At 72.6% G+C, this 56,082-nt stretch carries 57 protein-coding genes, 1 pseudogene and 1 riboswitch (2 of these 59 running past the window's edge); of the genes and pseudogenes, 47 read left to right on the plus strand and 11 right to left on the minus strand.

Annotation, left to right across the window (positions count from 1 at the left end; translation table 11 throughout):
• The 14 genes from carB to IEY61_RS14115 all read left to right on the plus strand — a co-directional run.
• Positions 1-3,039 carry the 3' portion of a carbamoyl-phosphate synthase large subunit gene (gene carB, locus IEY61_RS14050; RefSeq protein WP_189044293.1) on the plus strand. The gene continues 315 nt to the left of window position 1, outside the view, so only the last 3,039 of its 3,354 coding nucleotides appear in the window; the start codon falls outside the window, past its left edge; the stop codon is at positions 3,037-3,039.
• A 93-nt stretch (positions 3,040-3,132) separates the two neighbouring features.
• Complete coding sequence (locus tag IEY61_RS14055; RefSeq protein WP_189044295.1) at positions 3,133-4,173, plus strand: quinone-dependent dihydroorotate dehydrogenase; 1,041 nt, start codon at positions 3,133-3,135, stop codon at positions 4,171-4,173.
• 286 nt (positions 4,174-4,459) lie between these two features.
• Positions 4,460-5,734, plus strand: a complete 1,275-nt coding sequence (locus tag IEY61_RS14060) for an adenosylmethionine--8-amino-7-oxononanoate transaminase (protein ID WP_189044297.1) — start codon at positions 4,460-4,462, stop codon at positions 5,732-5,734.
• A 78-nt stretch (positions 5,735-5,812) separates the two neighbouring features.
• Positions 5,813-6,649 (plus strand): orotidine-5'-phosphate decarboxylase, encoded by an 837-nt coding sequence (pyrF, locus tag IEY61_RS14065; RefSeq protein WP_189044299.1) that lies wholly within the window; start codon positions 5,813-5,815, stop codon positions 6,647-6,649.
• 171 nt (positions 6,650-6,820) lie between these two features.
• Entirely contained in the window at positions 6,821-7,138 is a 318-nt protein-coding gene (gene mihF, locus IEY61_RS14070) for an integration host factor, actinobacterial type (protein WP_088962722.1), read from the plus strand.
• Positions 7,139-7,163: 25 nt separating this feature from the next.
• Entirely contained in the window at positions 7,164-7,697 is a 534-nt protein-coding gene (locus IEY61_RS14075) for a nucleoside/nucleotide kinase family protein (protein WP_189044301.1), read from the plus strand.
• A gap of 51 nt (positions 7,698-7,748) precedes the next feature.
• On the plus strand, positions 7,749-8,012 hold the full coding sequence (gene rpoZ / locus IEY61_RS14080) for a DNA-directed RNA polymerase subunit omega (RefSeq protein ID WP_007075826.1): 264 nt from the start codon (positions 7,749-7,751) through the stop codon (positions 8,010-8,012).
• 13 nt (positions 8,013-8,025) lie between these two features.
• Complete coding sequence (coaBC, locus tag IEY61_RS14085; RefSeq protein WP_189044303.1) at positions 8,026-9,237, plus strand: bifunctional phosphopantothenoylcysteine decarboxylase/phosphopantothenate--cysteine ligase CoaBC; 1,212 nt, start codon at positions 8,026-8,028, stop codon at positions 9,235-9,237.
• Positions 9,238-9,325: 88 nt separating this feature from the next.
• The gene (gene metK / locus IEY61_RS14090; RefSeq protein WP_189044305.1) at positions 9,326-10,519 is read left to right on the plus strand and encodes a methionine adenosyltransferase; all 1,194 of its coding nucleotides are present in this window, start codon (positions 9,326-9,328) and stop codon (positions 10,517-10,519) included.
• Positions 10,520-10,584: 65 nt separating this feature from the next.
• Positions 10,585-12,594 (plus strand): primosomal protein N', encoded by a 2,010-nt coding sequence (locus IEY61_RS14095; RefSeq protein ID WP_229705888.1) that lies wholly within the window; start codon positions 10,585-10,587, stop codon positions 12,592-12,594.
• Between the two features lie 142 nt (positions 12,595-12,736).
• Complete coding sequence (locus IEY61_RS14100) at positions 12,737-13,720, plus strand: AAA family ATPase (RefSeq protein WP_189044307.1); 984 nt, start codon at positions 12,737-12,739, stop codon at positions 13,718-13,720.
• Positions 13,721-13,853: 133 nt separating this feature from the next.
• Positions 13,854-14,414 carry a peptide deformylase gene (def, locus tag IEY61_RS14105; protein ID WP_189044309.1) on the plus strand — a complete coding sequence of 187 codons (561 nt, stop codon included), beginning with the start codon at positions 13,854-13,856 and terminating at the stop codon, positions 14,412-14,414.
• Between the two features lie 4 nt (positions 14,415-14,418).
• Positions 14,419-15,345 carry a methionyl-tRNA formyltransferase gene (gene fmt / locus IEY61_RS14110; protein WP_189044311.1) on the plus strand — a complete coding sequence of 309 codons (927 nt, stop codon included), beginning with the start codon at positions 14,419-14,421 and terminating at the stop codon, positions 15,343-15,345.
• The gene (locus IEY61_RS14115; protein ID WP_373293158.1) at positions 15,300-16,760 is read left to right on the plus strand and encodes an RsmB/NOP family class I SAM-dependent RNA methyltransferase; all 1,461 of its coding nucleotides are present in this window, start codon (positions 15,300-15,302) and stop codon (positions 16,758-16,760) included. Before fmt ends, IEY61_RS14115 begins: the two co-directional genes overlap by 46 nt.
• 84 nt (positions 16,761-16,844) lie before the next feature.
• On the opposite strand, the gene IEY61_RS14120 is transcribed toward IEY61_RS14115, so the two are convergent.
• A complete protein-coding gene (locus IEY61_RS14120; protein WP_189044313.1) occupies positions 16,845-17,732 on the minus strand; it encodes a septum formation family protein in 888 nt (295 codons plus the stop codon).
• Between the two features lie 249 nt (positions 17,733-17,981).
• Here IEY61_RS14120 and rpe point away from each other — a divergent pair, with 249 nt between their 5' ends.
• The 7 genes from rpe (at position 17,982) to ribH (ending at position 24,234) form a co-directional block, all read left to right on the plus strand.
• A complete protein-coding gene (gene rpe / locus IEY61_RS14125; protein WP_189044315.1) occupies positions 17,982-18,662 on the plus strand; it encodes a ribulose-phosphate 3-epimerase in 681 nt (226 codons plus the stop codon).
• A 1-nt stretch (position 18,663) separates the two neighbouring features.
• Complete coding sequence (locus IEY61_RS14130; protein ID WP_189044317.1) at positions 18,664-19,644, plus strand: response regulator; 981 nt, start codon at positions 18,664-18,666, stop codon at positions 19,642-19,644.
• 57 nt (positions 19,645-19,701) lie between these two features.
• Positions 19,702-19,875: riboswitch (FMN riboswitch) on the plus strand.
• 141 nt (positions 19,876-20,016) lie between these two features.
• Positions 20,017-21,078, plus strand: coding sequence for a bifunctional diaminohydroxyphosphoribosylaminopyrimidine deaminase/5-amino-6-(5-phosphoribosylamino)uracil reductase RibD (gene ribD, locus IEY61_RS14135; protein ID WP_189044319.1), 1,062 nt, complete (start codon positions 20,017-20,019; stop codon positions 21,076-21,078).
• A 2-nt stretch (positions 21,079-21,080) separates the two neighbouring features.
• Positions 21,081-21,776 (plus strand): riboflavin synthase, encoded by a 696-nt coding sequence (locus IEY61_RS14140; RefSeq protein WP_229705890.1) that lies wholly within the window; start codon positions 21,081-21,083, stop codon positions 21,774-21,776.
• A complete protein-coding gene (gene pnuC, locus IEY61_RS14145) occupies positions 21,773-22,468 on the plus strand; it encodes a nicotinamide riboside transporter PnuC (protein WP_189044321.1) in 696 nt (231 codons plus the stop codon). Before IEY61_RS14140 ends, pnuC begins: the two co-directional genes overlap by 4 nt.
• Positions 22,465-23,733, plus strand: a complete 1,269-nt coding sequence (locus IEY61_RS14150) for a bifunctional 3,4-dihydroxy-2-butanone-4-phosphate synthase/GTP cyclohydrolase II (RefSeq protein ID WP_189044324.1) — start codon at positions 22,465-22,467, stop codon at positions 23,731-23,733. Before pnuC ends, IEY61_RS14150 begins: the two co-directional genes overlap by 4 nt.
• A gap of 3 nt (positions 23,734-23,736) precedes the next feature.
• Complete coding sequence (gene ribH, locus IEY61_RS14155) at positions 23,737-24,234, plus strand: 6,7-dimethyl-8-ribityllumazine synthase (RefSeq protein WP_189044326.1); 498 nt, start codon at positions 23,737-23,739, stop codon at positions 24,232-24,234.
• Between the two features lie 92 nt (positions 24,235-24,326).
• Here ribH and IEY61_RS14160 read toward each other — a convergent pair whose 3' ends face one another.
• The 3 genes from IEY61_RS14160 to IEY61_RS14170 are packed head-to-tail and all read right to left on the minus strand — an operon-like array spanning position 24,327 to position 26,775.
• A complete protein-coding gene (locus tag IEY61_RS14160) occupies positions 24,327-25,070 on the minus strand; it encodes an amino acid ABC transporter ATP-binding protein (protein WP_308424573.1) in 744 nt (247 codons plus the stop codon).
• 2 nt (positions 25,071-25,072) lie between these two features.
• On the minus strand, positions 25,073-25,918 hold the full coding sequence (locus tag IEY61_RS14165) for an amino acid ABC transporter permease (RefSeq protein WP_189044328.1): 846 nt from the start codon (positions 25,916-25,918) through the stop codon (positions 25,073-25,075).
• On the minus strand, positions 25,915-26,775 hold the full coding sequence (locus IEY61_RS14170; RefSeq protein ID WP_189044330.1) for an ABC transporter substrate-binding protein: 861 nt from the start codon (positions 26,773-26,775) through the stop codon (positions 25,915-25,917). Before IEY61_RS14170 ends, IEY61_RS14165 begins: the two co-directional genes overlap by 4 nt.
• 139 nt (positions 26,776-26,914) lie before the next feature.
• On the opposite strand from IEY61_RS14170, the gene IEY61_RS14175 reads away from it, so the two are divergent.
• The 17 genes from IEY61_RS14175 to argH all read left to right on the plus strand — a co-directional run bounded on the left by IEY61_RS14175 (position 26,915) and on the right by argH (position 43,628).
• A complete protein-coding gene (locus IEY61_RS14175; protein ID WP_189044332.1) occupies positions 26,915-27,178 on the plus strand; it encodes a phosphoribosyl-ATP diphosphatase in 264 nt (87 codons plus the stop codon).
• 44 nt (positions 27,179-27,222) lie between these two features.
• Entirely contained in the window at positions 27,223-28,068 is an 846-nt protein-coding gene (gene hisG / locus IEY61_RS14180; protein WP_189044418.1) for an ATP phosphoribosyltransferase, read from the plus strand.
• Positions 28,065-29,045: a DMT family transporter gene (locus IEY61_RS14185; RefSeq protein ID WP_189044334.1), complete on the plus strand. Its 981-nt coding sequence runs from the start codon at positions 28,065-28,067 to the stop codon at positions 29,043-29,045. The genes hisG and IEY61_RS14185 overlap by 4 nt, the downstream gene beginning before the upstream one ends.
• Positions 29,042-29,557: a PH domain-containing protein gene (locus IEY61_RS14190; protein ID WP_229705891.1), complete on the plus strand. Its 516-nt coding sequence runs from the start codon at positions 29,042-29,044 to the stop codon at positions 29,555-29,557. Before IEY61_RS14185 ends, IEY61_RS14190 begins: the two co-directional genes overlap by 4 nt.
• Positions 29,558-29,917: 360 nt before the next feature.
• A complete protein-coding gene (infC, locus tag IEY61_RS14195) occupies positions 29,918-30,568 on the plus strand; it encodes a translation initiation factor IF-3 (protein WP_189044336.1) in 651 nt (216 codons plus the stop codon).
• A gap of 19 nt (positions 30,569-30,587) precedes the next feature.
• The gene (rpmI, locus tag IEY61_RS14200; protein ID WP_189044338.1) at positions 30,588-30,782 is read left to right on the plus strand and encodes a 50S ribosomal protein L35; all 195 of its coding nucleotides are present in this window, start codon (positions 30,588-30,590) and stop codon (positions 30,780-30,782) included.
• A 32-nt stretch (positions 30,783-30,814) separates the two neighbouring features.
• Positions 30,815-31,207 carry a 50S ribosomal protein L20 gene (gene rplT / locus IEY61_RS14205; RefSeq protein WP_189044340.1) on the plus strand — a complete coding sequence of 131 codons (393 nt, stop codon included), beginning with the start codon at positions 30,815-30,817 and terminating at the stop codon, positions 31,205-31,207.
• Positions 31,208-31,281: 74 nt separating this feature from the next.
• Positions 31,282-32,079, plus strand: a complete 798-nt coding sequence (locus IEY61_RS14210; protein WP_189044422.1) for a TrmH family RNA methyltransferase — start codon at positions 31,282-31,284, stop codon at positions 32,077-32,079.
• Positions 32,080-32,292: 213 nt separating this feature from the next.
• Positions 32,293-33,360, plus strand: coding sequence for a phenylalanine--tRNA ligase subunit alpha (gene pheS / locus IEY61_RS14215; protein WP_189044341.1), 1,068 nt, complete (start codon positions 32,293-32,295; stop codon positions 33,358-33,360).
• Between the two features lie 39 nt (positions 33,361-33,399).
• On the plus strand, positions 33,400-35,976 hold the full coding sequence (gene pheT, locus IEY61_RS14220; protein WP_189044342.1) for a phenylalanine--tRNA ligase subunit beta: 2,577 nt from the start codon (positions 33,400-33,402) through the stop codon (positions 35,974-35,976).
• 209 nt (positions 35,977-36,185) lie between these two features.
• Positions 36,186-37,187 (plus strand): N-acetyl-gamma-glutamyl-phosphate reductase, encoded by a 1,002-nt coding sequence (argC, locus tag IEY61_RS14225; RefSeq protein ID WP_189044343.1) that lies wholly within the window; start codon positions 36,186-36,188, stop codon positions 37,185-37,187.
• Positions 37,184-38,371 carry a bifunctional glutamate N-acetyltransferase/amino-acid acetyltransferase ArgJ gene (gene argJ, locus IEY61_RS14230; protein WP_189044344.1) on the plus strand — a complete coding sequence of 396 codons (1,188 nt, stop codon included), beginning with the start codon at positions 37,184-37,186 and terminating at the stop codon, positions 38,369-38,371. Before argC ends, argJ begins: the two co-directional genes overlap by 4 nt.
• Before the next feature lie 114 nt (positions 38,372-38,485).
• Positions 38,486-39,391: an acetylglutamate kinase gene (gene argB / locus IEY61_RS14235; protein WP_189044345.1), complete on the plus strand. Its 906-nt coding sequence runs from the start codon at positions 38,486-38,488 to the stop codon at positions 39,389-39,391.
• Complete coding sequence (locus IEY61_RS14240; protein WP_189044346.1) at positions 39,388-40,635, plus strand: acetylornithine transaminase; 1,248 nt, start codon at positions 39,388-39,390, stop codon at positions 40,633-40,635. The genes argB and IEY61_RS14240 overlap by 4 nt, the downstream gene beginning before the upstream one ends.
• Positions 40,632-41,558 (plus strand): ornithine carbamoyltransferase, encoded by a 927-nt coding sequence (gene argF, locus IEY61_RS14245; RefSeq protein WP_189044347.1) that lies wholly within the window; start codon positions 40,632-40,634, stop codon positions 41,556-41,558. Before IEY61_RS14240 ends, argF begins: the two co-directional genes overlap by 4 nt.
• Before the next feature lie 29 nt (positions 41,559-41,587).
• Positions 41,588-42,103, plus strand: coding sequence for an arginine repressor (locus IEY61_RS14250; protein ID WP_189044349.1), 516 nt, complete (start codon positions 41,588-41,590; stop codon positions 42,101-42,103).
• 61 nt (positions 42,104-42,164) lie between these two features.
• Entirely contained in the window at positions 42,165-43,628 is a 1,464-nt protein-coding gene (gene argH, locus IEY61_RS14255) for an argininosuccinate lyase (RefSeq protein ID WP_189044425.1), read from the plus strand.
• 55 nt (positions 43,629-43,683) lie between these two features.
• Here the strand turns inward: argH and IEY61_RS14260 are convergent, their stop codons facing one another.
• Positions 43,684-44,097: a DNA-binding protein gene (locus IEY61_RS14260; RefSeq protein WP_189044351.1), complete on the minus strand. Its 414-nt coding sequence runs from the start codon at positions 44,095-44,097 to the stop codon at positions 43,684-43,686.
• A gap of 31 nt (positions 44,098-44,128) precedes the next feature.
• Positions 44,129-46,660, minus strand: coding sequence for a non-ribosomal peptide synthetase (locus IEY61_RS14265; RefSeq protein ID WP_189044353.1), 2,532 nt, complete (start codon positions 46,658-46,660; stop codon positions 44,129-44,131).
• A gap of 71 nt (positions 46,661-46,731) precedes the next feature.
• Here IEY61_RS14265 and IEY61_RS32355 point away from each other — a divergent pair.
• From IEY61_RS32355 to IEY61_RS14285, 5 genes and pseudogenes are all read left to right on the plus strand, one after another.
• Positions 46,732-46,902: pseudogene (locus IEY61_RS32355) on the plus strand (site-specific integrase); the annotation flags it as partial.
• Between the two features lie 195 nt (positions 46,903-47,097).
• Positions 47,098-48,288, plus strand: a complete 1,191-nt coding sequence (locus IEY61_RS14270) for a helix-turn-helix domain-containing protein (protein WP_229705902.1) — start codon at positions 47,098-47,100, stop codon at positions 48,286-48,288.
• Positions 48,289-48,480: 192 nt separating this feature from the next.
• A complete protein-coding gene (locus tag IEY61_RS14275) occupies positions 48,481-48,645 on the plus strand; it encodes a hypothetical protein (protein ID WP_189044355.1) in 165 nt (54 codons plus the stop codon).
• Complete coding sequence (locus IEY61_RS14280; RefSeq protein ID WP_229705892.1) at positions 48,638-49,840, plus strand: helix-turn-helix domain-containing protein; 1,203 nt, start codon at positions 48,638-48,640, stop codon at positions 49,838-49,840. The genes IEY61_RS14275 and IEY61_RS14280 overlap by 8 nt, the downstream gene beginning before the upstream one ends.
• Complete coding sequence (locus IEY61_RS14285) at positions 49,837-50,031, plus strand: hypothetical protein (protein ID WP_189044356.1); 195 nt, start codon at positions 49,837-49,839, stop codon at positions 50,029-50,031. The genes IEY61_RS14280 and IEY61_RS14285 overlap by 4 nt, the downstream gene beginning before the upstream one ends.
• A 30-nt stretch (positions 50,032-50,061) precedes the next feature.
• Here the strand turns inward: IEY61_RS14285 and IEY61_RS14290 are convergent, their stop codons facing one another.
• Both IEY61_RS14290 and IEY61_RS14295 read right to left on the minus strand, forming a co-directional pair.
• A complete protein-coding gene (locus tag IEY61_RS14290) occupies positions 50,062-50,286 on the minus strand; it encodes a type II toxin-antitoxin system HicA family toxin (protein WP_189044357.1) in 225 nt (74 codons plus the stop codon).
• Complete coding sequence (locus IEY61_RS14295) at positions 50,283-50,495, minus strand: type II toxin-antitoxin system HicB family antitoxin (RefSeq protein ID WP_189044358.1); 213 nt, start codon at positions 50,493-50,495, stop codon at positions 50,283-50,285. Before IEY61_RS14295 ends, IEY61_RS14290 begins: the two co-directional genes overlap by 4 nt.
• Positions 50,496-50,703: 208 nt before the next feature.
• Here IEY61_RS14295 and IEY61_RS14300 point away from each other — a divergent pair, with 208 nt between their 5' ends.
• Positions 50,704-51,309 carry a DNA-3-methyladenine glycosylase gene (locus IEY61_RS14300; protein ID WP_229705893.1) on the plus strand — a complete coding sequence of 202 codons (606 nt, stop codon included), beginning with the start codon at positions 50,704-50,706 and terminating at the stop codon, positions 51,307-51,309.
• Positions 51,310-51,454: 145 nt separating this feature from the next.
• On the opposite strand, the gene IEY61_RS14305 is transcribed toward IEY61_RS14300, so the two are convergent.
• Complete coding sequence (locus tag IEY61_RS14305; protein ID WP_189044360.1) at positions 51,455-51,961, minus strand: GNAT family N-acetyltransferase; 507 nt, start codon at positions 51,959-51,961, stop codon at positions 51,455-51,457.
• A gap of 141 nt (positions 51,962-52,102) precedes the next feature.
• Between IEY61_RS14305 and IEY61_RS14310 the strand changes: the two genes are divergently transcribed.
• From IEY61_RS14310 to IEY61_RS14320, 3 genes are all read left to right on the plus strand, one after another.
• Positions 52,103-52,684 (plus strand): type 1 glutamine amidotransferase domain-containing protein, encoded by a 582-nt coding sequence (locus IEY61_RS14310; protein ID WP_189044361.1) that lies wholly within the window; start codon positions 52,103-52,105, stop codon positions 52,682-52,684.
• A gap of 160 nt (positions 52,685-52,844) precedes the next feature.
• On the plus strand, positions 52,845-53,972 hold the full coding sequence (locus IEY61_RS14315; protein ID WP_189044362.1) for an LLM class flavin-dependent oxidoreductase: 1,128 nt from the start codon (positions 52,845-52,847) through the stop codon (positions 53,970-53,972).
• A complete protein-coding gene (locus tag IEY61_RS14320) occupies positions 53,969-54,595 on the plus strand; it encodes an FMN reductase (RefSeq protein WP_189044364.1) in 627 nt (208 codons plus the stop codon). The genes IEY61_RS14315 and IEY61_RS14320 overlap by 4 nt, the downstream gene beginning before the upstream one ends.
• A gap of 82 nt (positions 54,596-54,677) precedes the next feature.
• On the opposite strand, the gene IEY61_RS14325 is transcribed toward IEY61_RS14320, so the two are convergent.
• Together IEY61_RS14325 and IEY61_RS14330 are read right to left on the minus strand one after the other, a co-directional pair.
• Positions 54,678-55,523 (minus strand): universal stress protein, encoded by an 846-nt coding sequence (locus IEY61_RS14325; RefSeq protein WP_189044366.1) that lies wholly within the window; start codon positions 55,521-55,523, stop codon positions 54,678-54,680.
• 36 nt (positions 55,524-55,559) lie between these two features.
• Positions 55,560-56,082: the 3' portion of a universal stress protein gene (locus IEY61_RS14330; protein WP_189044368.1), read on the minus strand. The gene runs 365 nt beyond the window's last position; only the last 523 of its 888 coding nucleotides appear in the window; its start codon lies beyond the right edge, outside the window; the stop codon is at positions 55,560-55,562.

Genomic DNA, 56,082 nt, shown 5'->3' on the forward strand with positions numbered 1-56,082 from the left:
GGGGTGCTGGACAAGTACGGCGTCGAGCTGATCGGCGCCAACATCGACGCGATCCGGCGCGGCGAGGACCGGCAGCTGTTCAAGGACATCGTCGCCAAGGCGGGGGTCCGGATCGGCATCGAGGACCCGGCCGCGCTGGTGCCCCGCTCCCGGGTCTGCCACTCGATGGACGAGGTTCGCCAGACCGCCGGCGAGCTGGGTCTGCCGGTGGTGATCCGGCCGTCGTTCACCATGGGCGGCCTCGGGTCGGGCATGGCGCACACCGACGCCGACCTGGAGCGCATCGCCGGTGCCGGGCTGGCCGAGAGCCCGGTGCACGAGGTGCTCATCGAGGAGAGCGTGCTCGGCTGGAAGGAGTACGAGCTCGAACTCATGCGGGACCGCAACGACAACGTGGTGGTGGTCTGCTCGATCGAGAACATCGACCCGATGGGCGTGCACACCGGCGACAGCGTGACCGTGGCCCCGGCCATGACGCTCACCGACCGGGAGTACCAGCACCTGCGCGACCTGGGCATCGCGGTGCTGCGCGAGGTCGGGGTGGACACCGGTGGCTGCAACATCCAGTTCGCGGTCAACCCGGCCGACGGGCGGATCGTCGTCATCGAGATGAACCCGCGGGTGTCGCGCTCCTCGGCGTTGGCCTCCAAGGCGACCGGCTTCCCGATCGCGAAGATCGCCGCGAAGCTGGCCATCGGCTACACCCTGGACGAGATTCCCAACGACATCACCCGCGAGACGCCGGCCGCGTTCGAGCCGACGCTGGACTACGTGGCGGTGAAGATCCCCCGGTTCGCGTTCGAGAAGTTCCCCGGCGCGGACCCGGAGCTGACCACCACGATGAAGTCGGTCGGCGAGGCGATGAGCCTGGGGCGCAACTTCACCGAGGCGCTGAACAAGGCGATGCGTTCGATGGAGACCAGGGCGGCCGGGTTCTGGACCGTCGCGGACCCGCCGGGGGCGACCAAGGAGAACACCCTCGCCGCGCTGGGTACGCCGCACGACGGGCGGCTCTACACGGTGGAGCGGGCGCTGCGGCTGGGCGCCTCGATCGGCGAGGTCGCCGTGGCCTCGGGCGGGATCGACCCGTGGTTCCTGGATCAGATCGCCGCTCTGGTCGAGCTGCGCGCCGAGATCGTGGCCGCCCCGGTGCTCGACGTCGACCTGCTGCGCCGGGCGAAGCGGGCCGGCCTGTCCGATGGGCAGTTGGCCGCGCTCCGTCCCGAGCTGGCCGCCGAGGACGGCGTGCGGACGCTGCGGCACCGGCTGGGCATCAGGCCGGTCTACAAGACCGTGGACACCTGCGCCGCCGAGTTCGAGGCCGCCACTCCGTACCACTACTCCTCCTACGACGCGGAGACCGAGGTGGTCGGCTCGGACCGGCCCAAGGTGCTGATCCTCGGCTCCGGGCCGAACCGGATCGGGCAGGGCATCGAGTTCGACTACTCCTGCGTGCACGCGGTCCAGGCGCTACGGGGGGCGTACGAGACCGTCATGGTCAACTGCAACCCGGAGACGGTGTCCACCGACTACGACACCGCCGACCGGCTCTACTTCGAGCCGCTGACCTTCGAGGACGTGATGGAGGTCTGGCACGCCGAGGACACCTCCGGCCGCGCCGCCGGCGGGCCGGGCGTGATCGGGGTGATCGTGCAGCTCGGTGGGCAGACCCCGCTCGGGTTGGCGCAGCGGCTCAAGGACGCCGGTGTGCCGGTGGTCGGCACCTCCCCGGAGTCGATCCACCTGGCCGAGGAGCGGGGTGCCTTCGGGTCGCTGCTGGCCCGGGCCGGCCTGCGGGCCCCGGCCCACGGCACCGCCACCTCCTATGAGGAGGCGAAGGAGATCGCCGACGAGATCGGCTACCCGGTGCTGGTCCGCCCCTCGTACGTGCTGGGCGGGCGCGGGATGGAGATCGTCTACGACGATGTGACGTTGCGTGACTACATCGGCCGGGCCACCGACATCTCCCCGAACCATCCGGTGCTGGTGGACAGCTTCCTCGACGACGCCATCGAGATCGACGTGGACGCGCTCTGCGACGCCGACGGGGAGGTCTACCTCGGCGGGATCATGGAGCACATCGAGGAGGCGGGAATCCACTCCGGCGACTCCTCCTGCGCGCTGCCGCCGATCACCCTGGCCAGCTCGCACGTGGCCCAGGTCCGCCGATACACCGAGGCGATCGCCCGCGGCATCGGCGTACGCGGTCTGCTCAACGTGCAGTACGCGTTGAAGGACGACGTGCTGTACGTGTTGGAGGCCAATCCGCGTGCCTCGCGTACGGTGCCGTTCGTCTCCAAGGCCACGGCGGTGCCGCTGGCCAAGGCGGCGGCCCGGATCGCGCTCGGCGCGACCGTCGCCGAACTGCGCGACGAGGGGTTGCTGCCGGCCAGCGGGGACGGCGGCACGCTGCCGCCGGACGCGCCGATCGCGGTCAAGGAGGCGGTGCTGCCGTTCAAGCGGTTCCGCACGCCCGCCGGTAAGGGGGTGGATTCGTTGCTCGGCCCGGAGATGAAGTCGACCGGCGAGGTGATGGGCATCGACACCGCCTTCGGGCACGCCTTCGCCAAGTCGCAGGCGGCGGCGTACGGTTCGCTGCCGACCTCGGGCCGGATCTTCGTCTCGGTGGCCAACCGCGACAAGCGCGGCATGATCTTCCCGATCAAGCGCCTGGCCGACCTGGGCTTCGAGATCGTCGCGACCAGCGGCACCGCCGAGGTGCTGCGCCGCCATGGCATCGCCTGCGAGCTGGCCTCCAAGCACTACGAGGCCGGCACCGACGACGATGCGGTGTCGCTGATCCGCTCCGGCCGGATCGCCCTGGTGATCAACACTCCGCAGGGTTCCGGTGCCAGCGCCCGCTCCGACGGCTACGAGATCCGCAGCGCCGCGGTGACGGGGGACATTCCCTGCATCACCACCGTCCCCGGCGCCGCCGCCGCGGTGATGGGCATCGAGGCTCTCATCCGCGGCGACATGCAGGTCCGTCCCCTCCAAACCCTCCACGCCGCCCTTCGTCCCCCAGCCCACCCGAGTTGATCATGAGGTTAGCGGCAGCGAAGGAGATCGACATCGCCGTCAACCTCATGATCAACGCGGATCAGGGAGGGAAGGGGAGTGGGAGGAGTGCGGGTGGGGGTGTTTGAGCGGGTCGTGCGGCCGGGGTTGTTCCGGATCGGGGGTGGGGACGCCGAGGCGGCGCACGAGTGGACGCTGCGGCGGTTGTCGGCGCTGTCCGAGCGGCCGGTCGCGTTGGCGGCGCTGCGGGGGCGGTACGCGGTGGCGGCACCGCGCACGGTGTTCGGGGTGCGCTTCCCGAACCCGGTCGGGTTGGCCGCGGGAATGGACAAGGACGGTGTGGCGCTGCCGGCGTGGCCGGCGCTGGGCTTCGGCTTCGTCGAGGTGGGCACGGTGACGGCGCACCCGCAGCCGGGCAACCCCCGGCCGCGGCTGTTCCGGCTGCCCGACAGTGCGGCAGTGATCAACCGGATGGGCTTCAACAACGCCGGCGCGGCGGCGCTGGCGGCGCGACTGGCGGCGCTGCCCCGCCCGCTCGGCGTACCGCTGGGGATCTCGCTCGGCAAGTCCAAGGTGACAGCGCTGGAGGACGCGGTGGAGGACTACCGCGCGTCCTACCGGGCGCTGCGCGGGCACGGGGACTACTTCGCGGTCAACGTCTCCTCGCCGAACACGCCCGGGCTACGCGCCCTGCAGGACCGCGAGCACCTGGACGCGTTGCTGGCCGCGTTGGTGGGCGAGAAGCCGGTGCTGGTGAAGATCGCGCCGGACCTGACCGAGCCGGCGATCGCCGAACTGCTGGAGGTGTGTCTGTCCCGGGGCGCGGCCGGGGTGATCGCCACGAACACCACCCTGAGCCGGGACGGGCTCGCCCCGGCCGACCGGGGGTGTGGCGGCGAGGCGGGGGGCCTGTCCGGCCGGCCGTTGGCCGACCGGGCCCGGCAGGTGGTCGCCTTCGTCCACGCCGAGACCGACGGGCGGCTGCCGATCATCGGCGTCGGCGGCATCGTCGACCCCGACGGCGCCGCCCGGATGTTCGACGCCGGCGCCAGCCTGGTGCAGCTCTACACCGGCTTCATCTACCGCGGCCCGGCGCTGGCCCGCGCGGTCGCCCGTGCCGCGGCGGGCGCCCCGGCGCCCGCCGCCGCCGGATGAGGCGGTCCCGCGGCCGCCGATCACGCCGGCCGGCCCGGCCGCGAACAGCCGACCTGGCCGCGCGTGGCCTGGTCCGACTCGCGGCTCCGGCCGGAGCACCCTCCCTCTTCCTTCCAGCCTTTGCTCTGCTTCAACCCACGCAACGGATCTGGCGCAGAACCGGTGCGTCCGGTGAAGCAGAGCAAAGGCTGCGGAGAGGTGACTGGATAGCGCCGGCGGGCGTCCCGGCAGGAAGCGGGCCGCCAGCGGCGCCCATCGGAGCACCCGGAGAGGTGACGGAGAGTCGATGACCCCGGAGGAGATCCTCGCCGCCGACGCCGCACACGTCTGGCATCCGTACGCCACGCTGCCGCCGGCCGTTGCGCCCTACCTGGTGGACGGCGCGCACGGGGTACGGCTGCGCCTGGCCGACGGCCGTGAGCTGGTCGACGGCATGTCGTCCTGGTGGGCGGCGATCCACGGCTACCGGCATCCGGTGCTGGACGCGGCGGTCACCGACCAACTGGGCCGGATGAGCCACGTCATGTTCGGCGGACTGACCCACGCCCCCGCCGTGGAACTGGCCCGCACCCTGGTCGAGCTGGCGCCGGACGGGCTGGAACACGTCTTCCTGGCCGACTCCGGCTCGGTCAGCGTCGAGGTCGCGGTGAAGATGTGCCTTCAGTACCAGCGGGCCGTCGGCCGGCCGCAGCGCCGCCGGCTGGGCACCTGGCGGGGCGGCTACCACGGTGACACCTTTCACCCGATGAGCGTCTGCGACCCGGAGGGCGGCATGCACCACCTCTGGGGCGATGTGCTGCCCCGGCAGGTCTTCGCCCCGATGCCGCCCGGTGGTGTCGAGTCCCCGCCCGACCCGGCGTACGAGGCGGCGCTGGTCGAGGCGGTCGAACGGCACGCCGACGAACTGGCCGCGGTGATCGTCGAGCCGGTGGTGCAGGGGGCCGGCGGGATGCGCTTCCATCACCCGCACTACCTGCGGGTGCTGCGCGAGGTGACCCGTGCCCACGGCGTATTGCTGATCTTCGACGAGATCGCCACCGGGTTCGGCCGCACCGGGCGGATGTTCGCCGCCGAGCATGCCGGGGTCGCCCCGGACGTGATGTGCGTCGGCAAGGCGCTCACCGGGGGTTATCTCACCCTCGCCGCCGCGCTGTGCACCGCCGAGATCGCGCGGGAGATCAGCGCCGGTGGTGTGTTGGCGCACGGGCCGACGTTCATGGGCAATCCGCTCGCCTGCGCGGTCGCCAACGCCTCGCTGGGCCTGCTGCGGGCCGATGACTGGGCCGGGCAGGTGGCGCGACTCCAACGGGGCCTGCGCGCCGGCCTGGAGCCGCTGCGTGGCGTGTCGGGCGTGGCGGAGGTCCGGGTGCTCGGCGGGATCGGTGTGGTGCAACTCGACCACGAGGTGGACCTCGCGGCCGCGACGGCCGCCGCAGTGGCGCAGGGGGTGTGGTTGCGCCCGTTCCGGGATCTGGTCTACACCATGCCGCCGTACGTCACCGACGACGCCGACCTGGCGCTGATCGCGGCGGGAGTCGCGGCGGCAGTCAAGGCTGGTTGAGTACTCAGGCGGCGGCGCTCGGCGCGGATTGAGTAGTCGGACAGTCCAGATTGAGCATGAGAGAAAGGCACTGACGGGATGGAGAGCTTTGGCGCCCGGCTGCACCGGGCCGTCAGCGAGCGGGGCCCGCTCTGCGTCGGGATCGATCCGCATCCGGCGCTGTTGGCCCGCTGGGGCCTCACCGATGACGTCGACGGGCTGGGTCGGTTCGCCCGGACCGTCGTGGACGTCCTCGGTGACCGGGTTGCGGTGATCAAGCCCCAGTCGGCATTCTTCGAGCGATTCGGGTCCCAAGGGCTGGCGATCCTTGAGTCAACTATCCGACAGTTACGCGAGCGTGGCGCGCTCGTTCTGCTCGACGTCAAGCGCGGCGACATCGGCTCGACCGTTCGCGCGTACGCCTCGGCGTACCTCGAACCATCCAGCCCCATGTATGTCGATGCGGTCACCGCGAGCCCCTTCCTGGGAGTCGGCTCGCTCGCCCCGATGTTCGAACTGGCCGCCGAGCACGGGGGTGGAGTCTTCGTCCTGGCGCTCACCTCGAACCCCGAGGGCGCCTCGGTGCAGCGGGCTCGCGCCGCCGACGGGCGCAGCGTCGCGCAGCTGGTGATCGACGAGGTTTCCCAGCTCAACGCGGGTGCGCAGCCGCTCGGAAGCATCGGGCTGGTGATCGGTGCGACGGTCGGCGAGACCGGCTGCGACCTGTCGGCGGTGAACGGTCCACTGCTCGCACCGGGCCTCGGCGCGCAGGGTGCCACGGCAGCGGATCTGCGGATGGTGTTCGGTTCGGCGCTGCCCGCGGTGCTGCCCTCGTACTCCCGGGAGGTGCTGGGCGCGGGGCCGGATCCGGCGGCGTTGCGGGCCGCGGCGGACCGCGCGGTGGACGACTGCCGGGCGGCTCTGGCGACGTCATGACTGACTGACGGGTCGGTCACTTTGTGGTGATGGTCGCGTGCCCACGTTGCCGAAAGCTCCGTTGGCCGCTAGTTTTCCCCGCGCTGGGAACCCCTTGGTTCACAGCGACACCACGTTTCACAGATGCGGCGGTGCGTCCCGCCCGTCGCGATAGGGACCTGAGGAGAACTGGTGCCGCTCCCGTCACTGACCCCCGAGCAGCGCGCAGCCGCGCTGGAGAAGGCTGCGGAGATCCGCAAAGCCCGTGCCGAGCTGAAGGAGCAGCTCAAGCAGGGCAAGACCACCCTCGCTGCCGTTCTTGAGCGGGCCGAGTCCGATGATGTCGTCGGCAAGCTCAAGGTGTCGGCCGTGCTGCAGGCGATGCCGGGCATCGGCAAGATCCGGGCTACCCAGATCATGGAGAAGCTCAAGATCGCCGACAGCCGTCGCCTGCGTGGCCTCGGCGAGCAGCAGCGCAAGGCCCTGCTTGGGGAGTTCGCCGCCAACTGAGTGCGGCTGCGTGTAGAAACAAGCAGTGAGCTTGGATGACGAGGCGCGCCCGGCGACTCGGCTCACTGTCCTGGTCAGCCCATTCGGTGCCGGCGGGGAGAGTGTCGTCGAGTCGGTCCGGGCGCGTTCTCCGTCAGTGTGGACGCCGATCACGCTCACCACTCGGCCCCGCCGGGAGGGCGAGCTGGACGGCGTCCATCGGCACTTCGTCGCGCCCGGGGAGTTCGATCGCCGGGTGGCCGCCGGCGAACTGCTGGAGTGGAGCTGGTTCGGGGCACATCGTCGGGGTACGGAGACAGCCCCGCTGCGTCGCCGGGTCGCCGCCGGACAGCCGGTCCTGCTGCCGTTGGATCTCGACGGCGCCCTGCTGGTCCGGTCCGTGTGGCCCGAGGCGGGACTCGTCCTACTCCATCCGCCCGGACGACTTCCGGCGATGGCCGCGACGGTGGCCTTCGACCGCCGCCTGTCGCACGACCGCACCGAGCGGGTGATAAGCGAGCTGGTAGGATTTATCGGTTCTTCCTTCCTGGCTCCGGCCCGACCGCGTCCGCGCGGTTGAGCGCCGGCACCGCGGTTACGCGGTCCGTGCGAAAGACGCAGAGGTTCACCCGTGGGATCCATCGCCAACCCTGAAGGCATCACCAACCCGCCGATCGACGAGCTCCTGGAGAAGACGACGTCGAAGTACGCGCTGGTCATCTTCGCGGCCAAGCGTGCCCGTCAGGTCAACGCCTACTACAGCCAACTCGGCGAGGGCCTGCTCGAGTACGTCGGCCCGCTGGTCGAGACCACCCCCCAGGAGAAGCCCCTCTCCATCGCGATGCGCGAGATCAACGCGGGTCTGCTCACCGCCGAGCCGACCGACCAGCCGTAATCCCCGCGCCTCGATGAGCGCCCGGATCATCCTCGGCGTCGGCGGCGGGATCGCCGCCTACAAGGCGTGCGAGCTGCTGCGCCTGTTCACCGAGTCGGGTCATTCGGTGCGGGTCGTGCCGACCGCCGCCGCGTTGCGGTTCGTCGGCCCGCCGACCTGGGCGGCGCTCTCCGGTCAGCCGGTCGCCGAGGACGTCTGGTCCGACGTGCACGAGGTGCCGCACGTCCGCCTCGGCCAGCAGGCCGACCTGGTGGTGGTCGCGCCCGCCACCGCCGACCTGCTGGCCAAGGCGGCCCACGGCCTCGCCGACGACCTGCTCACCAACACCCTGCTCACCGCCCGTTGTCCGGTGCTGCTCGCGCCGGCTATGCACACCGAGATGTGGGAGCACCCGGCCACCGTCGCCAACGTCGCCACGCTGCGGGCCCGGGGCGTACGGGTGATCGAGCCCGCCGTGGGACGGCTCACCGGCGTCGACACCGGCAAGGGCCGGCTGCCCGATCCGGCGGAGATCTTCGCCGTCGCCCGGCGGGCGCTGGTCCGCGGGGCCGCCGCCCCGGCCGATCTGACCGGCCGGCACGTGGTGGTCACCGCCGGTGGCACCCGGGAGCCGCTGGACCCGGTGCGATTCCTCGGAAACCGTTCCTCCGGCAAGCAGGGCTACGCGTTCGCCCGCTCCGCCGTCGCCCGCGGCGCCCGGGTCACCCTGATCTCGGCCAACGTGGCGCTGCCGGACCCGGCCGGAGCGGACATGATCCGGGTGGGCAGCACGATGGAGCTGCGCGAGGCGACGCTGAAGGCCGCAACCGACGCCGACGCGGTGGTGATGGCGGCGGCTCCGGCTGATTTCCGGCCGGCGACGTACGCACCTGGCAAAATCAAGAAGTCGGACGACGGCGTGGCGCCCACCATCGAACTCGTCACCAATCCGGACATCGCCGCCGAGCTGGGGCAGCGCCGTCGACCGGAGCAGGTGCTGGTGGTGTTCGCCGCCGAGACCGACGACGCCGAGGCCAACGGGCGGGCCAAGCTTGCCCGTAAGCGGGCCGATCTCATCGTGATCAACGAGGTCGGCCCGGACAAGGTCTTCGGCGCCGAGACCAACGCGGCCACCGTCATCGGCGTGGACGGTTCGGTCACCCGGATGCCCGAGCGGTCCAAGGAAGAGCTGGCCGACGGCGTGTGGGATCTGGTCGTCGCCAGGTTCACGGACGCCCCCTCCTGAGCGCTGGACCGTGGACAACCGCTGGCCGATCTGCTGACGGCTGCTGATTACACTGCCGCAGAACGACATCCAAAATCTTAGGAGTGCCGTGACACGCCGCCTCTTCACGTCCGAATCGGTCACGGAAGGCCACCCGGACAAGATCGCCGACCAGATCAGCGATGGCATCCTCGACGCCCTCCTCCGCCAGGACCCGCACAGCCGGGTGGCCGTCGAGACCCTGATCACCACCGGTCAGGTCCACGTCGCCGGCGAGGTGACCACAAAGGCGTACGCCGACATCCCGACGATCGTCCGGGAGACCATTCTCGGTATCGGCTACGACTCGTCGAAGAAAGGCTTCGACGGGGCGTCGTGCGGCGTCAGCGTCTCGATCGGCTCCCAGTCCCCGGACATCGCCCAGGGCGTCGACAACGCCTTCGAGTTGCGCACCGGCGCGTCCGAGAGCGCGCTGGACGCGCAGGGCGCCGGTGACCAGGGCATGATGTTCGGCTTCGCCTGCTCGGAGACGCCCGAGCTGATGCCGCTGCCGATCGCGCTGGCGCATCGGCTGGCCCGCCGCCTGGCCGCCGTCCGTAAGGACGGCACCGTCCCGTACCTGCGGCCGGACGGCAAGACCCAGGTCACCATCGAGTACGACGGGCTGCGGCCGGTGCGGCTCAACACCGTTGTCGTCTCCAGCCAGCACGCCGCGGACATCTCGCTGGACTCGCTGCTCACCCCGGACGTGCGTGACCACGTCATCGCGCCGGAGCTGGAGAGCCTCGGCCTGGACACCGAGGGGTACCGGCTGCTGGTCAACCCGACCGGCCGGTTCGAGATCGGCGGTCCGATGGGTGACGCCGGCCTGACCGGGCGGAAGATCATCGTCGACACCTACGGCGGCTACGCCCGGCACGGCGGGGGCGCCTTCTCCGGCAAGGACCCGTCGAAGGTCGACCGGTCCGCCGCGTACGCCATGCGGTGGGTGGCCAAGAACGTGGTCGCCGCCGGCCTCGCCGAGCGCTGCGAGGTGCAGGTCGCGTACGCGATCGGCAAGGCGCACCCGGTCAGCCTCTTCATCGAGACGTTCGGCACCGAGACCGTGCCGGTCGCCTCGATCGAGAAGGCGGTCACCGAGATCTTCGACCTGCGTCCGGCCGCTATCATCCGGGATCTGCACCTGCTGCGCCCGATCTACGCCCAGACCGCCGCGTACGGCCACTTCGGCCGGGAGCTGCCGGATCTGACCTGGGAGAACACCGACCGGGCCGCCGACCTCAAGTCGGCCGCAGGAGCCTGACCGGCGGCAGGCGAGCCGACCGGCGACCCGCCGACGGGTCGCCGGTCGCTCGTGTCTGCGTCGACGTGCCGCTGGCGCACCTGGACCGGCCGTTCGACTATCTGGTCCCGCAGGAGCTGGCCGCCGAGGCGCTGCCCGGCGTGCGGGTGAAGGTCCGCTTCGCTGGCCAGTTGGTCAGCGGGTGGCTGCTGGAACGGGCCGAGCGCTCCGACCATCCCCGGCTGGCGTACCTGGAGAAGGTGGTCTCGCCGGTGCCGGTGCTCGCCCCCGAGGTGGCCCGGCTGGCCCGCGCCGTCGCCGACCGGTACGCCGGCAGCCTGGCCGACGTGCTGCGCCTCGCGGTGCCGCCACGGCACGCCCGGGTGGAGAAGGAGATCACCGCCCAGGCGGCCCCCGATGAGGCCACACCCGCCCCGTCGCCGGAGGCTGCGCCCGCCCCGTCGCCGGAGGCCGCGTCCACGCCGTCGCCGGAGGCCACGCCTGAGCCGCGACCGATCGCCCGGCCCGGCTCGGACGGCGTGCCGGAGCCGGGTGGGTGGCGGGACTATCCGGCGGGGCCCGCACTGCTGCGCGCGCTCGCCGCGGGCCGCGTACCCCGGGCCGTGTGGTCGGCATTGCCGGGGGAGGACTGGGCGGCCCGTTACGCCGATGCGGTCGCCGCCACCGTGGCCGCCGGCCGGGGTGCCCTGGTGGTGGTCGCCGACGGGCGGGACCTGGACCGGCTCGACGCGGCGCTGACCGCGGCGCTCGGCCCGGGCCGGCACGTGTGTCTCTCCGCCGCGCTCGGACCGGCGCGGCGTTACCGCGCCTTCCTCACCGCCCGCCGAGCCGACGCGCCGGTGGTGATCGGCACCCGGGCGGCCATGTTCGCCCCGGTGGCCCGGCTGGGACTGGTGGGGATCTGGGACGACGGCGATGACCTGCACGCCGAGCCTCGGGCCCCGTATCCGCACGCCCGGGAGGTGCTGCTCACCCGGGCCCAGCTCGAACAGGCCGCGACGTTGGTCGGCGGCTACGCCCGTACCGCCGAGGCGCAACTGCTGGTGGAGACCGGTTGGGCCCGCGAGGTGGTCGCCGACCGGGCGGTGCTGCGGGCGCGTACCCCCGCCGTCGCGCCGGCCGGCGACGATCCGCAACTGGCCCGCGACCCGGCCGCGGCCACCGCCCGGCTGCCCAGCCTGGCCTGGACCGCCGCCCGGGAGGCGTTGCGGGCGGACCTGCCGGTCCTGGTGCAGGTGCCCCGGCGCGGCTACCTGCCCTCGGTGGCCTGCGCCGAGTGCCGCGCCCCGGCCCGCTGCCCGCACTGCGCCGGGCCGCTGGCGTTGCCGTCGGCCGGCGGGGCCCCGGGCTGCCGTTGGTGCGCCCGGGTCGCCGCGGCGTACGCGTGTCCGCACTGCGGCGGGCGGCGGCTGCGGGCCTCCGTCGTCGGGGCCCGACGCACCGCCGAGGAACTGGGCCGGGCCTTTCCCGGGGTGCCGGTACGCACCTCCGGCCGCGAGGAGGTGCTGGCGGAGGTGCCCGGCGGCGCCGGCCTGGTGATCGCGACCCCCGGCGCCGAACCGGTCGCGAGCGGTGGCTACGGCGCGGTGCTGCTGCTGGACACCTGGGCCCTGCTCACCCGGGCCGACCTGCGCGCCGGCGAGGAGGCGCTGCGCCGGTGGAGCGCCGCCGCCGCGTTGGCCCGACCGGCCGCCGCCGGTGGCCGCGTGGTGGTGGTCGCCGACGGTGGACTCGCGCCGGTGCAGGCGCTGCTGCGCTGGGACGCGCCCTGGTTCGCCGCCCGGGAACTGGCCGAGCGGCGGGAGTTGGGCTTCCCGCCGGCGGTGCGGATGGCCAGCGTCACCGGCCCGCCCACGGCCGTGGCCGATCTGCTGGCGCAGGCGCGGCTGCCCGACGAGGCGGAACTGCTCGGCCCGGTGCCGGCCGACGGTGAGCGGGAGCGGATGCTGGTGCGGGTGCCGCGGGCGCGGGCCGCGGTGCTGGCCGAGGCGTTGCACGAGGCGGCCGCGGTGCGCAGCGCCCGCAAGGCACCCGATCCGGTACGCCTCGAGATCGACCCGCTCGCGATGTTCTGACGGCACCGTTACGGTGGGTGGCGTTCGGGGATGCTCCGGTGCGGTGGTAGCATCGCCCGTCATGCCCACGACGGCGGGCCCGCGTCGGTCCGGCGCGATATCAATGATCTCAATCAGCCGGTGATCAGGGGTGTAACGAGTCGTGACCGTTCGTCAGTCGATCGTCTTCAACGGTGACCTTGGCAGCGGCAAGAGCACCGTCTCGGTGGTGATCGCCGAGCGGCTCGGGTTGCGCCGGGTCAGCGTCGGCGACCTCTACCGGCAGATGGCCCAGGAGCGGCAGATGACCGCGCTCCAGCTCAACCTGCACGCCGAGCTGGACCAGGCCGTCGACGGCTACGTCGACCAGCTCCAACGCGACATCGCCGCCTCCGGCGAGAGCCTGGTCATGGACTCGCGACTGGCCTGGCACTTCTTCACCGACGCGCTCAAGGTGCACATGATCACCGAGCCGGCCGAGGCGGCCCGACGGGTGCTGCTGCGCCCCTCCGGCCCGGCCGAGAGCTACATCTCCCTGGAGGAGGCCAAGCTCAAGCTCCGGGAGCGCAGCGAGAGCGAGCGCGGTCGGTTCCTGATCCGCTACGGCGTGGACAAGGCCCGGCTGCGCAACTACGACCTGATCTGCGACACCACCCGGGCTCCGGCCGACGAGGTGATCGAGCGCATCATCGACGTGTACGAGGGGCGCCTCGCCCCCGAGGTGCTGGGCGGTGCGCCGCCGCTGCTGCTGCTCGACCCGGCCCGGATCTACCCGACCGAGGACATCGCGGGCCTGCGCGGGCTCTGGGACTCGACCTTCGTCGACGAGGTCGCCGCGATGGGCGAGACCGGCCTGGAGCCGCTGGAGATCGGCTACACCGGCGAGTACTTCTTCGTGGTCAACGGGCACCGCCGGCTCAGCGCCGCCCTGCGCAACGGGTTCCGGCTGGTGCCCGGCCGGCTGGTCGCCGAGGTCGACGAGCCCGTGGTGGGTGACATCAGCGCCATCGACTACTTCGCCGCGCAGGTCCGGCCCAGCCTGATCCACGACTGGGAGGCGGCCCACGAGATCCGCCTGCCGTTGCCGGAGCACGCCCTGTTCACCGGCGACGCGGTGTTGGCCGGGGAGCCCGGCAGCGCCGGCTGAACGTCCGCCGGGGAGCCCCGGAAGCGCCGGCTGAACGTCCACGGGGCCGCCGGCGGCTGGCTCCGGCGAACCCGTTCCGGGCACTCCGTAGACTGGTACGGCACCCGCCGTCCACGACAAGGAGCCAACCCGCGTGACCGTCCAGCCCATCCGTCTGTTCGGGGATCCGGTGCTGCGCACGCCGGCCGATCCGGTGGTCGACTTCGACGCTGAGCTGCGCAAGCTCATCGCCGACCTGACCGACACCATGCGTGAGCAGAACGGCGCCGGTCTCGCCGCGCCGCAGATCGGCGTGGGTTTGCGGGTGTTCACCTTCCACGTCGACGACGTGCTCGGTCACCTGGTCAACCCGGTCCTGGAGTTTCCCGACGCCGAGGAGCAGGACGGCCCGGAGGGCTGCCTGTCCATCCCCGGGCTGTATTTCGACACCAAGCGCCGGCAGAACGTGATCGCCAAGGGCTTCACCGGCCACGGCGACCCGTTGCAGATCGTCGGCACCGGCATGATGGCGCGCTGCGTGCAGCACGAGACCGACCACCTCGACGGCGTGCTGTTCGTCGACCGGCTGGACCCGGCCGGACGCAAGGAGGCGATGAAGGCGATCCGCCAGGCAGAGTGGTACGACCCCGCCGCCCCGCCCACCGTGAAGCTGAGCCCACACGGCGCCGGCAGCCCGTTCGGCCTGGGGCGGTGAACCGATGCGTGTGATCTTCGCCGGTACGCCGGCCGTCGCCGTCCCCGCCCTCGCCGCCGTGGCCGACTCCCGACACGAGGTGGTCGCCGTGGTCACCCGACCGGACGCCCCGGCCGGGCGTGGTCGGGGCCTGGCCCGCTCCCCGGTCGGCGCCTGGGCCGACGAGCGTGGCATCGAGGTGCTGACTCCGGCCCGTCCGCGCGAGCCCGAGTTCCTGGACCGGCTGCGCGAGTTGGCCCCGGACTGTGTCCCGGTGGTGGCCTACGGCGCGCTGGTGCCGCCGGTGGCGCTGGAGATCCCCCGGCACGGCTGGGTGAACCTGCACTTCTCGCTGCTGCCCGCCTGGCGGGGCGCGGCACCGGTGCAGCACGCCGTGCTGCACGGCGACGAGGTGACCGGCGCCAGCGTCTTCCAACTGGAGGAGGGGCTGGACACCGGGCCGGTCTACGGCACGCTCACCGACGAGATCCGGCCCACCGACACCTCGGGCGACCTGCTGGAGCGGCTGGCCCACACCGGTGCCGGGCTGCTGGTGGCGGTGCTCGACGCGCTGGAGGATGGCACCGCGCGGGCCGAGCCGCAGCCCGCCGACGGGGTCACCCTGGCGCCGAAGCTGACCGTCGAGGACGCCCGCGTGCGGTGGTCGGACCCCGCCTTCGCGGTGGACCGGCGGATCCGCGCCTGCACCCCGGCGCCCGGCCCGTGGACCACGTTCCGGGGCGAGCGGGTGAAGCTGGGCCCGGTCACCCCGGCCCCCGACGCCCCCGATCTGAAGCCCGGCGAGCTGCGGGTGGAGAAGGCGCGGGTGCTGGCCGGCACGGCCACCGTGCCGGTCCGGCTCGGCGAGGTGCGGGCGGCCGGCAAGCGGGCCATGCCGGCGACCGACTGGGCGCGCGGCGCCCGGGTCAGCGCCGGGGAGGAGTTCGCGTGAGGGACACCGCCCCCTATCGGGGCACGGACCGCCGGGGGCCACGCTCGGGACGACCGCCGGTGGACCACCCGCGGCACGCGGCGTACGAGGCCGTCGCGGCGGTCAACCGCGACGACGCGTACGCCAACCTGGTGCTACCGGTGATCCTGCGCGAGCAGGGGCTGATCGGCCGGGACGCCGCCTTCGCCACCGAGCTGACCTACGGCACCCTGCGACGCCTCGGCACCCTCGACGCGATCCTCACCTCCGCCGCCGGCCGGGACGTGCAGCGGATCGACCCGCCGGTACGCGACGCGCTGCGGCTCGGCGCGTACCAGCTGCTGCACACCCGGGTGCCCGCGCACGCGGCGGTCTCCTCCACCGTCGACCTGGTCCGGACGGTCGGTCCGGGCGCCACCGGCTTCGCCAACGCGGTGCTGCGCGAGGTCGCCGGACGCGACGCCGACGAGTGGGTGTCGCAACTGGCGCCGCCGCTGGAGACCGACCCGATCGGCCACCTCGCGCTGGCCTACAGCCATCCGCAGTGGATCGTCCGGGCGTTCGCCGAGGCACTCGGCGGCGACCTCGGCGAGACCACCCGGCTGCTGATCGAGGACAACGAACGCCCGCCGGTGCACCTGTGCGCCCGGCCGGGCCTCGCCGACCCGGTCGAGTTGGCCGACGAGGCCGGCGGGACCCCGGGGGCCTTCTCGCCGTACGCCGTCTATCTCGACGCCGGCGGCTCCCCGGGTGATCTGGCGGCGGTGGCCGACCGGCGGGCCCACGTCCAGGACGAGGGCTCGCAGCTGGTCGCGGCCGCGCTGGCCGTCACGCCGTTGGACGGCCCGGACGGCCGTTGGCTCGATTTGTGCGCCGGGCCGGGTGGCAAGGCGGGCCTGCTCGGCGCCATCGCCGCGCAGCGCGGCGCGCGGTTGACCGCGGTGGAGGTGGCCGAACACCGGGCGCGGCTGGTCGAGACCGCGACCCAGGGCCTGCCGGTCACCGTGCTGCACACCGACGGCCGGCTGGTCGGCGCCGAGCCGAAGCTGCCGGAGGGGCACTTCGACCGGGTGCTGGTCGACGCGCCGTGCACCGGTCTGGGCTCGCTGCGCCGCCGGCCCGAGTCGCGCTGGCGGCGCCAACCGTCGGACCTGCCCGCCCTGACCCGGTTGCAGCGTGAGCTGCTCGCCGCCGGGCTGCGCGCGCTCCGGCCCGGCGGCGTGCTGGCCTACGTGACCTGTTCGCCGCACACCGTGGAGACCCACGTGTCGGTGACCGAGGCGGCCCGCCGCAGTGGCACGTCGGTCGACTTCGTCGACGCCCGGCCGGCGCTGCCGGCGGGCATGCCGGGGCTCGGCGACGGACCGACGGTGCAGCTGTGGCCGCACCGGCACGGCACCGACGCCATGTTCCTCGCCCTGCTGCGCCGAGGCTGACCGCCTTCGTCGGTCCGGGCCCGCGACCGGCACCAGCGGTCCGGGCCGGCGACCGGCACGGCGGTCGCGGGCGGGGTGTGCCGGTCAGGTCACGGGTAGGCCCTGCGGGCCGACCCCGCGCATCGAACCGGTGAGCTTGCGGTCGTCGCTCCACAAGATGCAGCGCACCCCGCGGTCGCCCTCCTCCCATTCCCGCTGCGAGGGCGGGTAGAAAATGGATCCGGCGCGGTAGGGCAGCTCGGCGTTGTTGGGCACGTCGGCGAAGGTGGCGATCAGTTCCATGCAGCGCTGGTGCGCTTGGCCGGCCGAGTCGGTGAACTGCTCCCAGGTCATGTTCTCTTCGATGTACACCCCGACGAACTCGGCGCCGTGCGGTTCGGTGCACAGCACCGGGGCCATGTAGTTCAGGCTGTTGCCGATCAGCTTCGGGTCGAAGCAGCGGTGGACCAGCGGTGAGTCGCCGATCAGCGCCCCGCGCAGGCTGCCGGTGCGGTTCACCGGTCGGGTGTTGTCGATGCTGTCGGTCTCGCTCAGATCGCAGCGGAACCACCGGGCGCCGCCGTTCCAGGCCGCCACGGACGGCAGGGCGATGTTGAGCGTCAGCCGGGCGACGTGCCAGTCCCCACCGAGCACCAGCCGGGCGCGCTGGTCGCACTCGGCCCGAGCGGTGCGCAGCGCCGTCGAACCCGGTTCGGGTCGCGGACCCTTCGCCGCCGGACCGGCGAACGTGCCCACGTACACCGTCTCGGCGAGGTGGTTGCGGGCGCAGTCCACGATCTCGTAGGTGCTCGCCTGCACGATCGCGGTGACCCGGGGCAGGCAGGCGTCGGTGGCCGGCACGAACATCGCCGGCGCGCGCAGCGCGGGCCAGTCGTTGGTGAGATTGCCGTCCGTCCCGCCCGGCCGCACGCAGCCGGACAGCAGGAGCACCGGCACGCCGGCCAGCGCCAGCGCCGCGAGCCACCGTCGCATCGTTCGCCCTTCCCGGAAGCCGCTGCCCGGCTGTCGGCTCCCGCGCCCACCGGCCTGCACCTTACCGGTCACCGTCCCCGATGGAGTCTCGCCGCCCTCGCGCAGTCTGGCCAGTCCGGGCGCTCCCTCGGTTTCGCCGCATTGGCCTGAAGGGGATCGTTCTGCACCGTCGGTAGCCTCCGGGTCACGGGGTGTTCCGGTTGGTGCCGTGCCGCCGACGGCTGGTGACCGCGTTCGTACACTGGCCCTGTGACCGTACCGCCGCCGATCATCGCGCCAAGTATCCTCGCCGCCGATTTCGCCCGTCTCGCCGAAGAGGTCCGCGCCGTGGAGACGGCGGCGGACTGGTTGCACGTGGACGTGATGGACAACCACTTCGTGCCGAACCTGACCATCGGGCTGCCGGTGGTGCAGAGCCTGCGGGCCGCCACCGAGCTGCCCTTCGACGTGCACCTGATGATCAACGATCCGCGCCGCTGGGCGCCCGGCTACGCCGACGCCGGGGCGTACAACGTCACCTTCCACGCCGAGGCGTGCGACGACCCGGTGGCGTTGGCCAAGGACCTGCGCGCGGCGGGCGCCAAGGCGGGGCTGGCGATCGACCGGGACACCCCGATCGAGCCGTACCTCGACCTGCTGCCGAGCTTCGACACGCTGCTGATCATGACGATCAAGGCCGGGTTCGGCGGGCAGCGGTTCATCCCTGAGCTGCTGGAGAAGGTCCGCACCGCGCGTCGGCACGTCGACGCCGGCCACCTCGAACTGCGCATCGAGGTCGACGGCGGGATCGCCGCCGACACCATCGAGCAGGCGGCCGCGGCCGGTGCCGACGCCTTCGTCGCCGGCACCGCCGTCTACGGGGCCGACGATCCGGCCGAGGCGGTACGCCGGCTGCGCGGGCTGGCGGAGCGCGCGGCGGCCGAGGCGTGACGTGGAGCCCGGCGATGATCGTAAGGACGTGATCCTCGTTGTCGACGACGACGAGGACATCGCCCGCTTCGTCGAGTTCAACCTGCGGCTGCACGGGTTCGAGGTGATCATCGCCGGGGACGGCCAGGAGGCGCTCGACCTCGTCGGACGGCAGCGGCCCGACCTGGCCGTGGTCGACCTGATGATGCCGCGGGTGGACGGCCTGGAGCTGACCCGGCGGCTGCGCGCCGACCCGATGACGACCGCGCTGCCGGTGATCATGTTGACCGCCAAGGGGATGACCCAGGACAAGGTCAACGGGCTCAGCGCCGGCGCCGACGACTACCTGGTCAAACCGTTCGACACCCTGGAGTTGCTGGCCCGGGTGACCTCGACCCTGCGACGTAACAAGGAGTTCCGCGAGGTCTCCCCGCTGACCGGCCTGCCGGGCAACAGCCGCATCCGGCGGGAGATCGCCGACCGGGTCCGCAGCGGGACCGACTACGCGGTCGGCTACATCGACATCGACCGGTTCAAGAGCGTCAACGACCGGTACGGTTTCGTCCGGGGCGACGACTTCATCTCCGCGCTGGCGCGCACCCTGCACCGGGCGGTGGTCTCGGTGGCGCTGCCGCCGGCCTTCCTCGGTCACGTGGGCGGTGACGACTTCGTCTTCGTCTGCACCCCGGAGCAGGTCCTGGCGCTCACCTCGCGGGTGTCGGCGGACTACGAGAAGGCCGCGGACGCGCTCTACGACCCCACCGACCGGGAGCGCGGCTACGTCGAGCTGAAGGATCGGCGAGGCAACATCCGCCGGGCCGCGTTGGTCACCCTCTCCATCGGTGTCGCCATCTCCGACGCCGAAAAGCGTCTCACCGACCCTCTCGACGCGATGACGATCGCCTCCGAGATGAAGACGGTGGCCAAGAGCCAACCCGGCTCGTACGTGGCGGTGGACCGCCGCCGTGGGGTCGGCGATCCGAACCACCGTCATGTGAAGTAGCTCGCCGGACTGGCCGAACACCCCGGTCGGCGTGTAAGACTTCCTTCAGTACCCACCACGCGCTGGCGGGACTCGGTGTAATTCCGAACCGGCGGTGATCCACGGCCCGACCGTGGTAAGCCCGCGACCCGGGAGCGGTTCGTCCGCCCGGTGGACCTGGTGAGAATCCAGGGCCGACGGTTGGGGGCGGCCTCGTCCGCGCCCAGAAAGTCCGGATGGGAGACAGCGCGCGGGACGGAAGGGTCGTGTGCGGCTCGCCGGGCTTCGGCGTGCGCACCGCCCACCGGGGCGGTGGTCGCCGCGCCCGGACTCCGCCTGCCTGTCCGACTCCCCGCCCCGCCCGCGCGCAGAGCGAGAGGGCAGGGCCAGGCGATGGCGAGCGTCTCCGTCGACGAGGCGATGCGTCGCGCGATCGAACTCGCGGCGCGCGGGCTCGGCACGACCAGTCCCAACCCCGTGGTCGGCTGTGTGCTGCTCGACGCCGGCGGCGAGGTGGTCGGCGAGGGCTTCCACGTGTACGCCGGCGGGCCGCACGCCGAGATCGTCGCGTTGGCCCAGGCCGGTCACCGCGCGAAGGGCGGCACCGCCGTGGTGACCCTGGAACCCTGTGACCACACCGGCCGCACCGGCCCGTGCAGCCTCGCGTTGGCGCAGGCGGGAGTGGCCCGGGTCGTCATCGCGGTACCCGACCCCACCCCGGTGGCCACCGGTGGCGCCGCGACCCTGCGCGCCGCCGGAGTCCGGGTCGACCTGGGGGTACGCGCCGCCGAGGCGGAGAGCGGCAACGTGGCGTGGCTGACCGCCATGCGCCGGGGCTGGCCGTACGTGATCTGGAAGTACGCCGCGACGTTCGACGGGCGTTCGGCGGCGGCCGACGGCACCAGCATGTGGATCACGTCCGAGGCGGCCCGGATGGACGTGCACGCGCTGCGCGCCACCGTCGACGCGGTGGTCGTCGGCTTGGGCACGGTGCTCGCCGACGATCCCCGGCTCACCGTGCGCAACCTGCGCGACGGCAGCCTGGCCATCCGGCAGCCGCTGCGGGTGGTGGTCGACTCGGCCGGGCGGACCCCGGCCGATGCCCAGGTCCGCGACGGCGCCGCCGCCACCTGGGTCGCCACCGCCGACGAGGTGGGCGCCGGCCCGGACGGCGGCGTGGACCTGCCCGCGCTCCTGGCGGCCCTGCACGTGCGCGGGGTACGGGCCGTGCTGCTGGAGGGCGGCCCGCGACTGGCCGGGGCGTTCCTCGCGGCCGGACTGGTCGATCGGGTCGTCGGCTACCTCGCCCCCCGGCTGCTCGGCGCCGGACCCGCCGCCCTGGTCGACGCGGGCGTGACCACCATCGCCGAGGCCATCGACCTGGAGATCACCGACGTCACGCAGATCGGACCCGACCTGCGGATCACCGCACTGCCCCGCAAAAGGGAGGGCTAGGCATGTTCACCGGCATCGTCGAGGAACTGGGCAAGGTCGTCGGGGTGACCCCGACCGCGGAGGACTCAGCCCTGGTGGCGATCCGTGGCCCGCTGGTCGCCTCCGACGCCCGGCACGGCGACTCGATCGCGGTCAACGGCGTCTGCCTGACCGTGGTCGACGTCGACGGCGGGGTGTTCACCGCCGACGTGATGGGCGAGACGCTGCGCCGGTCGGCGCTGGGCGCGCTGCGCGCCGACGACCCGGTCAACCTGGAACGCGCCGCCGCGCTCGGCAGCCGCCTCGGCGGTCACCTGGTGCAGGGCCACGTCGACGGGGTGGGGGAGGTGCTCTCCCGCGAGCCCGCGCCGCGCTGGGAAACCGTCCGGTTCCGGCTGCCCGCCGCCCTGTCCCGGTACGTGGTGGAGAAGGGCTCGATCACCGTGGACGGGGTCTCGTTGACCGTGGCCGCGGTCGGCGACGACTGGTTCACCGTGGGGCTGATCCCCACCACGCTGTCGCTGACCACGCTGGGCGCCCGGGCCGTCGGCGACCCGGTCAACCTGGAGGTCGACGTGCTGGCCAAGTACGTCGAGCGGCTGCTCGGCGCCCGCGCCGGCGCCGTCGCCGCGCCCCCGGATGCCTTCCTCGGCGTCGCCGTCGCCGCGCCCCCGGTCGGCCTGTCCGGCGGCACCGCACCCGGTCCGGTGACGTCGTGACCGGCGCGCTCGGCTGGCTGCTCACCGCCGAGGTGCAGATCGCCGGCTCGCCGGTGCTGGTGCGGGAGATCGTCGGCAACGTCTTCGGGCTCGGCTCGGCGCTGCTCGGCCTGCGCCGGCTGGTCTGGGCGTGGCCACTGGGCATGATCGGCAACGCGCTGCTGTTCACCGTCTTCCTCGGCGGCGCCTTCGCCACCCCGCAGGCCCACGACCTGTACGGGCAGGCGGGCCGGCAGGTGTTCTTCTTCGGCGTCAGCCTCTACGGCTGGTGGCGCTGGACGCGTACCCGCCGCCTCGGCACCGACGCCGACGGGGCGGCGGTCACCCCCAGGTGGGCCACCGGCGCCGAGCGGCTGGGGTTGCTCGCCGCTGCGGTCGTGGGCACCGCGGTGGCCTACCCGGTGCTGGCCGCGCTCGGCTCCTGGGGCCCGCTGCCCGACGCCTGGATCCTCACCGGCAGCCTGCTGGCCACGTACGGCATGGCTCGCGGCTGGGTGGACTTCTGGCTGATCTGGATCGCCGTGGACGCGGTCGGCGTACCGCTGCTGCTGCGCGGCGGTTACTACCCGTCGGCGGCCATGTACCTCGGCTACGGCGCGTTCTGTGTGTGGGGTCTGGTCAGCTGGTGGCGCACCTCGCGGCGCACCCGCCCGACCGCCCCGATCTCGACCTATGCGGAGGCCGCGGCATGACGGGTTCCTTCGACAGCATCGAACAGGCGGTGGCGGACATGGCCGCCGGCCGGCCCGTCATCGTGGTCGACGACCCCGGTCGGGAGAACGAGGGCGACCTGATCTTCGCCGCCGAGCTGGCCACGCCGGAGCTGCTGGCCTTCACCGTGCGGTACACCTCGGGGTTCATCTGCGTACCGCTGCCCGAGGACGAGTGCGACCGGCTCGACCTGCCGCCCATGCACCACACCAACCAGGACCGCCGGCAGACCGCGTACACGGTCACGGTGGACGCGCGGGAGGGGGTGAGCACCGGCATCTCGGCCGCTGACCGGGCGCACACCATCCGGCTGCTCGCCGATCCGCGTACCGGCCCGGCCGACCTGGCCCGGCCCGGGCACGTGGTGCCGCTGCGCGCCCGTCCCGGTGGGGTGCTGCGGCGTCCCGGGCACACCGAGGCGGCCGTCGACCTGGCCCGGCTGGCCGGGCTGCGGCCGGCCGGTGTGCTCTGCGAGCTGGTGAACGACGACGGCACCATGATGCGGCTGCCCGAGCTGGAGAAGTTCCGCGCGGAGCACTCGCTGTCCCTGGTCACCATCGCCGACCTGATCGCCTACCGGCGACGTACCGAGAAGCAGGTGGAGCTGGTCGCCGACGCCCGGATGCCCACCGAGCACGGGGTGTTCCGGGCGCTGGGCTACCGCAGCGAGTTCGACTCGACCGAGCACGTGGCCCTGGTGATGGGCGAGCTCGGCGACGGTCGGGACGTGCTGGTGCGGGTGCACTCCGAGTGCCTGACCGGCGACGCCTTCTCCTCGCTGCGGTGCGACTGCGGCCCACAGCTCAACGCCGCGCTGGACCGGGTCGCCGGGGAGGGCCGGGGCGTGGTCCTCTACGTACGCGGCCACGAGGGGCGGGGCATCGGGCTGCTGCACAAGCTGCGGGCGTACCAGTTGCAGGACCAGGGCCGAGACACGGTCGACGCGAACCTCGACCTCGGGCTGCCGGCCGACGCGCGCGACTACGGCACCGGCGCGCAGATCCTCTACGACCTCGGGGTGCGCTCGATGCGGCTGCTGACCAACAACCCGGCCAAGCGGGCCGGGCTGGAGGGCTACGGGCTGACCGTCACCGGCCGGGAGGGCCTGCCGGTACGGCCGCACCCGGAGAACGTGCGCTACCTGCGCACCAAGCGGGACCGGATGGGACACCTGCTTGACCAACTGGACGAGGTGACCGAGGCCCCGATGGGCCGTTTGGTTCCCGGCGACGAGATCGGAGCGTAGGCGATGGCGGGTTTTGGTGAGCCGGAGACGGCCCCGGTCGACGCGACCGGGTTGACCGTGGGCGTGGTCGCCGCGCGGTGGCACGGCGAGCTGACCGACCACATGCTCGACCGGGCGGTGGCCGCCGCGCAGGCGTGCGGCGCGCGGACGCTGGTGGCCCGGGTGGCCGGTTCGGTCGAGCTGCCCGTGGTGGCGCAGGCCCTGGCCCGCCGCTGCGACGTGGTGGTGGCGCTCGGCGTGGTGGTACGCGGTGCCACGGCGCACTTCGACTACGTCTGCCGCTCGGTCACCGACGGCCTGACCCGCATCGCCCTCGACGAGGGCAAGCCGGTCGCCCACGGCGTGCTCACCGTGGACACCATCGACCAGGCCCGGGACCGCGCCGGCCTGCCCGGCTCCGCGGAGGACAAGGGTTGGGCCGCCACCGTGGCCGCCCTGGACGCCGCCCTGGCGATCCGCACGGTCACCACCTCGGCCACCCACCGGGTCGGCTTCGCCTGACTCACCCCCCCGGGGATCACCCCGTTGATCATGAGGTTATTGCCATCGGTAAGCGCTTTCCAGGGCGATAACTTCATGATCAACGGGGGCGGTCAGAGGCGGCCGGCTTCGATGATGCGGGAGAGGAACTGTTGGGTACGCGGACGGGTCGGCTGGCCGAGGACCTGCTGCGGCGGTCCGGCCTCGAGCACCCGTCCGCCGTCGAGGAAGCAGACCTGGTCGGCGACGTCGCGGGCGAAGCTCATCTCGTGGGTGGCCAGGACCATCGTCAATCCGTCGGCCTTGAGGTCGCGGATCATGGTGAGGACTTCGCCGACCAGTTCCGGGTCGAGTGCCGAGGTGACCTCGTCGAGCAGCAGCAGCCGGGGCGAGTTGGCCAGCGCCCGGACGATCGCCACCCGCTGCTGCTGTCCGCCGGAGAGCCGGTCCGGGAAGGCGTCGGCCTTCGCCCCGAGCCCCATCCGATCGAGCAGTTCGCGGGCGTGCGCCTCGGCCTCGACCCGGGCGCGCCGGTGCACCCGGCGCGGGGCCAGGGTGACGTTGTCCAGCACGCTCAGATGCGGGAAGAGGTTGTACGCCTGGAAGACCATCCCGATGCGGCGGCGTACCTTGTCCGGGTCCACGCCCGGCGCGGAGATCTCCTCGCCGTCCAGCTCGATGGTCCCGTCGTGCAACTCCTCCAGCAGGTTGACGCAGCGCAGCAGGGTCGACTTGCCCGACCCGGAGGCCCCGATCAGCGCCACCACCTGGTGTTCGGCCACGGTCAGGTCGAGTGAGTCCAGGACGGCCTGCCCGCCGAACTCCTTGCGCAGGCCGCGGCAGCGCAACACGTCCACGATCAGCCTCCGGACTGGCGTCGGGCCGCCCGCAGCGTCACCCGGTCGGTGACGGCGATCAGCGGGATGGCGAGCAGGACGAAGAGCACCCCGGCCACGATGTAAGGCGTGTAGTTGAAGGTCTGGGCGGTGGCGATCTGCGCGGCCCGGACCGCGTCGATCGGCCCGGCCAGGGCGACCAGGCCGACGTCCTTCTGCAACGCCACGATGTCGTTGAGCAGCGGCGGGGCCACCCGGCGGACGGCCTGGGGCAGCACCACGTGCCGCATGGTCTGCCGGTAGGTCAGCCCCAGCGACCGGGCCGCCGCGAGCTGACTCGGGTGCACCGACTCGATGCCGGCGCGGAACACCTCGGCGAGGTAGCCGCTGTAGGTGAGCACCAGCGCCGCCCCGCCCAGCACCAGCACCGACGGCATGCCCTGCAACCGCAGGCCGGGTGCGCCCAGGGTGAGCACGTAGAGCACGATGATCAGCGGCAGGCCGCGGAAGACGTACGTGTAGCTGGTCGCCAGGGCCCGGATCGGGAAGAAGATCGGCCCGCGCAGCGTACGCAGGACCGCGATCAGCAGGCCGAGCAGCAGCGCGGCGACCGCGCAGCAGACCAGCAACCGGACGTTGAGCCAGAGCCCGGTCAGCACCCGGGGCAGCGCGTCCCGGGCGATCTGCGGGTCGAGGAAGGTCTGGCGTACCCGCTCCCAGCCGGGCGCCCCGGTCACCGCCACCGCCAGCAGCGTGCCGACCGCCGCCGTGGAGGCAGCGGCGATCAGCACGCTCAGCACGGTCTGCCGGCGTCGGTACGCGACCCGGGCCCGCTGCGCGGGCGAGAGGACGTGCGCGCTGGTGCTCACGTGAGTTCGGGTGCTCCCGCGTCCCGGGCGAGCCACTGCTGCTCCAACTGCTTGAGCGCCCCGTCCGCGGAGAGTTTCCCCACCGCGCCGCTGACGCAGCCGGTGAGCGGGGAGTCCTTGTCCAGCAGCAGGCCGAACGCCTCCGGGGTGCCCACCTGGGGCAGTTGGCCGACGATCACCGCGTCGTCGATCTCCGCGCCGGTGATGTAGAAGGCGGTGGGCAGGTCCACCACCAGACCGTCGAGCTGGCCGTTCTGGAGGGCCTTCTTGGCGTCGTCGTTGCTGTTGTAGACCTGCGGCTCGACCGTCGGCTTGATCACGTCGGTGATCGCCTGGTAGCTGGTCGTGCCGACCTGGGCGCCGAGCTTGGCGGCGCGGAGATCGGCCAGCGCGGTCTTCCCGGCGATCTTGGAGGACTTCAGCGCGATGACGGTCTGCCGCACCAGGTAGTAGGGGGCGGAGAAGTCCACCGCCTGCTTGCGCTCTTCGGTGATGGAGAACTGGTTGATGTCGAAGTCGAACTCCTTCGGACCGGGCGCGACGGCGGAGTCGAACCGCACCCGGGTCCAGACGACGTCCTCGCGGGCGTAGCCGAGCTTCTCGGCCACCGCGTAGGCGACCGCGGACTCGAAGCCCTCGCCGTTGTCGGGTTTGTCGTCGACGAACCACGGCTGGTAGGCCGGCTCGTCGGTGGCGATGGTGAGCTTGCCCGCTGTCCGGGTGGGCAGGCTCTCCTTGCTGCAAGGCGCGCCCACGGTGGGCATGGGCGTGGGGGTGGCCTGCGGGCTGCAGGCGCCGACCGCGAGCAGAACACCGGCGGCGGTGGCGAGCCGGAGGATGCGTGAGGTGCTGACCATGGCGGACAGCGTACGGCCAGCATCGGTGAGCGTCGAAGAGGTGTCCCACCAGAGCGGTAGGAAATGGTGGTCCCGCCGATCGGTTATTGCCGGACCCGGTGCGTGCGGCGACCGAGGGCAACTGGGAGAATCCGGATCCGTGAAGACGTTCGAGGAGTTGTTCGCCGAGCTGCAGGCCAAGGCCGCCGCCGGCACCCCCGGCTCGGGCACGGTCGCCGCGCTGGAGAAGGGGGTGCACTTCATCGGCAAGAAGGTGGTCGAGGAGGCGGCCGAGTCGTGGATGGCGGCCGAGCACGAGGGGCCTGAGCGCGCCGCCGAGGAGATCTCCCAGCTGCTCTACCACGTCCAGGTGCTGATGCTCGCCAGCGGCCTCGAGCTGAAGGACGTCTACCGACATCTCTGAGTGCCTGCCGTCGACCACATACCGATCGAATGGAGCACTCCGTCATGCTGCGTGTCGCCGTACCCAACAAGGGCACCCTGGCCGAGTCGGCCGCCCAGATGCTGTGCGAGGCGGGCTACCGCCAGCGCACCGACCCGAAGGACCTGGTCTGCCGGGACGAGCAGAACGATGTCGAATTCTTCTATCTGCGACCGAAGGACATCGCCACCTACGTCGGCTCCGGTGATCTGGATGTCGGCATCACCGGCCGCGATCTGCTGATCGACTCCGGCGCCCCGGCCGAGGAGGTGCTCGACCTGAACTTCGGCCGGGCCACCTTCCGCTTCGCCGCCCGGCCCGACGACGTCGACGACGTACAGGCGCTGGGCGGGCACCGGATCGCCACCGCGTACCCGGGACTGGTCGAACGCCACCTGGTCGAGTTGGGCGTCAAGGCCGACGTGATCCGGCTCGACGGCGCGGTGGAGAACGCCATCCGCCTCGGCGTGGCCGACGTGGTCGCCGACGTGGTTGAGACCGGCGCCACCCTGCGCCAGGCCGGTCTGGTGGTCTTCGGCGAGCCGCTGCTGCGCTCCTCGGCGGTGCTGGTACGCCGCATCGGCGCGACGCCCCACCCGCAGGCGGCGCAGTTGCTGCGCCGGCTGCACGGGGTGCTGGTGGCCCGCCGGTACGTGATGCTCGCCTACGACGTGCCGGCCGGTCTGCTGGACCGGGCCAGCTCGCTGACTCCCGGCATAGAGTCACCGACGGTCTCCCCGCTGCACCGCGAGGGCTGGGTGGCGGTGCAGGCGATGGTGCTCCGCGACGACGTGCACCGGATCATGGACGAGCTCTACGAGCTGGGCGCCCGGGCGATCCTGGTCACCAACATCCACGCCTGCCGGCTGTGAGACCGCCCCCGTCGGCCGTCGCGCTCGCCCTGGTCACCCTCGGCGGAGCCGCCTCGGCCGCGCAGGGCGCGATCAACGCCGAACTCGGCCAGCGGGTCGGCAACGCCACCCTGGGCGCCCTCGTCAACAACCTCGGCGGGACCCTGCTGATCCTGGTCGGGCTGCTGGTGCTGCCGTCGATGCGCACCGGGCTGGTCGCGCTGCGGCGGGCCCGGCTGCCCTGGTGGTCGTACCTGGGCGGGTTGGGTGGGGCGGCCATCGTGCTGGTCGCCGCGTACGCCGTCCCGGTGCTGGGCGTCGCGGTGTTCACCATCGCGCAGGTCGCCGGCAACGGTTTCGGCGGGTTGGCGTCGGACCGGGCCGGCCTCGCCCCGGTGGGTCGGCTGCCGCTCAGCCCGCCCCGGGTGGCCGGGGCGTTGCTCGGGATGGCGGCGGTGGCCCTGGCCCAGGTCGGCCAGCCCGTCGGTGACCTGGCCGTCGGCGTGCTCCTACTCACGGTGGCCGCCGGGATCGGTGTCGCGTTGCAGACCGCGCTCAACGGGCGGATCTCCGCGGCCGGCTCGGCCGCCGCCGGGGTCGCGGTGAACTTCGTCGTCGCTACGCCGGCGGTGCTGCTCGTCGCGGCGCTCGCCGGCGCGTTCACCGGCCCGCCGGTGAGCTGGCCGACCGGCTGGCACCTCTACCTCGGTGGGCTGCTCGGCGTCGGCATCGTGGCCAGTCTGGTGCTGGGGGTACGCGCGGCCGGCGTGCTGCGTACCGGCCTCGCTCTGGTCGGCGGGCAACTCGCCGGCGCGCTGCTGCTGGACGTGCTGCTGCCGGACGGGCCGGGAGCCCGGCTGCCGGTGCTGGCCGGTGCGCTGCTCACCCTGCTCGCGGTGCTGATCACCGGCCGCCGGTCCCGCCCGGCCCCGCCCGAGGCCGGCCTCCGTGTGGCGCCGGACGCTGCGCCGGCGCGGGATGACAGACTGGTGCCATGAGCGAGCGGCAGGAGGCAGCACTGCCGGGTTCCGGCCCGGCGGTCGGCACCGACGTGATCACTCTTCGACCCCGGCGCATCCGGCTGGTCTGCTGGAGTTCGGCGGTCGTGCTGGTGGTGCTGTTCGCGGTGATCGCCACCACGCTGACCGGGCCCACCGGAAACGGCTTCGGCACCTTCCAGCGTGGTGACCAGTTGGCCATGATCGGGCTCGGCATTCTCTTCGCCCTCGGTTCCCTGCTCTTCACCCGTCCGCGGGTGGAGGCGGACGCGCGCGGCATCCGGGTTCGCAACGTGTTCGGCTCGTACGAGCTGCCCTGGGAGGTCGTCCGGGGGATCCGGTTCGACCGGGGTGCCCCGTGGGCGGCCCTGGAGCTGTACGACGACGATCTGCTGCCGGTGGTCGCGCTCCAGGCCGCCGACAAGCAGCTCGCCGTCGACGGGGTCCGCGCCCTGCGCCGGCTGCATCAGGCGCATCTGGCCGCCCTCGCCGAGCGCGCCTCGCGTCGCTGATCCGCGTCCGGATTCGTCGCGTCGCTTCCGCAGTGGCGCGCCGCCCCCGGGTTTGGGCGGCGGGTCACCTAGGGTGTAGTGTGGTCGAGTCGACCAGGCTGTCCGCATGCGCGGGTGGCCGTGAAAGTGGAGCGCCCTGCTCCCACCCGAGTCGCCGCCTTCGGTGGCCGGGTCCGGTCCCCGGTTCCGGGCACATCCCGGTTCCGGATGCACGATCCTGTGATCGTGCCGACCGGTCGAGCGGGCCCTGGCATGTGCCGGGGCCTTCTGCTTTCCGGGCCGGTTCCCAACCGGGGGCCGCCGGGTCGGCTGACGGATGAAGAACCGACTCGAGGAGGCCCCATCAGCGTCGAACCACGCGTGAACGAGCAGATCCGGGCACGTGAGGTCCGACTGGTCGGCCCCGAGGGTGAGCAGGTGGGCATCGTCCCGCTGGAGCGCGCCCTTCAGCTGGCCGCGGACGTCGATCTGGACCTGGTCGAGGTAGCGCCGATGGCGCGCCCGCCGGTGTGCAAGCTCATGGACTTCGGCAAGTTCAAGTACGAGAGCGCACTGAAGGCGCGCGAAGCGCGGCGTAACCAGCAGCAGACCGTCATCAAGGAGATGAAGCTCCGGCCGAAGATCGATCCGCACGACTACGAGACCAAGAAGGGTCACGTGGTGCGGTTCCTCAAGGCCGGCGACAAGGTCAAGGTGACGATCATGTTCCGTGGCCGCGAGCAGAGCCGCCCGGAGCTGGGCTACCGGCTCCTGCGCCGGCTCGAGTCCGAGATCACGGAACTGGGATATGTCGAGTCCGCTCCGAAGCAGGACGGCCGAAACATGATCATGGTTCTCGCTCCGCATCGGGCCGTGAAGGCCTCCGCGGTCGCCGCCACGGCCTCCCGTGGCGGACCCCGGGAGCGGACCGCGGAGGAGCCCGCCGACGCGGTGGCCGCCGAGTCTACGGCGACCAGTGAGAGCGCAGCAGCCGGTGAGACCGGCATGACCGCTGACACCAACGGTCAGTAACAGGGGAGAAGGCGTACCAATGCCGAAGATGAAGAGCCACACGGGAATGGGCAAGCGGGTCCGTGTGACCGGCAGGGGCAAGATCGTTGCCGAGCAGGCCGGCAAGCGTCACCTGCTGGAGAAGAAGTCCTCGACCCGGACCCGCCGGCTGACCGGCACGGTCGAGGTGGCCAAGGCTGACGTCAAGCGCATCAAGAAGATGCTTGGCCGCTGACGCGCGCCACCTGAACCGAAGAAGGAGTTGAGATGGCACGCGTCAAGCGGGCTGTGAACGCCCAGAAGAAGCGTCGTACCCTGCTGGAGACCGCGAGTGGCTACCGCGGTCAGCGCTCCCGGCTGTACCGCAAGGCCAAGGAGCAGGTGCTGCACTCGATGCAGTACGCCTACCGGGACCGTCGCGACCGCAAGGGCGACTTCCGGCAGCTGTGGATCCAGCGGATCAACGCGGGCGCCCGCGCCAACGGGATGACCTACAACCGGCTGATCCAGGGCCTGCGTCTGGCCGGCATCGAGGTCGACCGCAAGATCCTCGCCGACCTGGCCGTCAACGACGCCGCCGCGTTCGCGGCGATCGTCGAGCTGGCCCGGACCGCGGTGCAGGCCGAGGGCACCGGCGGCGCGGCGGCCCAGGCCGCCTGATCCCCGCACCACGCGGCGAGGCGCCCCTCTTCTCAGACGGGGGGCGCCTCGCGCGCGTGTGCGGTGAGGACATGATGCCCTTCACACCGCGTACGCCCCGGGTGGTCGCCGCCCGCCGGCTCCAGCGCCGCCGGGAACGCGAGGCCACCGGCCGGTTCCTGGCCGAGGGACCGCAGGCCGTCCGCGAGGCGCTGGCCCGCCCGCGTACCGTGGTCGAGCTGTTCGGCACCCCCGACGCCCTCGACCGGTACGCCGACCTGGCGGCGAGGGCCGCCGGCACCGACGTACCCGTGACCGAGGTGACCGACGAGGCGCTGGCGGCGCTGGCCGAGACCGTCGCCCCGCAGGGCCTGGTCGCCGTCTGCCGGCACCTCGACGTGCCCCTGGCGACCGCGCTGGCCCGGGCCCCCCGGCTGGTCGCCGTGCTCGCCGGGATCCGTGACCCGGGCAACGCCGGCACCGTGCTGCGCACCGCCGACGCGGCCGGCGCCGCCGCGGTGGTCTTCGCCGGGGACGCGGTCGACCCGTACAACGGCAAGTGCGTACGCTCGTCGGCCGGCAGCCTGTTCCACGTCGACGTGGTCCGCGAACGCGACCCGGCCGCCGTGGTCGCGGCCGCGCGGTCCGCCGGCCTGGCCGTGCTCGCCGCCACCGGGTACGGCGAGGAGGACCTCGACGAACTGGCCGACGCCGGCCGGCTCGCCGCACCCACCGCCTGGCTGTTCGGATCCGAGGCGCACGGCCTTTCCGAGGAGCTGGTCGAGGCCGCCGACGCCCGGGTCCGGGTGCCGCTGCACGGGCGGGCCGAGAGTCTCAACCTGGCTGCGGCCGCGGCGGTCTGCCTGTACGCTTCAGCGAGAGCGCAGCGCTGACCCGAGGTCCGGCGCAGAGCACGAGGAGAACGCCCCCATGGTGAACGCGACACGGCGTTCGTTTAGCCAGCCCGCCGGTGTCGGCGGGCGGCGGGCCTGACCTGCTCACCGCGCGACTCCCACCGGCGGGCTGCGGCACAGCCGTGCGTCCGTAGACTCGCTTCGCCGCCCCCGTGCAGGGCCGGCACCGCCGTGAGGGAGTGCCCGTACGCCATGAGCTACCGCAACGATCCGTACGACCCGAAACAGGTCGCCCTGCTCGACCCGGCCGCCCTGGCCGAGGCCGTGACCGAGGCCGGGAAGGCGTTCGCCGCCGCCGGTGACCCCGACGCGCTGGCCACGGCGCGGCCGGCGCACCTCGGTGACCGGGCCCCGGTCTCGCTGGCCCGCCGGGAGATCGGCGCGTTGCCGCCGGCCGCGAAGGCCGACGCCGGCAAGCGGGTCAACGAGGCCCGCCGTGCCATCGAGCAGGCGTACGCCGCCCGTGCCGAGGTGCTGGAGCGTGAGCAGGCCGAGCGGGTCCTGGTGGAGGAGCGCGTCGACGTGACGCTGCCCTACGACCGGCGGCCGCGTGGCTCCCGGCACCCGATCACCGTGCTGACGGAGCAGATCAGTGACCTGTTCATCGGCATGGGCTACGAGGTGGCCGAGGGGCCCGAGGTCGAGTTGGAGTGGACCAACTTCGACGCGCTGAACATCCCGCCGGACCACCCGGCGCGTGGGCTGATGGACACCTTCCACATCGCACCCGAGGAGTCGGGGCTGGTGCTGCGTACCCACACCTCGCCGGTGCAGGCGCGCACCATGCTGGCCCGCAAGCCACCGATCTACGTGGTGGTGCCGGGGCGGGTCTACCGCACCGACGAGCTGGACGCCACCCACGCGCCGGTCTTCCACCAGGTCGAGGGCCTGGTGGTGGACCGGGGCATCACGATGGCGCACCTGCGCGGCACGCTGGACCACTTCGCGCGGGCGATGTTCGGCGAGGGCGCACGGACCCGCTTCCGGCCGCACTACTTCCCGTTCACCGAGCCGTCGGCCGAGTTCGACGTCTGGTTCCCGGAGCACCGCGACGGCCCGCGCTGGGTGGAGTGGGGCGGCTGCGGCATGGTGAACCCGCGGGTGCTGCGCGCCTGCGGCATCGACCCGGAGGTCTACTCCGGCTTCGCCTTCGGCATGGGCATCGACCGGACGGTGATGTTCCGGCACGGGGTCAGCGACATGCGCGACATGGCCGAGGGGGACGCGCGGTTCACCCGCGCGTTCGGGGCCGGGCTGTAGGGCGACGGGTACGAGTCACGGAGACGGTGGATCAAAGTCATGCGAGTTTCTGTCAGTTGGCTGCGGGAGTACGTCGACCTTCCCGACCTGTCCGTCGACGAGTTGGAGCGGGCCCTGATCGACCTCGGCATCGAGGTCGAGTCCATCGTGGACCTGACCGGCACGGTCACCGGGCAGCTGGTGGTCGGCGAGGTGCTGGAGATCGAGGAGCTGACCGGCTTCAAGAAGCCGATCCGGTTCTGCCGGGTGAACGTGGGCGCCGCCAACGGCACCGGCGAGCCGCAGGAGATCGTCTGCGGGGCGCGCAACTTCGCCCCCGGTGACCGGGTGGTGGTGATCCTGCCCGGTGGGGTGCTGCCGGGCGGCTTCGCGATCGGCGCGCGCAGGACGTACGGGCGCAACTCCAACGGCATGATCTGCTCGGCGAAGGAGCTGGGGCTGGGCGACGACCACTCCGGCATCCTGGTGCTGCCCGAGCACGTCGTCGCCGAGCCCGGCGACGACGCGCGTCCGGTGGTCGGCCTCGACGACATCATCGTCGAGGTGGAGATCACCCCGGACCGGGGCTACCAGATGTCGCTGCGCGGGCTGGCCCGCGAGCTGGCGCACGCCCTCGGCGTCGACTACTCCGACCGGGGCCGGATGCCCGCGACGGCCGGCACGGCCGAACCGGCGTACCCGGTCGAGGTGCGTGACCCGGTCGGCTGCGACCGGTACGCGGCCCGGATGGTGCGCGGCGTCGACCCGACGGCGCAGTCCCCGGAGTGGATGCAGCGGCGGCTCACCATCGCCGGCATCCGCAGCATCTCGCTGCCGGTCGACATCACCAACTACGTGATGCTCGAACTCGGCCAGCCGATGCACGCCTTCGACGCGGACCGGATCGCTGGCCCGCTGGTGATCCGGCGGGCGGTACCGGGGGAGAAGCTGACCACGCTCGACGGGGTGACCCGCGCGCTCGCGGCCGAGGACATGGTCATCTGCGACACCGGGCTGCCGAACCCGCTCGCCGGTGAAGGCGAGGGCATGCCGATCTCGCTCGCCGCCGTGATGGGCGGGGAGACCAGCGAGGTCCTGCCGAGCACCGTCAACGTGCTCTTCGAGGCCGCGCACTGGGACCCGGCGATGGTGGGGCGCACCGCGCGCCGGCACAAGCTGTTCAGCGAGGCCGCCAAGCGCTGGGAACGGGGGGTGGACCCGGCCCTGCCACTGGTCGCCCTGGACCGGGCGGTCGCGCTGCTCACCGGGTACGCGGGCGGCACCGCCAGCGACGAGGTGCTGGACATCGACCACGTCCGGGCGCGTACCCCGGTCACCATGCCGGTCGACCTGCCCAGCCGGCGGGTCGGCGTGGACTACCCGCCGGCCCGGGTGGTCGCGCTGCTGGAACAGGTCGGCTGCACCGTGGCCCGGGGCACCGACCGGCTGACCGAGGATCCGGGTGAGGTGGGGGTCTCCGCCGGTGGTGGCGAGACGCTCGCCGTCACCCCGCCGACCTGGCGGCCCGACCTGACCGATCCGGCCGACCTGGTCGAGGAGGTGGTCCGGCTCGACGGGTACGACCATGTGCCGTCGCTGCTGCCGACCGCGCCGCCCGGCCGGGGGCTGACCTGGCAGCAGCGGCGCAACCGGGCGGTGTCCCGGTCGCTGGCCGAGCGGGGCTACGTCGAGGTCCTGGCGCACCCGTTCGTCTCCGCCGAGCTGGCCGACCGGTTCGGCCTGCCCGCCGACGATCCGCGCCGGCAGGCGGTGCGGCTGGCCAACCCGCTGTCGGAGGAGGAGCCGCTGCTGCGCACCACGCTGCTCGGCCCGCTGCTGGGCATCGTGCAGCGCAACCTCGGTCGTGGGCTGCGGGATCTGGCCCTCTACGAGATCGGCGCGGTCTTCCAGCCGCGACCGGGCGCGGGCCGCCCGCCGACGATGGGGGTGGACCGGCGGCCCACCGACGCGGAGTTCGCCGCCGCCGACGCGGTGGTCCCGCACCAGCCCCGGCACGTGGCCGTCGTGCTGACCGGCGAGCTCGAGCCGGCCGGCTGGTGGGGCCCCGGCCGCCCGGCCGGCTGGGCGGACGCCGTCGAGGCGGGCCGGGAGGTCCTCGCCGCTGCCGGGGTGCCGCCGGAGCGGGTGCGGGTGCGGGCCGCCGCGTACGCCCCCTGGCACCCGGGACGCTGTGCCGAACTGCTGGTCGACGGGACGGTGGTCGGCCACGCCGGCGAACTGCACCCGGCGGTGCTGGCGGCGTTGGAGCTGCCCCGGCGGACCAGCGCCATGGAGCTGGACCTGGACGCGCTGCCGGTGCCCCCGGTGACGCCCGCGCCGATGGTCTCCGGCTTCCCGCCGGCGTTGATCGACGTGGCGCTGGTGGTGGACGACTCGGTTCCCGCGCAGTCGGTGCAGCAGGCCCTCACCGAGGGTGCCGGCGAGCTGCTGGAGTCGGTGCGCCTGTTCGACGTGTACGCCTCGGCGCAGTTGGGCGTCGGGCGCAAGTCGCTGGCGTACAAGCTCACCTTCCGCGCCCCGGACCGCACCCTCACCAGCGAGGAGGCCGTCGCCGCCCGCGACGCCGCCGTGGCCCGCGCCGCCGAGCGTTTCGGCGCCACCCTCCGCGGCGGCTGAGGTGTAAGGAAGGGCCCCTTCTTAACGCCTGGTGCATAGGAAGGGGCCCTTCTTAACGCCCTGGCACCGCTCGCCGGGCTCTGGCCCGGCTTTGTTCCGGGGGAGACCGTTGGGGCGAGCCTTGTCATTTCCATGCGGTCGGCCGTATGACCTTGCATCGTCTGCCTTTTCGCTGTTAGCCTTCGCTGCATAGTCATGCGGAGGTAGGTATGGGAATTCGGATCGCTGTGGCCGGGGCGAGCGGCTACGCCGGGGGTGAGCTGCTTCGCCTGCTCGCCGGGCATCCCGAGTTCGACCTGGTCGCCGCCACCGCGCACAGTCAGGCGGGGCAGCGCGTCGACGCGGTGCACCCACAGCTCACCGGGCTGGACCTGACGTTCGCGCAGACCACGGCGGACGTGTTGGCCGACGCCGACCTGGTCTTTCTCGCCCTGCCGCACGGCGAGTCCGCGGCCCTGGCGGCGCAGTTGCCCGCCGGGGTCCGGGTCGTCGACCTCGGCGCGGACCATCGGCTCGCCGACAGTGCCGCCTGGGCCAGCTACTACGGTGGCCCGCACGCCGGCACCTGGACCTACGGGCTGCCCGAACTGCCTGGCCAGCGCGAGCGGATCGCCGCCGCGACCCGGGTCGCCAGCACCGGCTGCTACGCGGCGACGGTCACTCTGGCCCTCGCGCCGCTGATCGCCGCCGGTGCCGCCCAACCCACCGACGTGGTGGTGGTCGCCGCCTCCGGCACCTCCGGTGCGGGCCGGGCCGCCAAGGCGCACCTGCTGGGCAGCGAGGTGATGGGCGACCTGTCGCCGTACAAGGTGGGCGCCCACCAGCACGTACCGGAGATCAAACAGGCGACCGGGGCCACCGGGCTGTCGTTCACCCCGGTGCTCGCGCCGATGCCACGCGGCATCCTGGCCACGGTGACCGCGCTGCCCGCCGCCGACACCGACCCACGGGCGGTGCTGGCGCAGGCGTACGCGGACAGCCCGTTCGTGCACGTGCTGCCCGAGGGCCGGTGGCCGCACACCGCCGCCACCCTCGGCGGCAACTCCTGCCACCTGCAAGCCACCGTCGACGCCGACTCCGGCCGGCTGATCGTGGTCGCCGCCCTCGACAACCTGGGCAAGGGCGCGGCGGGGCAGGCGGTGCAGAACGCCAACCTGATGTTCGGCCTGCCCGAGACCACGGGCCTGTCCACCTGGGGAGTCGCCCCGTGAGCGTGACCACACCGCAAGGCTTCCGGGCGGCCGGGGTGGCCACCGGACTCAAGACGGGCGGCGCGCTCGACGTGGCGCTGGTCGTCAACGACGGCCCCGATGCCGGGGTCGCCGGGGTCTTCACCAGCAACCGGGTCAAGGCCGCGCCGGTGCTCTGGAGCGAGCAGGTGGTGCGCGGCGGCGTGGTCCGGGCGGTGGTGCTCAACTCCGGCGGAGCGAACGCCTGCACCGGCCCGGCCGGCTTCCAGGACACCCACGCCACCGCCGAGCACACCGCCGCCGCGCTGACCACCGCCGCCGCGCTGACCACGGCCGGCGCGGACCAGGTCGGCGCCGGCGAGGTGGCGATCTGCTCCACCGGCCTCATCGGCGAACGGCTGCCGATGGACAAGCTTCTACCGGGGGTGGGCACTGCCGTGCGCGAACTGTCGCGGACGGGTGGGGCCCCCGCCGCCGAGGCGATCATGACCACGGACACCCGGCCGAAGAGCACCGCCGTGTCCGGCGACGGCTGGACCGTGGGCGGCATGGCCAAAGGCGCCGGCATGCTCGCCCCGGCCATGGCCACCATGCTCTGCGTACTGACCACCGACGCGGTGGCCGACTGGAAGACGCTCGACGCCGCCCTGCGGGCCGCCACCCGGGTCACCTTCGACCGGCTCGACTCCGACGGCTGCATGTCCACCAACGACACCGTGCTGCTGCTGGCCAGCGGCGCCTCCGGCATCGCGCCGAGCCAGGCGGAGCTGACCACGGCGGTCACCGCCGCCTGCCACGACCTGGCCCAGCAGTTGCTCGCCGACGCCGAGGGCGCCACCAAGCAGGTCGCCATCGAGGTGGTCGGCGCGGCCGGCGAGGACGAGGCGGTCGAGGTGGGCCGGGCGGTGGCCCGCAACAACCTGGTGAAGACCGCGCTGTTCGGCAACGACCCGAACTGGGGCCGGATCCTCGCCGCGGTCGGCACCACCGCCGCCGAGTTCGAGCCGGACGCCGTCGACGTGGCCGTCAACGGGATCTGGGTCTGCCGCTCCGGCGCCGCCGCCGAGGACCGGTCGAAGGTCGACCTCACCGGGCGTGACGTCACCATCCGGATCGACCTGCACGCCGGCCCCGTCGCCGCGACGGTGTGGACCAACGACCTGTCGCACGCGTACGTGCACGAGAACTCGGCGTACTCAACGTGAGCGCGAGGAACGCAGCGCAGCGGAGTCCCGCAGTCGCGAACGAGAGGGCGGACCGGTGAGCGCGAGGAAAACAGCGCAGCGGAGTCCCGCAGTCGCGAACGAGAGGGCGGACCGGTGAACCTGAGTTCCGACCTGACCCGCGCCCAGGCCAAGGCCGCCACGCTGATCGAGGCGCTGCCCTGGTTGGCCCGCTTCGCCGGCGCCACCGTCGTGATCAAGTACGGCGGCAACGCCATGGTCGACCCCGAACTGCAACGGGCCTTCGCGGCTGACATGGTGTTCCTGCGCTACGCCGGGCTCAAGCCCGTGGTGGTGCACGGCGGCGGCCCGCAGATCTCGGCGATGCTCGGCCGGCTCGGCATCGACAGCGAGTTCCGGGGCGGCCTGCGGGTGACCACCCCGGAAGCGATGGACGTGGTCCGGATGGTGCTCGTCGGTCAGGTCGGCCGGGAACTGGTCGGGCTGATCAACGCGTACGGCCCGTACGCGGTCGGGCTCTCCGGCGAGGACGCCGGACTCTTCACCGCCGTGCGGCGGCCCGCGTACGTCGACGGACAGCCGGTCGACGTCGGGCAGGTCGGCGACGTCGAGTCGGTGAACATCTCGGCGGTGGCCGACCTGATCGGGGCCGGGCGGATCCCGGTGATCTCCACCGTGGCGCCGGACGCGGACGGGGTGCTGCACAACCTCAACGCCGACACCGCCGCCGCCGCGCTCGCCGTCGCACTGCGGGCGCGCAAGCTCGTCGTCCTCACCGACGTGCCGGGCCTGTACGCCAACTGGCCGGACACGTCGAGCCTGGTCAGCGAGATCACCACGGACGACCTGGCGCGGCTGCTGCCGTCGCTGGAGTCGGGCATGGTGCCCAAGATGGAGGCCTGCCTGCGGGCCGTCAGCCAGGGAGTGCCCGCCGCGCACGTCGTGGACGGCCGGGTCGCGCACTCCACGCTGCTGGAAGTGTTCACCTCGGAAGGCTTCGGAACCATGGTGATCCCGTCGCGGAACGGAGAACCGGCATGAGCGCGCTGACCCAGCGGTGGCAGCAGTCGATGATGAACAACTACGGCACGCCGCCGCTGGCGCTGGTCTCCGGCTCCGGCGCCGTCGTGGTCGACGACGCCGGTCGGGAGTACGTCGACCTGCTCGGCGGCATTGCCGTCAACGCCCTCGGGCATGCCCACCCGGCCGTGGTGGCCGCCGTCTCCAAGCAGGTCGCCACCCTCGGGCACGTGTCCAACCTGTTCGTCGCCGAGCCGCCGGTGGCCCTGGCCGAGCTGCTGCTGGCGCTGGCCGGCCGTCCCGGGCGGGTCTTCTTCGCCAACTCGGGCGCGGAGGCCAACGAGGCCGCGTTCAAGCTGTCCCGGCGCACCGGTCGCAGCCACGTGGTCTCCACCGTCGGCGGTTTCCACGGCCGTACGATGGGCGCCCTGGCCCTGACCGGCCAGCCGACCAAGGCCGACCCGTTCCGCCCGTTGCCCGGCGAGGTCGACCACATCCCGTACGGCGACGTGGCCGCCCTGGAGGCGGCGGTCACCGACGCCACGGCCATGGTGATCCTGGAACCGATCCAGGGTGAGAACGGCGTGGTCGTCCCGCCGGCCGGCTACCTGACGGCCGCGCGCCGGATCACCGCCCGGCACGGGGCGCTGCTGGTGCTCGACGAGGTGCAGACCGGCGTCGGCCGTACCGGGCACTGGTTTGCCCACCAGGCCGAGGGCGTCGAGCCGGACGTGGTGACCCTGGCCAAGGGGCTCGGCGGCGGGCTGCCCATCGGCGCGACCCTCGCCTTCGGCCCGGCTGCCGACCTGCTGGCCCCCGGTCTGCACGGCAGCACTTTCGGCGGCAACCCGATCAGCTGCGCCGCCGCCCTGGCGGTGCTCTCCACCATCGCCCACGAAGGGCTGCTCGACCACGTCAAGCGGGTCGGCGAACGGCTGCGCCGGGGGATCGAGGCGCTCGATCACCCGCTCGTCGTCGGCGTCCGGGGTGCCGGGCTGCTGCTCGGCGTGGCCCTCACCGCGCCCGTGTCGGCCGCCGTCGCCGAGGCGCTGCGCGCGGCCGGTTTCCTGGTCAACCCGGTGCAACCGGATGTCGTGCGCCTCGCACCACCACTGATCCTCACCGCCGCCCAGGCCGACGCCTTCCTCGCGGCCCTCCCCACCGCCCTCACGGCGGTCACCGCGGATCCTCATCCGGCGCAGCCCCCGGAGGGGTCGATCCGCACCAGGACTTCCAGCGACGTCACCACGGAGGCATCCGCATGATCCGGCACTTTCTCCGGGATGACGATCTGTCCCCGGCCGAGCAGTCCGCCGTGCTCGATCTGGCGGCGCGGATGAAGGCCGACCGGTTCGCGTACCGGCCGCTGGCCGGGCCCCGCGCGGTGGCCGTGCTCTTCGACAAGCAGAGCCTGCGGACCCGGATCTCGTTCGACGTCGGCATCGCCGAACTCGGCGGCCACCCCCTCGTGGTGGACACCCAGGTCACCCACTTCGGCCGGGGCGAGACCCTCGGCGACGCCGGTCGGGTGCTGTCCCGCTACGTGGCCGCGATCGTGCTGCGCACCCACGGCGACGACCGGATCGCGGAGGTGGCCGCCGGAGCCACCGTGCCGGTGATCAACGCGCTGACCGACAATTTCCATCCCTGTCAGCTGCTGGCCGACCTGCTCACCGTGCGCGAGCGGTGCGGTGGCACCGCCGGCCGGCGGCTGGCGTACGTCGGCGACGCGGCGAACAACATGGCCCAGTCGTACCTGCTGGCCGGCGCGACCGCCGGCATGCATGTGCGGGTCGCCGGCCCGGCCGACTTCCTGCCCGCCGCCGACACGGTGGCCCGGGCCGAGGCGATCGCCGCCGGCACCGGCGGTTCGGTGCGGGTACTCACCGACCCGGTCGCCGCGGTCCGTGACGCCGATGTGGTCGCCACCGACACCTGGACCTCGATGGGGCAGGAGGGCGACGGGCTGGACCGTCTCACTCCGTTTTTGCCGTACCAGGTCAACAAGGCGCTGCTCGGGCACGCCGCGCCGGAGGCGATCGTGCTGCACTGCCTGCCGGCACACCGGGGCGAGGAGATCACCGACGAGATGCTCGACGGCCCGCGCAGCGCGGTTTTCGACCAGGCGGAGAATCGGCTGCACGCCCAGAAGGCGCTGCTGACGTTCCTGCTCACACAGTCACCGTGAGCCGCGCAGTTCGCGAACAAGGAGGTTCGGTGACCGCACCGTCGACCCGTGCCGCCCGGCACGCCCGCATCGTGGAGCTGATCCGCGACCGGGAGATCCGCTCGCAGACCGAACTGGCCGAGCTGCTCGGCGACGAGGGCGTCCAGGTCACCCAGGCCACCCTCTCCCGGGACCTGAAGGAACTCGGCGCGGTCACCGCCCGGGGTGGGGACGGCCGGGCCGTCTACGTCATCCCGGAGGACGGCCACCGGCCGCTGCGCGACGCCGAGGGGGCACCGGCCCGACTCGTGCGACTGCTGCGGGAACTGCTCAACGAAGTCGACTCCAGCGGCAACATCGCGGTGCTGCGCACCCCGCCCGGCGCGGCCCAGTACCTGGCCAGCGCGTTGGACCGGGCGGGTCTGACGGAAGTCGTCGGCACCATCGCCGGCGACGACACCATTTTCGTCGTGGCCCGTGAGCCCGCCGGCGGAGCGGCGCTCGGCGAACGGCTCGCCCGCTGGGCACGACGCGAAGACAACGGTGAAGGGGACAACACGCCATGACCGAGCAGTGGGAGAGCGGAACGACCGCCCGGTTGGGTGGGGTGGAGTCTTGACCATCAGAATTGGCGGGGTGGATGACAAGAGCCTGACCGAGAACAACGCCCCCGCGAACCGGACGAGCCTGTGGGGTGGCCGGTTCGCCGGTGGCCCGTCGGAGGCGCTCGCCCGGCTGTCGGTGAGCGTCCAGTTCGACTGGCGACTGGCCCCGTACGACATCGCCGGCTCCCGTGCGCATGCCCGGGTGCTGGCCGGCGCCGGGCTGCTCGACCCGGAGGAACTGGGCCGCATCCTCGCCGCCCTGGACGACCTGGAGGCCGCCTGTGCCTCCGGGGCGTTCCGCCCGACCGTCGACGACGAGGACGTGCACACCGCCCTGGAACGCGGGCTGCTGGAGCGGCTCGGCAGCCTCGGCGGCAAGCTGCGCGCCGGCCGGTCCCGCAACGACCAGGTCGCCACCGACCTGCGGCTCTACCTGCGCGACCACGCCCGGGGCGTGGCCGCCCGGCTGGTGGAGCTGGCCGAGGCGCTGGTCGAGCAGGCCGAGCGGCACGTGGACACCGCCGCCCCCGGCATGACCCACCTCCAGCACGCCCAGCCGGTCACCTTCGGCCACTGGCTGCTCGCCCACGTCCAGCCACTGCTGCGGGACCTGGAGCGGCTGCGGGACTGGGACCACCGAACCGCGGTCAGCCCGCTCGGCGCGGGGGCGCTGGCCGGATCGGGGCTGCCGCTGGACCCGGTGGCGATCTCCAGGGAGCTGGGCTTCCGTACCTCCTTCGCCAACTCGATGGACGCGGTCGCCGACCGCGACTTCGTCGCCGAGTTCCTCTTCATCACCGCGATGATCGGGGTGCACCTGTCCCGCCTCGGCGAGGAGGTGGTGCTCTGGACGTCGCAGGAGTTCGGCTGGGTCGAGCTGGACGACGCGTTCGCCACCGGGTCGTCGATCATGCCGCAGAAGAAGAACGCGGACATCGCCGAGCTGGCCCGGGGCAAGTCCGGGCGGCTCGTCGGCGGGCTGGTCGCCGTGCTGACCATGCTCAAGGGCCTGCCCATGACGTACGACCGGGACATGCAGGAGGACAAGGAGCCGGCCTTCGACGCGGTCGACACCCTGGAACTGCTGCTGCCGGCCCTCGCGGGGATGATCTCCACCATGACGGTACGCGTCGACCGCCTGGTCGCCGCCGCGCCCGTGGGCTTCTCGCTGGCCACCGAGGTGGCCGACTGGCTGGTGCGCAAGGGTGTGCCGTTCCGGGACGCGCACGAGATCACCGGCAAGCTGGTGGCGCTCTGCGCGGCCCGGGACTGCGCCCTCGACGAGGTTTCCGACGACGACCTGGCCACGGTCAGCGAGCACCTCGACCCCGGCGTACGCGACGTGCTGTCGGTCCGCTCGGCCCTCGCGGCCCGGACCACCCCCGGCTCGACCGGCCCCGGCCCGGTCGCCGACCAGCTCGCCGCCGCTGCGGACAATCTCGCCACCTGGAAGGAGTGGGCCGCCGAGCAGGTCGTCCCCCGCTGAGCCACCGCCCGCACCTGCCGGGCCGTCCCCGAAGTCGCTGCGCGCTTGTCCAGGTTCAGGGGGTCGGGGAGGTGCGGGCGGAAAGGCGTTCGTAGCGTTGCTTGGCGGCCTGGGCGCTGCCCAGGCCCAGCCCGTGCCCGATCGTCTGCCAGGTCAGGCCACGGCTGCGGGCGAGGTCGAACAGACCCGCCTCCAGGGTGTCGACCTCGGCTCGCAGGTGCGGGAAGAGGGCGAGCGCAGCGAGCAGGTCGGCCTCGTCGACCGGCTCCTCGCCGGGGGTCGGCGCGGCGGCTCCGGCGGCCAGCGCCAGCACCACGGCGATCGCCTCGTACGGGTCGGCGGCGTACGGGTTGGTGTGCCGCCGACGCTGCGCCTCGGTGGCGGCGTGCCGCTCGGTGAGCCGCTGGAGCGCGGCGTAGGCGCGGCGGGATCGATTCTGAGCCGCCTCGGACGCGGCGAGTGATTCCATGCCCCGATCACAGCACTTCAACGAAACGTTGTCAACGGAGTGTTGAGAGGTGGTGGGTGAGCCAGCGACCCACCCGCCCGGCGAGGGCGGCGTAGCCGATGCCGACGGCCAGCGAGGCGGCCAGCGCCACCAGCGGCCAGTCCCGCAGGTGCGGGTAGACCTGCCAGTGGGTCAGGTAGATGTAGAGCGAACTGCCCGCCAGCACCCCGGCGACCCGGTTGACCAGCCCGAGGCTGGGCACGGTGGGCAGCCAGACCAGCAGGGCGAGGCCGGCCACGATCAACGCCTCCCGGGCCGGCTGGCCGAAGAAGCCGGGCACGGTGAGCGCCGCCGCGACGATCACCAGCACCCGCCGCCCGACGCCGTCGGCCCGGGCGGCGGCCCAACCGAGGGTGAACAGCCAGCCGGCGACCAGCGCGGCCGGCAGGTCGTGCCGGGCGTCCAGGCCGAACACGTCGTACCGGCCGAGCAGGCCGAGCGCGGTCAGACCCAGCGGCAGGGCGAACGGGTACCGCCGCTCCAGCCGGTCGACGGGCCGCAGCGCGAGCAGCGCCGCCAGCCCCACCAGCAGGTACACCACCGCCTCGATGAACCAGAAGTGCCACCCGGTGGCGTCGTCGGGGCCGACGATGCTGTGCACCAGCAGCAGGGTGCTGGGTCGGTACTGGTCGCTGACCAGCATCACCGCGCCGATCCAGGCCGCCGTGGGCAGCACGATCCGGGACAGGCCGGCGGTGATCTGTCGCAGCCGATCGCGCCGCCCGGCGGTGGTGAGTTGGAACCGGGCGAAGTTGAACCCGGCCACCGCGAGCAGCAGATGCGCCCCGCCGGTGACGGTGAAGAGCGGGATGTGCGAGCCGACGATCAGCACGATGGCCGCCGCGCGTAGCGCCACGCTGGTCTCCAGCGCCCGCCGCCGACCGCCGGGCCGCCGCGGTGCGCGCAGCGCCTCGATCGGCAGTATGTGCCAGTTCGGCGGAAGGTGGCCGAGTTCCTGCTCCAGCCGGACCGACATCTCCACGTACGACAGCGAGTCGCCGCCCAGGTCGACGAAGCTCAGCTCGGGGCGTACGTCGTCGCGGTCGAGCACCTCCGCGTACAGCCGGCAGAGGTCACCGACCGGCGCCGCGGGTGACAGCTCGTCGCCGGCCGGCGTGGCGGCGGCGCGTGCCGCGGTGGCCAGCGCGCGCAGCCCGACCATGTCGGGTTTGCCGCTGGCCAGCCGGGGCAGCTCGGTCAGGGCGAGCACCCGCACGGCGCGCGCCGGCAGCCCCACCTCGTCGGTGACCAGCCGGCGGACGCGCCGCGGATCAGCGGTGCCGACCACCGCCACGATCAGCTCGTCGTCGCCACCGACGCAGGTTGCGGCGACCTCGTGCGCGGCCAGCAGCGCCTCGACCCGCTGCGGGTCGACGCGCAACCCGAGGATCTTCGCGAACCGGCTGCGCCGACCGACGATCTCGTACAGCCCGGCCGGGGTGCGTCGGGCCAGATCCCCGGTGTGCAGCTCCTCGACGGTGCGCCCCAAGGCCAGGTCGGCCGGGGCCTCGGCGTAGCCGAGCATCACGTTCGGACCCGCGTAGACCAGCTCGCCGACCGCCGGGTCCGGATGGTCGGGCACCGGCGCGAGCCGGAACGCGCCGCCGGGCACCGGCCCGCCGATCGCCGCCGGGTGTCGGGCCGCCAGGTCCGGTGGGAGGTACGCCATCCGCGCGGTCGCCTCGGTCTGCCCGTACATGACGAACAGATCCCAGCCGCTACGCCGACCCAACTCGGCGTAGCGGCGCACCCGCTCCGGGGCGAGCCGACCGCCGGCCTGGGTGACATACCGCAGGTGCGGCAGGTCCATGGCGGCGAAGCCGACCCGGTCCAGCAGGTCGAAGGTGTACGGCACCCCGGCGAACGTGGTGGCCCGGGCCTGGCGGAACAGCTCCCAGAAGCAGGCGTCGGCGACCGACAAATCGGTCAGCACCAGCGCGGCCCCCCGCGCCAGGTGGCTGTTGACCACCGACAATCCGTAGCAGTAGTGCAACGGCAGGCTGGTGGCCGCCCGGTCGGTGTCCCGGATGCCCAGGTACTCGCCGATCGACTCGGCGTTGGCCTGCACGTTGGTGTGCGACAGCCGGACCAGCTTCGGGGAGCCGGTCGAGCCGGAGGTGGACAGCAGCAGCGCCAGATCCGGGTGCAGATCGTGCGCGGAGCCGGCCCGGCGGTGTGCGACGCGCCAGCCCTCGGCCGGGCCGATGACCACGTCCGGGTCGTACGCCTCGACCAGGTTCGCGAGGGCGGCGTCGTGCCCGTCCGGCACCAGCAGGACCGGGTGGCCGCCGTGCAGCGCGGCCAGGTACGCCACCAGCGACTCGACCGTGTTCGCGCCGACCACCAGCACCAGCCGGCGGCCGCCGCCGAGCCGCTCGGCGGTCCGCGCGACCCGCCCGGCGAGATCGGCGTACGAGATCTCCCCGTCCCTGGTCACGATCGCGGGACGGTCACCATGGGCGGCCAGCTCGCGAACGAACGGCACCGCCTCGACGGCCGGAAGCAACGACGACGGGGAGGTCACGGGGACACACTCTAAGGTAAGCCTTTCCTAACCCATGATGCCGGGCACCCGCATCGGCGCCGGTCAGGGTCGCAGTGGCGCTGCTCGACGCGGGGGAGAGCATCAAGGCCCTCGCCTCCTACCTCGGCCACGCCGGCCCCGGCTTCACCCTCCGCATCTACACCCACCTTATGCCCGCCGGCGAGGACCGCACCCCACGTGCGAGCGGGGGTCTCTTTCCTTCCCGAGGTGATGCGGTTTGAACAGCACAGATGCGGTTGTCGAGTTGCGTTTTTGGTGTTTACCGCGCCTGCTCGCGTCAGGAGCGGCTGTTGCTGATGCGGCGGGGGCGCGACCGGGCCGGCCCTCGCTCAGCAGGGGCATGCGTCGCGGCAGGGTGGTCGCGCGGTGTACTGTCCGTCACAGTGTTCCGCTGGCCAGGTCTGGGTTCGTCCAGCCTGCTACCTGGGAGCGTCGTCGTGTCGCACGTCGATCCGCGCTTCGGTGCCCAACTTCGCGCGCTTCGGACCAGGCATGGGTTGTCACTGCGGGCGCTGGGTCAGATCGCCCATCGGGGCAAGAGCCACTTGCACGACCTGGAGACCGGCGCGAAGGCCCCTACACCCGAGACGGCTCGACACCTTGATGAGGTGCTGCGAGCGGGCGGGACCCTCGCCTGTCTGGTTGACCAGCCCGTAGACCACGATGCCGAGGCCGGCGAGTTGCTGGCCCGGGTGCGGGCCAGCGATGTGAGCGCCGAAACGCTCGCTCGGATCGAAGCCAGTGTGGACGATCTGGCGAGTGCGTACGCGACCACGCGGCCCGTTGACCTGCTGCCGATGGTGCGGCGGCAGTTGGCCTATGTGGGGCGGCTGCTCGACGGGCGTGGCACGTTGGCGCAGCGGCGGCGCCTCGTCGTTGCCGCTGGCTGGTTGACGGTGCTGCGTGCGACGGTGCACATAGATCTCTTGCAACGGTCCGCGGCGGGCACGCACCTGAACGCTGCCATGGCGCTCGCGGAGCATGGTGAGCATCCGGAGATTCAGGCGTGGTGCCTGGAGACGCAGGCGTGGGACCGGCTTACTCGGGGCGACTACCGGCGGGCTGTCGACCTTTCGCAGCAGGCTCAGCGACTGGCTCCTCGGAGTAGTTCGGCGCACATCCAGGCGGCCGCTCAGGAGGCGCGGGTGTGGGCGCGGCTGGCGGATGTTCGGCGGACGCGTGACGCGCTGGATCGGCTGGAGCGGTTGACGGCGAACCTGCCGGTGCCGGAGCGGGCTGAGCACCACTACCGGTACGACCCGACGAAGGCGTTGGCGTACACGGCGACGACGCTGTCGTGGGCGGGTGATCCGGCGGCCGAGCAGGTCGCTCGGGCCGCCTTGGCGGAGTTGGACCCGCGTGGTGACGGCGGTGAGCGGCCACGGCGTTCCGCTTCCGCGCGTCTGGATCTCGCCATGGCACTGGTGGCCGCCGACCAGCCGGACGAGGCGATCGTGGTCGCCGCCGACGCGGTTCGTTCGGGCCGGGTGGTGTCGTCGAACTGGTGGCGGGCGCGGGAGGTGCTGCTCCGGGTCGAACTGACCGGCACGGCGAACGCCGTAGTGCTGCGCGAGGTGTACGAGGCCCACCGGCCTGCGGTTCGATAGCGGACAGTACGCGCGGCCAGCGGACAGCCACTAGCTTTCTGCCATCGCCTGTTCACCACATGCTGTGGATGAGGGGCGGGAAAGCATAAACAGGTCGGCAAGACCGCAGACCCGCCTGCAGTTGGGGTGCGGCGGTAACGGATTCCTGGCCCGAGTCAGCCCGGCCGCGCCCCTGCCAGCGAGAGGTGGGGGATGAACGGCCAGAACGACGCTGACAAGCCCAGCAGGGGTGAGCAGATCGAAGCCGCCGAACGGGAGGCGGCCAAGCGGCGGATACTCGCGCAGGCTGAGGCGGAGCGAATACCGGTGGAGGAGACGACCCGGACGGTGCCGGATCGGCGGTGGCGGCGTGGGTGACGGATCGTTGCCGGTTGGTCGGCGGGTGGCGTACTGGCGGGTGCGGCGGCGGATGTCGCAGCAGGTGTTCGCCGATCGGTTGGGCAAGTCGAAGAGCTGGGTGGACAAGGTGGAGCGGGGTGCCCGGACCTTGGACAAGGTGTCCACCCTCGCGGACATCGCCGCGGTGTTGCGGATCGATCGGGCGGTGCTGCTGGGCCGTGACGTGCAGCCGGTCGAGGCGTACGCGCGGGTCGAGGGGGTGGAGCGGATCCGGGCGGCGTTGTCGTCGTACGACATCGCGTTGGGTCGGCGGGTGGCGGGCCGGGAGGTGACGGCGGCGCAGGTGGCGCGTGGGGTGCGGCACGCCTGGACCACCTACCAGCTCGGGCGGTACCCGCAGTTGATCGGTGTGCTGCCGGAGCTGTTGAGCGGGGCGCAGCGCGGCTTTGCCCGGGAGGCGGAGTCGGGGCGGGTGTCGCTGGTGGAGGCGTACCGGGTGACCGCGTCGCTGCTGGTGAAACTCGGTGAAGGTGACCTGGCGTGGTTGGCCGCCGACCGGGCGATGAGCGTGGCGACCGGGGACGTGGTGCTGGTGGCAGCGGCGGCGGTGCAGCTCGGGCAGGTGCTGCGCGCCACCGGTCGGGCGGGCTTGGCGGTGCCGACGATGCGGGCTGCCGCGTACCGGATCGCTGTGCTGGGCCTCGACGGCGGCCCGCCGCCGCACCTGTCGCTGTGCGGCTCGCTGCTGGTGCAGGCGGCCCTCGCGGCGGCCCGGCACGGCGACGAACGCGCCGCCACCGGCCTGCTCGACGAAGCCGCCGACCTGGCCGCCCGGGTGGGCGACGGCCACGACCATCATCGGACCGGGTTCGGGCCCACCGCCGTCACCACCGCCCGCACGCTGGCGGCCGTGGAGTGGGGCGACCCGGCAACGGCAGTGGCGTGGCATCGCCAGGCCACCGGCGGCGACGGCTGGCGGTGGCTACCCGCCGAACACCGCGCCGCCCACCTGATCGACACCGCCCGCGCCCACCTCCAGGCCGACGACCCGGCCAACGCCGCCCGCGTCCTGTTGGAAGCCGACCGCATCGCCCTCGCCGAGGTACGACACCGGCCCGCCGCCCGCGACCTGCTCACCCAGCTGACCCGAAACCCGTACGCCCCGGCGGCGATCATCCAACTCGCCGCCACGCTCGGGGTGCCCGGGGCATGACCGCACCGTTCCTGTCCCTGGCCCAGATCCTCAACCGACTCGCCCTCACCGCCCGCTGGGCCCTCCGCGAGCACCTGCCCAGCCCCGACGGCATCTGCCCGACCTGCCACACCCCCGACTGCGCGGTGGCCAACGCCGCACGCGACGTCCTCGACACCATCAAGCGGATGCGCTGGCGCGACCCGGCATAGCGAAGTCTTCGTGCTCCCGGCGCTTCCGCTTCAATCGAGCAGTTGCTGGAACTCTCCCGGCGTCAACCCAGCCTGCCGAAGAATGGAGGCGAGAGTCCCGCGCTTGATGGTGTGGTGTTGCGGAACGATGACTACTTTCCCGGCAGAGTTGCGGTACACCGCGTGGCTGCCCTTGGTGCGCACATGATCGAACCCGGCCTTGACGAGCCCAGCGACTACCTTCCGGAGCGGAAGGTCGGCCAACGCCGGGCTCACGCCGCCCTTCCGACCTGGAAGGAGGTCACCAACGGGGTCGCCTCGATAGCGGGTTGGGAAACCTCTTCGAGGTAAACCTCAACTGCTTCTCGTAGGTTGGCCAGGGCCTCGTCGAGCGTCTGGCCCTGGCTGGCGACGTCCAGTTCCAAACACCGTGCGACGTACCAGTCCTCCTCCTGATGAACCGCGGCAGTGAAAGTTCGAACCATCAAGGTCCTCCTGAGGTTGGCAAATCGCTTCTTCATCCTACGGTTCGGACAGGTTCGTGGAGATACCTCGAAATGCCGCCTGTCGACGCGCCGATCGGCGCGATGACGTCCCGGACCACCTGGGATCAAGCGGATGCGCTGGCGCGACCCGGCATACGGAAGGACGGTGTGGGTTGTCGGTCGCGCGCGGGCCGGGTTACCTGGACGCGTGAATCATCCCTGGCTCAGTGCCCCCGCCGCCGACGTCGCCGAAACCGCCCGGACCCTGCTCGGCTGGGAGATATCGGCCAACGGCGTCCGGATCCGGCTGACCGAGGTCGAGGCGTACGCCGGCACCGGCGAGGATCCTGCCTCGCACGCCCATCGCGGGCCGACCCCGCGTACGAAGGTCATGTTCGGGCCGCCGGGTTACGCCTATACGTACTTTGTCTTTGGTGTGCACTGGTGTCTCAATCTCGTCTGCGGGAACGAGGGGGAGGCGGCGGCGGTCCTGCTGCGCGCCGGTGAAGTGGTCGACGGGCTGGACCTCGCTCGCAAGCGTCGAGGAGAGGTGCCCGACCGGGACCTGGCTCGCGGGCCCGCCCGGCTGGTGGTCGCGCTCGGCATCGACGCGACGGCGAATGGCACCTCCATGCTCGACGGCAGCGGCCCGCTGCTGCTGACCCCGCCCACCCGCCCAGTCGCGCCGGCTGCCGTCTCCGCCGGCCCACGCGTCGGCGTGGCGGCAGCCCACGACGTGCCCTGGCGGTTCTGGATCACCGGCGACCCGACCGTCAGCACCTACCGCCGCCACGTCCCCCGGCGACGACGCTGATCTGCTGTCGCTGTCGAGCTGAACCGCTGGTGCCATCACGTGAGGGCCGCTCGGCCGAAGGCCGCGATTCGTTGACGCTCTCAGCTCGACAGGGCCGGCCCTGCCAGGGTCAGAGGGTGAGCAGGTAGGCAAGGCAGTCACGGGCCTACGCGTCGGCTGAGCCGATCGGACTCCGGTAGTGGCGGAGGCGGACCGCCTCGCCGTTCGGGCCGGTCCAGTCCGCCGTGCTGATGTGGGTGAGTCGCCAGCCGGTCGCCTCGTACATCGCCGACGCCGCGCTGTCGCCGTCGACGACCTCCAGGACGAGCGGCATCCGTTGGTCGTCCGCGACAATCAGGGCGTGCTCGACAAGCCGCCGGCCGACCGCCTGCCGGCGCGCCTGTGGTGCCACGAAGAGGCGGCCGACCTCGGCCACCGGGCCGGCGGCCTGTTCGGTCCGCGCCAGGAGGACATGACCCAGGATGGCGCCGTGCCCGTCCATGGCGACCCAGGCGTCCAGAAGCCCGGCCGGGGTCAGCCAGCGTGCCGGGTCGGCCGGCCAAGTAAGCGGGTAGCCGTCCGCGTCGTGCACCTCGCGCAACACCGCCACGCACCGCTCCAGGTCGTCCTTCCGACGTTGCCGCAGGCGCGGCGAGCGCAACGAACTGGTCATACGGAAGGGCTGCCCAATCGTGGGATTGTCTCTCACCAGGCGGGTGACGTGCGACGGTTTGCCGGAAGTGGCACCGGGTACGCGAACTGTACCGAGCCAGTGCGCCGCAGACAGGGGCGGTGCCGGGAAGGGAGCCGAACCATGGCTGACACCCAGCAACCACTGACCGGGAAGCGGGTCGCGATCCTCGCCACCGACGGAGTGGAAGAGATCGAGTACACCCAGTCGAGGTCCGCCGCGGAGCAGGCGGGCGCAGAGGTCCACCTGATCTCCCTCAAGCCGGGCGAGATCCAGGCCATGAACCAGGACATCAGTCCCGCCGGGAAGCATCCCGTGGACCGCACGGTGGACCAGGCCGACGCGAGCGAGTACGACGGCCTCGTGCTGCCGGGCGGCACGGTCAATCCGGACCGGCTCCGGATGAATCCCGACGCGATGGCGTTCGTCACAGCGTTCTTCGCGCAGGAGAAGCCGGTGGCGGCGATCTGCCACGGCCCGTGGTCGTTGGTGGAGACCGGGATGGTCAAGGGCCGGACGGTCACCTCGTTCCCGAGCCTGCGGACCGACATCCGCAATGCCGGCGGGAACTGGGTCGACCAGCCGGTTCAGGTCGACAACGGCCTGGTGACCAGCCGCAAGCCGGACGACCTGCCGGCGTTCTGCGACAAGTTGGTCGAGGAGTTCGCCGAGGGCCGCCACGCGGGGCAGCTGGCCAGCGTGTGACCGGCCGAGCGGCCCGGGGTTGCCCAGGGTGGCACCGGCCGGACGGATCGTGATCGAATTACTGAGGGTCTGGCACCCGCCGGAATAGTTGACTCGTCAAGTATGTTGTGCGGGTCGTCCGGGCCAGCCGAGGTTCCGGCCGCCACCCAAGGAGGGCCTCATGCAGTTCGGTGTCTTCACCGTCGGCGACGTCACGGTCGATCCGACCAACGGTCGCGAACCGACCGAGGGCGAGCGGATCAAGGCGATGGTGACCATCGCGCTCAAGGCCGAGGAGGTCGGTCTCGACGTCTTCGCCACCGGCGAGCACCACAACCGGCCGTTCGTGCCCTCCTCGCCCACCACGATGCTGGGCTACATCGCCGCCCGCACCGAGCGGCTGCTGCTCTCCACCGCGACCACGCTGATCACCACCAACGACCCGGTGAAGATCGCCGAGGACTACGCGATGCTGCAGCACCTTGCCGACGGCCGGGTCGACCTGATGATGGGCCGCGGCAACACCGGCCCGGTCTACCCGTGGTTCGGCCAGGACATCCGCAACGGCATCCCGCTCGCCATCGAGAACTACGACCTGCTGCGCCGGCTCTGGCGCGAGGACGTGGTCGACTGGAAGGGCCGCTTCCGCACCCCGTTGCAGTCGTTCACCTCGACGCCGCGTCCGCTCGACGACGTCCCGCCGTTCGTCTGGCACGGCTCGATCCGCAGCCCGGAGATCGCCGAGCAGGCCGCGTACTACGGCGACGGTTTCTTCGCCAACCACATCTTCTGGCCCGCCGAGCACACCCGCCGGATGGTGGACCTGTACCGGCAGCGTTTCGAGCACTACGGCCACGGCTCCGCCGACCAGGCCATCGTCGGCCTCGGCGGCCAGGTGTTCATGCGGCGCAACTCCCAGGACGCGGTACGCGAGTTCCGCCCCTACTTCGACAACGCGCCGGTCTACGGGCACGGTCCGTCGCTGGAGGAGTTCACCTCGCAGACCCCGCTGACCGTGGGCAGCCCGCAGCAGGTCATCGACCGCACCCTCGGCTTCCGCGACTACGTCGGCGACTACCAGCGGCAGCTGTTCCTCATGGACCACGCCGGGCTGCCGCTGAAGACCGTGCTGGAGCAGCTCGACATCCTCGGCGAGGAGGTCGTGCCGGTGCTGCGCAAGGAGTTCGACTCGCTCCGGCCGGCGCACGTACCGCCGGCGCCGACGCACGCGTCGCTGCGGGCCGCCGCCGAGCGGGCGGCGCAGAGCGGCGACACCCTGGCCGGGACCGGCGCGGAGGTTGACCGGTGACCTCGCGAACCCTGGCCGTGGTGTCGGCGGGACTCAGCCAGCCCTCGTCGACCCGGCTGCTCGCCGACCAGCTCGCCGTCGCCACCCGCGACGAGCTGGTCGGGCGCGGCGACACGGTCGAGCTGCGCCCGGTCGAGCTGCGCGAGCACGCCCACGACATCGTCAACCACCTGCTCACCGGCTTTCCGTCAGAGCCGCTGCGACAGGCGTTGGAGCAGGTCACCGGCGCCGACGGGCTGATCGCCGTCACCCCGATCTTCAACGCCTCGTACAGCGGGCTGTTCAAGTCCTTCTTCGACCTGGTCGACGCCGAGGCGTTGACCGGCCGGCCGGTGCTGCTCGGCGCCACCGGCGGCACCGCCCGCCACTCCCTGGCCCTGGAACACGCCGTCCGCCCGATGTTCACCTACCTGCGGGCGGTGGCGCTGCCGACGGCGGTCTTCGCCGCGCCGGAGGACTGGTCCGGCGGCACGGTGGAGAGCGCGCTGCGGGCTCGGATCGGCCGGGCCGCCCGGGAACTGGCCGAGCAGGTCCACCGGCGGCCGGCGTCGAGTGGGCCGGTCGACCCGTTCACCCTCACCACCGACTTCGAGCAGCTGCTGCGCGGCGGCGGGGACACCTGATCCGAGAAGCAGCCGCCGCTTCGAGACGATCACTGAGGCACCGGAACGACCGCCGCCCCGGGCCCGGGGCGGCGGTCGCTTCTCACGCCGCGTGCCCGTGCGGGTGGGCGACGAGCACCGGGCATCGGGCGTGCTGCACCAGCGCCTGACTGACCGAGCCGAGCAGCAGCCCGGCGAAACCGCCCCGGCCACGGGAGCCGGCCACCAGCAGCACGGCCGTCGCGGACGCCTCGATCAGCGCCTGGTCGGGTTTTGCCGCGGTGACCAGGCGCTCGGCCACGGTCAGGCCCGGGTGGCTGCCCCGGGCGGCGGCGGCCGCCGTGGCCAGCAGCGCCTCGGCCGCGCTGCGCTCGTCGGTGTCGCGTTCGTCGGCGACGTGCACCAGCACCAGCTCGGTGCCGCGCCGGGTGGCCTCGTCCGCGCCGTACCCGACGGCGAGTTCGGCCGGCTCCGACCCGTCCACCGCGACCAGGACCGGCCCCTCGGTGGGGATCGGGCCGTCGGGCGGCCGGACCACCAGCACCGGGCAGTGGCCGTGCGCGGCCACCTGGGTGCCGACCGAGCCGAGCAGCAGGCCGGCGAAGCCGCCCAGACCCCGGCTGCCCACCACGACCAGCTCCGCCCGCCGGGACTCCTCGACCAGGGTGGCGCCCGGGCCACCGGCCACCTGCCGCACCTCGACGCTCAACCCCGGCCACCGGTCGACCAGCTCGGCGGCGGTCTGTTCGAGCATCTTGCGGCCGTCCTCCGTGGGCATCGGCAACCCCACGTCGTACGGGTTGATCGCCACCCCGTAGCCGAGCGGGTGCAGATAGCCGTGCACCAGGTGCAGCGGGCGGGAGCGCCACACCGCTGCCTGCGCGGCCTGCTCGGCGGCGACCAGGCTCGGTGGTGATCCGTCCACTCCCACCACGACAGGTCGGTTCATCGGCCTCCTCCCAGAGATCCGTCTCACACGTTGCCCTCAGACCGTACGCGGCTTGCGGACGATCGCCACCGGTGACTCGGCGTGGTGCAGCACCGCGTGGCTGACCGAGCCGAGCAGCAGCCCGCCCAGTGGGCCCCGCCCGCGCGCGCCGACCACCACCAGTTGCGCGGTGCGGGACTGCTCCACCAGCGCCCGGCCCGGCGAGCCGCGGACCAGCCGCTGCCGCACAGTCACCTCCGGATGGCGCTCGGACCACTCGGCCACCGATTCGGCGAGGACGCGCTCCTCCTGTTCCCGGAAGGCGTCCAGGTCGTAGACCAGCGGCAGGATGTCGCCGGGACCAGCCGGGGTCGGATAGAGCCAGGCGTGCACCGCGACCAGTTCCGTGTCACGCCGGGCCGCCTCCTCGAACGCGAAACCGACCGCCTGCCGGGAGAGTTCCGAGCCGTCGACGCCGACGACCACCGGGCCGTTCGCCGGCGGCTCACCGCGTACCACCAGCACCGGGCAGTCGGCGTGGGCGCTGACCTGCACGGCCGTCGAGCCGAGCAGGAGGCCG

This window comes from Micromonospora sonchi (genome assembly GCF_014646235.1).
Lineage (GTDB): Bacteria > Actinomycetota > Actinomycetes > Mycobacteriales > Micromonosporaceae > Micromonospora > Micromonospora sonchi.

What these genes read in the sequence shown, in the direction of transcription:
- IEY61_RS14260 (WP_189044351.1), bottom strand. Translation starts at nt 44,097, where the DNA reads ATGGAATCACTCGCCGCGTCCGAGGCGGCTCAGAATCGATCCCGCCGC.
- IEY61_RS14305 (WP_189044360.1), bottom strand. Translation starts at nt 51,961, where the DNA reads ATGACCAGTTCGTTGCGCTCGCCGCGCCTGCGGCAACGTCGGAAGGAC.
- IEY61_RS14240 (WP_189044346.1), top strand. Translation starts at nt 39,388, where the DNA reads ATGAGCGCGCTGACCCAGCGGTGGCAGCAGTCGATGATGAACAACTAC.
- IEY61_RS14170 (WP_189044330.1), bottom strand. Translation starts at nt 26,775, where the DNA reads ATGGTCAGCACCTCACGCATCCTCCGGCTCGCCACCGCCGCCGGTGTT.
- IEY61_RS14285 (WP_189044356.1), top strand. Translation starts at nt 49,837, where the DNA reads ATGACCGCACCGTTCCTGTCCCTGGCCCAGATCCTCAACCGACTCGCC.
- pheS (WP_189044341.1), top strand. Translation starts at nt 32,293, where the DNA reads ATGAGCTACCGCAACGATCCGTACGACCCGAAACAGGTCGCCCTGCTC.
- IEY61_RS14190 (WP_229705891.1), top strand. Translation starts at nt 29,042, where the DNA reads ATGAGCGAGCGGCAGGAGGCAGCACTGCCGGGTTCCGGCCCGGCGGTC.
- argF (WP_189044347.1), top strand. Translation starts at nt 40,632, where the DNA reads ATGATCCGGCACTTTCTCCGGGATGACGATCTGTCCCCGGCCGAGCAG.
- IEY61_RS14140 (WP_229705890.1), top strand. Translation starts at nt 21,081, where the DNA reads ATGTTCACCGGCATCGTCGAGGAACTGGGCAAGGTCGTCGGGGTGACC.
- IEY61_RS14060 (WP_189044297.1), top strand. Translation starts at nt 4,460, where the DNA reads ATGACCCCGGAGGAGATCCTCGCCGCCGACGCCGCACACGTCTGGCAT.
- ribD (WP_189044319.1), top strand. Translation starts at nt 20,017, where the DNA reads ATGGCGAGCGTCTCCGTCGACGAGGCGATGCGTCGCGCGATCGAACTC.
- IEY61_RS14120 (WP_189044313.1), bottom strand. Translation starts at nt 17,732, where the DNA reads ATGCGACGGTGGCTCGCGGCGCTGGCGCTGGCCGGCGTGCCGGTGCTC.
- IEY61_RS14275 (WP_189044355.1), top strand. Translation starts at nt 48,481, where the DNA reads ATGAACGGCCAGAACGACGCTGACAAGCCCAGCAGGGGTGAGCAGATC.
- IEY61_RS14150 (WP_189044324.1), top strand. Translation starts at nt 22,465, where the DNA reads ATGACGGGTTCCTTCGACAGCATCGAACAGGCGGTGGCGGACATGGCC.
- hisG (WP_189044418.1), top strand. Translation starts at nt 27,223, where the DNA reads ATGCTGCGTGTCGCCGTACCCAACAAGGGCACCCTGGCCGAGTCGGCC.
- fmt (WP_189044311.1), top strand. Translation starts at nt 14,419, where the DNA reads ATGCGTGTGATCTTCGCCGGTACGCCGGCCGTCGCCGTCCCCGCCCTC.
- coaBC (WP_189044303.1), top strand. Translation starts at nt 8,026, where the DNA reads ATGAGCGCCCGGATCATCCTCGGCGTCGGCGGCGGGATCGCCGCCTAC.
- rpmI (WP_189044338.1), top strand. Translation starts at nt 30,588, where the DNA reads ATGCCGAAGATGAAGAGCCACACGGGAATGGGCAAGCGGGTCCGTGTG.
- ribH (WP_189044326.1), top strand. Translation starts at nt 23,737, where the DNA reads ATGGCGGGTTTTGGTGAGCCGGAGACGGCCCCGGTCGACGCGACCGGG.
- rplT (WP_189044340.1), top strand. Translation starts at nt 30,815, where the DNA reads ATGGCACGCGTCAAGCGGGCTGTGAACGCCCAGAAGAAGCGTCGTACC.
- IEY61_RS14310 (WP_189044361.1), top strand. Translation starts at nt 52,103, where the DNA reads ATGGCTGACACCCAGCAACCACTGACCGGGAAGCGGGTCGCGATCCTC.
- pheT (WP_189044342.1), top strand. Translation starts at nt 33,400, where the DNA reads ATGCGAGTTTCTGTCAGTTGGCTGCGGGAGTACGTCGACCTTCCCGAC.
- IEY61_RS14325 (WP_189044366.1), bottom strand. Translation starts at nt 55,523, where the DNA reads ATGAACCGACCTGTCGTGGTGGGAGTGGACGGATCACCACCGAGCCTG.
- pyrF (WP_189044299.1), top strand. Translation starts at nt 5,813, where the DNA reads ATGGAGAGCTTTGGCGCCCGGCTGCACCGGGCCGTCAGCGAGCGGGGC.
- IEY61_RS14315 (WP_189044362.1), top strand. Translation starts at nt 52,845, where the DNA reads ATGCAGTTCGGTGTCTTCACCGTCGGCGACGTCACGGTCGATCCGACC.
- argC (WP_189044343.1), top strand. Translation starts at nt 36,186, where the DNA reads ATGGGAATTCGGATCGCTGTGGCCGGGGCGAGCGGCTACGCCGGGGGT.
- IEY61_RS14210 (WP_189044422.1), top strand. Translation starts at nt 31,282, where the DNA reads ATGCCCTTCACACCGCGTACGCCCCGGGTGGTCGCCGCCCGCCGGCTC.
- IEY61_RS14295 (WP_189044358.1), bottom strand. Translation starts at nt 50,495, where the DNA reads ATGGTTCGAACTTTCACTGCCGCGGTTCATCAGGAGGAGGACTGGTAC.